This window comes from Pseudidiomarina taiwanensis (assembly GCF_003987435.1).
Classification (GTDB): domain Bacteria; phylum Pseudomonadota; class Gammaproteobacteria; order Enterobacterales; family Alteromonadaceae; genus Pseudidiomarina; species Pseudidiomarina taiwanensis.
The window spans coordinates 461372-519042 of sequence record NZ_PIQG01000002.1 but is presented as its reverse complement, the minus strand read 5'-3'; the positions used below and the strand labels follow the sequence as shown (position 1 = coordinate 519042).

The 57671-nt window shown below is 49.3% G+C and carries 48 protein-coding genes, 5 tRNA genes and 1 pseudogene (2 of these 54 running past the window's edge); 46 read left to right on the top strand and 8 right to left on the bottom strand.

All coding sequences use genetic code 11. From position 1 onward, the window contains the following. Both CWI83_RS06335 and CWI83_RS06330 read right to left on the bottom strand, forming a co-directional pair. Nucleotides 1–623 carry the 5' portion of a flavin reductase family protein gene (locus tag CWI83_RS06335; protein ID WP_126827238.1) on the bottom strand. The gene continues 28 nt to the left of window position 1, outside the view, so the window shows 623 of its 651 coding nt (coding positions 1–623); it begins with the start codon at nucleotides 621–623; the stop codon falls past the left edge of the window. After that, nucleotides 620–772: a DUF2256 domain-containing protein gene (locus CWI83_RS06330; RefSeq protein ID WP_126827236.1), complete on the bottom strand. Its 153-nt coding sequence runs from the start codon at nucleotides 770–772 to the stop codon at nucleotides 620–622. Before CWI83_RS06330 ends, CWI83_RS06335 begins: the two co-directional genes overlap by 4 nt. A gap of 138 nt (nucleotides 773–910) precedes the next feature. Between CWI83_RS06330 and ompR the strand changes: the two genes are divergently transcribed. After that, the gene (ompR, locus tag CWI83_RS06325; RefSeq protein ID WP_126827234.1) at nucleotides 911–1636 is read left to right on the top strand and encodes an osmolarity response regulator transcription factor OmpR; all 726 of its coding nucleotides are present in this window, start codon (nucleotides 911–913) and stop codon (nucleotides 1634–1636) included. Next, complete coding sequence (envZ, locus tag CWI83_RS06320; RefSeq protein ID WP_126827232.1) at nucleotides 1637–2983, top strand: two-component system sensor histidine kinase EnvZ; 1347 nt, start codon at nucleotides 1637–1639, stop codon at nucleotides 2981–2983. Here the strand turns inward: envZ and sthA are convergent. Continuing rightward, nucleotides 2958–4361 carry a Si-specific NAD(P)(+) transhydrogenase gene (gene sthA, locus CWI83_RS06315; protein WP_126827230.1) on the bottom strand — a complete coding sequence of 468 codons (1404 nt, stop codon included), beginning with the start codon at nucleotides 4359–4361 and terminating at the stop codon, nucleotides 2958–2960. The genes envZ and sthA overlap by 26 nt on opposite strands. Before the next feature lie 80 nt (nucleotides 4362–4441). On the opposite strand from sthA, the gene nudE reads away from it, so the two are divergent. Next, nucleotides 4442–4999 carry an ADP compounds hydrolase NudE gene (gene nudE / locus CWI83_RS06310; RefSeq protein WP_126827228.1) on the top strand — a complete coding sequence of 186 codons (558 nt, stop codon included), beginning with the start codon at nucleotides 4442–4444 and terminating at the stop codon, nucleotides 4997–4999. Beyond that, nucleotides 4996–5832: a 3'(2'),5'-bisphosphate nucleotidase CysQ gene (gene cysQ, locus CWI83_RS06305; protein WP_126827226.1), complete on the top strand. Its 837-nt coding sequence runs from the start codon at nucleotides 4996–4998 to the stop codon at nucleotides 5830–5832. Before nudE ends, cysQ begins: the two co-directional genes overlap by 4 nt. Here cysQ and CWI83_RS06300 read toward each other — a convergent pair. Then, complete coding sequence (locus tag CWI83_RS06300; RefSeq protein ID WP_126827224.1) at nucleotides 5807–6022, bottom strand: YheU family protein; 216 nt, start codon at nucleotides 6020–6022, stop codon at nucleotides 5807–5809. The genes cysQ and CWI83_RS06300 overlap by 26 nt on opposite strands. A 17-nt stretch (nucleotides 6023–6039) precedes the next feature. Continuing rightward, nucleotides 6040–7944 (bottom strand): ATP-binding cassette domain-containing protein, encoded by a 1905-nt coding sequence (locus CWI83_RS06295; protein WP_126827222.1) that lies wholly within the window; start codon nucleotides 7942–7944, stop codon nucleotides 6040–6042. A 75-nt stretch (nucleotides 7945–8019) separates the two neighbouring features. Between CWI83_RS06295 and CWI83_RS06290 the strand changes: the two genes are divergently transcribed. The 5 genes and pseudogenes from CWI83_RS06290 to CWI83_RS06275 all read left to right on the top strand — a co-directional run bounded on the left by CWI83_RS06290 (nucleotide 8020) and on the right by CWI83_RS06275 (nucleotide 11405). Continuing rightward, on the top strand, nucleotides 8020–8244 hold the full coding sequence (locus CWI83_RS06290; RefSeq protein WP_126827220.1) for a YheV family putative zinc ribbon protein: 225 nt from the start codon (nucleotides 8020–8022) through the stop codon (nucleotides 8242–8244). Nucleotides 8245–8346: 102 nt separating this feature from the next. Beyond that, nucleotides 8347–8451: pseudogene (locus CWI83_RS10730) on the top strand (lipid-binding SYLF domain-containing protein); the annotation flags it as partial. 39 nt (nucleotides 8452–8490) lie between these two features. Further along, nucleotides 8491–8922 carry an MAPEG family protein gene (locus CWI83_RS06285; protein ID WP_126827218.1) on the top strand — a complete coding sequence of 144 codons (432 nt, stop codon included), beginning with the start codon at nucleotides 8491–8493 and terminating at the stop codon, nucleotides 8920–8922. Between the two features lie 129 nt (nucleotides 8923–9051). Next, nucleotides 9052–10836, top strand: a complete 1785-nt coding sequence (locus tag CWI83_RS06280) for an acyl-CoA dehydrogenase (RefSeq protein WP_126827216.1) — start codon at nucleotides 9052–9054, stop codon at nucleotides 10834–10836. Continuing rightward, complete coding sequence (locus CWI83_RS06275) at nucleotides 10833–11405, top strand: DUF1415 domain-containing protein (protein WP_126827214.1); 573 nt, start codon at nucleotides 10833–10835, stop codon at nucleotides 11403–11405. Before CWI83_RS06280 ends, CWI83_RS06275 begins: the two co-directional genes overlap by 4 nt. Before the next feature lie 145 nt (nucleotides 11406–11550). Here CWI83_RS06275 and queG read toward each other — a convergent pair whose 3' ends face one another. Continuing rightward, complete coding sequence (gene queG, locus CWI83_RS06270; RefSeq protein ID WP_126827212.1) at nucleotides 11551–12678, bottom strand: tRNA epoxyqueuosine(34) reductase QueG; 1128 nt, start codon at nucleotides 12676–12678, stop codon at nucleotides 11551–11553. Nucleotides 12679–12739: 61 nt separating this feature from the next. On the opposite strand from queG, the gene CWI83_RS06265 reads away from it, so the two are divergent. The 30 genes from CWI83_RS06265 to tuf (CWI83_RS06120) all read left to right on the top strand — a co-directional run bounded on the left by CWI83_RS06265 (nucleotide 12740) and on the right by tuf (CWI83_RS06120) (nucleotide 45593). Then, nucleotides 12740–14275 (top strand): NAD(P)H-hydrate dehydratase, encoded by a 1536-nt coding sequence (locus tag CWI83_RS06265; RefSeq protein ID WP_126827210.1) that lies wholly within the window; start codon nucleotides 12740–12742, stop codon nucleotides 14273–14275. Continuing rightward, complete coding sequence (gene tsaE / locus CWI83_RS06260; RefSeq protein ID WP_126827208.1) at nucleotides 14272–14757, top strand: tRNA (adenosine(37)-N6)-threonylcarbamoyltransferase complex ATPase subunit type 1 TsaE; 486 nt, start codon at nucleotides 14272–14274, stop codon at nucleotides 14755–14757. Before CWI83_RS06265 ends, tsaE begins: the two co-directional genes overlap by 4 nt. Next, entirely contained in the window at nucleotides 14757–16124 is a 1368-nt protein-coding gene (locus CWI83_RS06255; protein WP_126827206.1) for an N-acetylmuramoyl-L-alanine amidase, read from the top strand. Before tsaE ends, CWI83_RS06255 begins: the two co-directional genes overlap by 1 nt. A gap of 12 nt (nucleotides 16125–16136) precedes the next feature. Then, nucleotides 16137–17861 (top strand): DNA mismatch repair endonuclease MutL, encoded by a 1725-nt coding sequence (gene mutL / locus CWI83_RS06250; RefSeq protein ID WP_126827204.1) that lies wholly within the window; start codon nucleotides 16137–16139, stop codon nucleotides 17859–17861. Continuing rightward, a complete protein-coding gene (gene miaA / locus CWI83_RS06245) occupies nucleotides 17858–18802 on the top strand; it encodes a tRNA (adenosine(37)-N6)-dimethylallyltransferase MiaA (protein ID WP_126827202.1) in 945 nt (314 codons plus the stop codon). Before mutL ends, miaA begins: the two co-directional genes overlap by 4 nt. Nucleotides 18803–18949: 147 nt before the next feature. Continuing rightward, nucleotides 18950–19198: an RNA chaperone Hfq gene (hfq, locus tag CWI83_RS06240; protein WP_126827200.1), complete on the top strand. Its 249-nt coding sequence runs from the start codon at nucleotides 18950–18952 to the stop codon at nucleotides 19196–19198. Between the two features lie 26 nt (nucleotides 19199–19224). Then, nucleotides 19225–20520 carry a ribosome rescue GTPase HflX gene (gene hflX / locus CWI83_RS06235; protein WP_126827198.1) on the top strand — a complete coding sequence of 432 codons (1296 nt, stop codon included), beginning with the start codon at nucleotides 19225–19227 and terminating at the stop codon, nucleotides 20518–20520. A gap of 42 nt (nucleotides 20521–20562) precedes the next feature. After that, nucleotides 20563–21732 (top strand): FtsH protease activity modulator HflK, encoded by a 1170-nt coding sequence (gene hflK, locus CWI83_RS06230; protein ID WP_126827196.1) that lies wholly within the window; start codon nucleotides 20563–20565, stop codon nucleotides 21730–21732. Nucleotides 21733–21735: 3 nt separating this feature from the next. Next, on the top strand, nucleotides 21736–22620 hold the full coding sequence (gene hflC, locus CWI83_RS06225) for a protease modulator HflC (RefSeq protein WP_126827194.1): 885 nt from the start codon (nucleotides 21736–21738) through the stop codon (nucleotides 22618–22620). A gap of 51 nt (nucleotides 22621–22671) precedes the next feature. Next, on the top strand, nucleotides 22672–23841 hold the full coding sequence (locus tag CWI83_RS06220; protein ID WP_126827192.1) for an aminotransferase class V-fold PLP-dependent enzyme: 1170 nt from the start codon (nucleotides 22672–22674) through the stop codon (nucleotides 23839–23841). Between the two features lie 87 nt (nucleotides 23842–23928). Further along, entirely contained in the window at nucleotides 23929–25227 is a 1299-nt protein-coding gene (locus tag CWI83_RS06215; protein ID WP_126827190.1) for an adenylosuccinate synthase, read from the top strand. Between the two features lie 89 nt (nucleotides 25228–25316). Continuing rightward, nucleotides 25317–25392, top strand: a tRNA-Thr gene (locus CWI83_RS06210). A 16-nt stretch (nucleotides 25393–25408) separates the two neighbouring features. After that, nucleotides 25409–25493, top strand: a tRNA-Tyr gene (locus CWI83_RS06205). A 61-nt stretch (nucleotides 25494–25554) separates the two neighbouring features. Then, nucleotides 25555–25629, top strand: a tRNA-Gly gene (locus CWI83_RS06200). 13 nt (nucleotides 25630–25642) lie between these two features. Beyond that, a tRNA-Thr gene (locus CWI83_RS06195) sits at nucleotides 25643–25718 on the top strand. 92 nt (nucleotides 25719–25810) lie between these two features. Further along, nucleotides 25811–26995 (top strand): elongation factor Tu, encoded by a 1185-nt coding sequence (gene tuf / locus CWI83_RS06190; protein ID WP_126827170.1) that lies wholly within the window; start codon nucleotides 25811–25813, stop codon nucleotides 26993–26995. Nucleotides 26996–27185: 190 nt separating this feature from the next. After that, nucleotides 27186–27262 (top strand) — tRNA-Trp (locus tag CWI83_RS06185). A gap of 51 nt (nucleotides 27263–27313) precedes the next feature. Further along, nucleotides 27314–27694: a preprotein translocase subunit SecE gene (gene secE, locus CWI83_RS06180; RefSeq protein ID WP_126827188.1), complete on the top strand. Its 381-nt coding sequence runs from the start codon at nucleotides 27314–27316 to the stop codon at nucleotides 27692–27694. A 3-nt stretch (nucleotides 27695–27697) separates the two neighbouring features. Next, the gene (gene nusG / locus CWI83_RS06175; protein WP_126827186.1) at nucleotides 27698–28237 is read left to right on the top strand and encodes a transcription termination/antitermination protein NusG; all 540 of its coding nucleotides are present in this window, start codon (nucleotides 27698–27700) and stop codon (nucleotides 28235–28237) included. 327 nt (nucleotides 28238–28564) lie between these two features. Further along, nucleotides 28565–28996 carry a 50S ribosomal protein L11 gene (gene rplK / locus CWI83_RS06170; protein ID WP_126827184.1) on the top strand — a complete coding sequence of 144 codons (432 nt, stop codon included), beginning with the start codon at nucleotides 28565–28567 and terminating at the stop codon, nucleotides 28994–28996. Nucleotide 28997: 1 nt separating this feature from the next. Next, nucleotides 28998–29693 carry a 50S ribosomal protein L1 gene (rplA, locus tag CWI83_RS06165; protein WP_126827182.1) on the top strand — a complete coding sequence of 232 codons (696 nt, stop codon included), beginning with the start codon at nucleotides 28998–29000 and terminating at the stop codon, nucleotides 29691–29693. A gap of 228 nt (nucleotides 29694–29921) precedes the next feature. Then, nucleotides 29922–30440 carry a 50S ribosomal protein L10 gene (gene rplJ / locus CWI83_RS06160; RefSeq protein ID WP_126827433.1) on the top strand — a complete coding sequence of 173 codons (519 nt, stop codon included), beginning with the start codon at nucleotides 29922–29924 and terminating at the stop codon, nucleotides 30438–30440. Between the two features lie 53 nt (nucleotides 30441–30493). Beyond that, nucleotides 30494–30874 (top strand): 50S ribosomal protein L7/L12, encoded by a 381-nt coding sequence (gene rplL / locus CWI83_RS06155; protein ID WP_126827180.1) that lies wholly within the window; start codon nucleotides 30494–30496, stop codon nucleotides 30872–30874. A gap of 216 nt (nucleotides 30875–31090) precedes the next feature. Further along, complete coding sequence (gene rpoB, locus CWI83_RS06150) at nucleotides 31091–35119, top strand: DNA-directed RNA polymerase subunit beta (RefSeq protein WP_126827178.1); 4029 nt, start codon at nucleotides 31091–31093, stop codon at nucleotides 35117–35119. Between the two features lie 35 nt (nucleotides 35120–35154). After that, entirely contained in the window at nucleotides 35155–39396 is a 4242-nt protein-coding gene (gene rpoC / locus CWI83_RS06145) for a DNA-directed RNA polymerase subunit beta' (protein ID WP_126827177.1), read from the top strand. Between the two features lie 114 nt (nucleotides 39397–39510). Continuing rightward, nucleotides 39511–41112 carry a serine hydrolase domain-containing protein gene (locus tag CWI83_RS06140; protein WP_126827175.1) on the top strand — a complete coding sequence of 534 codons (1602 nt, stop codon included), beginning with the start codon at nucleotides 39511–39513 and terminating at the stop codon, nucleotides 41110–41112. 164 nt (nucleotides 41113–41276) lie between these two features. After that, nucleotides 41277–41651, top strand: a complete 375-nt coding sequence (gene rpsL / locus CWI83_RS06135; protein WP_034777283.1) for a 30S ribosomal protein S12 — start codon at nucleotides 41277–41279, stop codon at nucleotides 41649–41651. Between the two features lie 73 nt (nucleotides 41652–41724). Next, a complete protein-coding gene (gene rpsG / locus CWI83_RS06130; protein ID WP_126827173.1) occupies nucleotides 41725–42195 on the top strand; it encodes a 30S ribosomal protein S7 in 471 nt (156 codons plus the stop codon). 30 nt (nucleotides 42196–42225) lie between these two features. Next, nucleotides 42226–44349, top strand: coding sequence for an elongation factor G (gene fusA, locus CWI83_RS06125; RefSeq protein WP_126827171.1), 2124 nt, complete (start codon nucleotides 42226–42228; stop codon nucleotides 44347–44349). A 59-nt stretch (nucleotides 44350–44408) separates the two neighbouring features. Then, nucleotides 44409–45593, top strand: a complete 1185-nt coding sequence (gene tuf / locus CWI83_RS06120) for an elongation factor Tu (protein ID WP_126827170.1) — start codon at nucleotides 44409–44411, stop codon at nucleotides 45591–45593. Between the two features lie 158 nt (nucleotides 45594–45751). On the opposite strand, the gene glsA is transcribed toward tuf (CWI83_RS06120), so the two are convergent. Next, nucleotides 45752–46705, bottom strand: a complete 954-nt coding sequence (glsA, locus tag CWI83_RS06115) for a glutaminase A (RefSeq protein ID WP_126827168.1) — start codon at nucleotides 46703–46705, stop codon at nucleotides 45752–45754. Between the two features lie 12 nt (nucleotides 46706–46717). Further along, entirely contained in the window at nucleotides 46718–49546 is a 2829-nt protein-coding gene (gene uvrA / locus CWI83_RS06110) for an excinuclease ABC subunit UvrA (protein WP_126827166.1), read from the bottom strand. A 107-nt stretch (nucleotides 49547–49653) separates the two neighbouring features. On the opposite strand from uvrA, the gene CWI83_RS06105 reads away from it, so the two are divergent. The 7 genes from CWI83_RS06105 to CWI83_RS06075 form a co-directional block, all read left to right on the top strand. Continuing rightward, complete coding sequence (locus CWI83_RS06105; protein ID WP_126827164.1) at nucleotides 49654–51033, top strand: MFS transporter; 1380 nt, start codon at nucleotides 49654–49656, stop codon at nucleotides 51031–51033. 27 nt (nucleotides 51034–51060) lie between these two features. Beyond that, the gene (ssb, locus tag CWI83_RS06100; protein WP_126827162.1) at nucleotides 51061–51597 is read left to right on the top strand and encodes a single-stranded DNA-binding protein; all 537 of its coding nucleotides are present in this window, start codon (nucleotides 51061–51063) and stop codon (nucleotides 51595–51597) included. 217 nt (nucleotides 51598–51814) lie between these two features. Further along, nucleotides 51815–52993: a tyrosine-type recombinase/integrase gene (locus CWI83_RS06095; RefSeq protein WP_126827160.1), complete on the top strand. Its 1179-nt coding sequence runs from the start codon at nucleotides 51815–51817 to the stop codon at nucleotides 52991–52993. Further along, entirely contained in the window at nucleotides 52993–54582 is a 1590-nt protein-coding gene (locus tag CWI83_RS06090) for a tyrosine-type recombinase/integrase (RefSeq protein WP_126827158.1), read from the top strand. The genes CWI83_RS06095 and CWI83_RS06090 overlap by 1 nt, the downstream gene beginning before the upstream one ends. Beyond that, nucleotides 54575–56584 (top strand): integrase, encoded by a 2010-nt coding sequence (locus CWI83_RS06085; RefSeq protein ID WP_126827156.1) that lies wholly within the window; start codon nucleotides 54575–54577, stop codon nucleotides 56582–56584. Before CWI83_RS06090 ends, CWI83_RS06085 begins: the two co-directional genes overlap by 8 nt. After that, on the top strand, nucleotides 56577–57053 hold the full coding sequence (locus CWI83_RS06080; RefSeq protein WP_126827154.1) for a protein kinase: 477 nt from the start codon (nucleotides 56577–56579) through the stop codon (nucleotides 57051–57053). The genes CWI83_RS06085 and CWI83_RS06080 overlap by 8 nt, the downstream gene beginning before the upstream one ends. 64 nt (nucleotides 57054–57117) lie before the next feature. Beyond that, a protein-coding gene (locus CWI83_RS06075; protein WP_126827152.1) for an acyltransferase family protein crosses the window boundary here: on the top strand, nucleotides 57118–57671 show its beginning. It continues 1408 nt past the right edge of the window; 554 of the gene's 1962 nt are visible here — the first part of the coding sequence; its start codon is at nucleotides 57118–57120; its stop codon lies off the right edge, out of view.

Here is a 57671-nt window from a genome sequence, read left to right as displayed (position 1 = left end):
GTTGGAGGATGCTCCACTTCGGGATAGCTCAAACGTCCCACAGAAGCGATTGAGTGGTAGTGGTCAAGGCCGCTTATTGCGGTTAAATCCAGTTTTGATATATCTAAATGGCCATCGCTATGAAGCGCGGCTTGTGGATACTTCACCCAGCAAATTTGGCCAATAACCAACAAAGTACCATTGTGTTTGATCGGGACGAGCTCGAGTAATTCCATCCCAATACTCAGCGGACTCTCAACAACTGCAGGTGCCGCAAAGTTAGGGTGATACTCTGGAGTTAATCCAACGTTTTCAAATTCAGAAACCTCACGGGCAAATTTTGCTGCACTATGATGCGCCTGCGGGACCATTTGGCAGGTCACGGCATTGTAAGTGTAGACCCTAGTTGCTTCGATATTTTCAAGGGTATGACGGGGGACAGTGTGTGGCCGTGTAACATGGGCAAGTAACGCTGGGTCTGCTCCTAAGTGGACCACTGAACTCACCAAGGCAAGATTCGGCTGCCCCTGCGGATTTGCGCTGCCAACCAAATTGGCGCTCTTATAACCTGATAAACTATTTACAAATTGTGCTCGATAGCGGCTCGGTAATGCTTCGAGTTCAGTGCGCTTAATCACGGTCATATCGATTCCTCTCGTTGTTTGCGCTGTCCCGCACAACGTTTTGAGCAGTATTTTACGTGCTCCCAGTCACGCGCCCACTTTTTCCGCCAAGCAAAGGGGCGCTGGCAGACTGGGCACATCTTTTGGGGTAAGTCTGATTTTTTTCGCATGCGCTATTAACGTTGAACAGGGCCGTTTGGATTGCTTACATTTGGAAACAAAAACCGTATGCTTGCAACGATTCCGGGTTTGGCAATTACAGTGGCTTCTCTTATAGTTGTTGAGAAGCCAATAGATGGAAAAAGTTTATGTCGCAAGAAACCTTCAAAGTTCTGGTCGTGGATGATGATGCCCGCCTCCGTGCGTTGCTTGAGCGTTACCTCACCGAGCAAGGTTTTTACGTTCGTAGCGCCGCCCAAGGTGAGCAGATGGATCGCTTGCTCGAACGCGAAAATTTCCATTTGATGGTCCTTGACCTGATGTTACCGGGTGAAGATGGCTTATCTATTTGCCGCCGCTTACGCCAGCAAGAAAACACGATTCCTATTGTCATGTTAACGGCCAAAGGTGATGAGGTCGACCGTATCATTGGCTTGGAGCTCGGCGCCGACGATTATCTTGCCAAGCCATTTAATCCGCGTGAGTTACTGGCGCGAATTCGCGCCGTGTTGCGGCGCCGTGGCTCAGAGTTGCCAGGCGCTCCAAGTGCCGGTGGCGAAGTCATCGAGTTTGGTGAATTTCGGCTTAATCTTGGCACCCGCGAAATGTTTCGTGGTGATGAACCCATGCCATTAACCAGTGGCGAGTTTGCCGTATTAAAAGCGCTCGTCCAGCACCCTCGTCAACCTATGTCTCGGGATAAGTTGATGAATCAAGCGAGAGGCCGCGATTATAGTGCGCTTGAGCGCAGTATTGATGTGCAAGTCTCACGCTTGCGGCGAATGCTAGAAGTCGACCCGGCGAATCCTCGTTATATTCAAACCGTGTGGGGACTTGGCTATGTATTTGTCCCGGACGGTGAGAAAAAAGCTTAGATGGTCGCACTGCTGCCACGTTCCTCGTTCGCTCGCACTCTGCTCCTTGTTGCGAGCTTACTGCTGATCAATCAAGTGGTTTCTTATTTGATGGTTGGCTTTTATGTGGTGAAGCCGAGCATGCAACAAATCACCGCCTTGGTTGCCCGCCAAATAGAAGCAACTTTGGTGGTTGATGACTTTATTAAACACAGTTTTGCCCCACGTACGAGTAAATTAGAGCTCGCTCAAGCCTACACTGCAGAGGCTGGGATCCAAGGATTTAGTGAAGACGAAGCCATTGCGAATGGCTTGCAACAAACCACGGCCTATAGTTTTCTATCGGTACGCATACAGGAACTACTCGGTGCTGATACGCAAGTTCGCATCAGTCAAGGCGAGGAGTTCATGTTATGGGTACAAACGGACCGTGTTCCCGGCTATTGGTTGCGCGTTCAGATCGATAACTTCAACGAGTCGCGCTTTTCTCCGTTACTGTTTTATCTTGTTTTAATCGGGGTCTTAAGTGTGCTTGGTGGCGTTCTTTTCACCAATTGGCAAAATAAGCCATTAAAGGCACTAGAACGCGCAGCACAGCAAATCGGGCGAGGCGAATATCCAGATTTGTTGCCAGAGCAAGGCTCCTCGGAAGTGGTCGCAGTAACCCGTGCGTTTAATCAAATGTCACAGGGGATCCAGCGCCTTGAACAAGATCGTAATCTGCTGCTGGCGGGGGTTTCTCACGATTTAAGAACTCCGTTAACTCGAATGCGGCTAGCTGCTGAGATGTTACCTGAACACGAAGAGCAAACTGCGCTTGGGATGATCGATGATATTGATGATATGAACGCCATCATTGACCAGTTTATCGATTATGTTCGGGCCGATTCGAGTAATGATTTAGATCGTGAAAGCTTAAGTTACTTAGTTGAGGATGTGGTGGCACACATGCCAGAGACTTGGCAGGTAGAAGTCACCCTAGAACTTGCCGAGTTACCAAAGATTCCAATGCGGGCCTTATCGCTGAAGCGGGTCTTGTTAAACTTACTGCAAAACGCAGTGCGCTATGGCGGCGGTAGAGTCTTGATCCAAACGCACTACAATGAGAGTGAAGCAACCGCTGCGGTGACCTTGCATGATAATGGCGCTGGCATTCCTGCTGACCAGATTGAACGGTTATTGCAACCCTTTACTCAGGGAGATCAAGCCCGTGCGAGTAAAGGGTCTGGGCTCGGTCTTGCGATTGTCCAACGGATTATCGAGCGTCATCATGGCACCCTTAGCTTTGCCCAGAGTGACCGCCTTGGAGGCTTGGCGGTCACCATAACTCTCCCGGCGTTAGCTAGCGCAGCCTATTCAGACCGTTAAGCGCGGCAACGCGATAGGCTTCGGCCATCGTCGGGTAGTTGAAGGTGGTGTTGACGAAGTACTCGATGGTATTGCCGCCATTCTTTTGTTCCATAATAGCCTGACCAATGTGAATGATTTCGGCCGCGCGCTCACCAAAGCAGTGAACTCCCAATACCTCTTTCGTTTCGCGGTGAAACAGGATTTTCAGACTGCCGACTGAGCTGTTGGAAATCTGTGCCCGAGCAAGATGCTTAAATTGGGCGCGACCAACCTCGTAAGGGACCCGTTGGGCGGTCAACTCTTCTTCAGTTTTACCGACTGAACTAATCTCAGGAATGGTATAAATCCCAGTTGGAATATCGGACACCAAGCGATGATCGCAGACCCCCTCGAGCATAGCCGTTGCACAAATGCGGCCTTGGTCGTAGGCGGCACTGGCAAGGGAGGGATAACCAATAATGTCACCGACCGCATAAATTGATTCACACCCGGTTTGATAGCAAGGCGAGACCTCGAGTTGACCGCGGTGGTTTGGTTTCAGACCAACCGCCTCAAGATTTAACTCCTCATAGTTACCTGAACGGCCGTTGGCATAGAGCAAACAGTCGGCGACTAAGCGTTTACCACTCTCGGTCTCGAGCACCACGCCATCATCTGTGCCGGTAATGCTTTGATAAGCTTCGTTATGGCGAATCACCACGCCGTTGTTACGCAGGTGGTATGAGAGTGCATCGGACATTTCCGCATCAAGGAAGGAGAGCAGCCGATCACGGGTGTTGATCAGATCGACCTTAACCCCTAAACCACGGAAGATACTGGCATACTCACAGCCGATCACACCGGCGCCATAGATGATAATGCTGCGTGGTTCATGTTTTAAGCTAAGTACGGTGTCCGAGTCATAAATTCGCTCGTGGGCAAAATTAACATCATCAGGGTGGTAGGGGCGTGAGCCGGTCGCAATTACAATTTGTTCGGCCTGAATCACATCCTGACTGGCATCACGGTAATGAACCCGAACTTGGTGCGGGTCGACAAGCGCAGCCGTACCATGAATCACGTCCACCTGATTACGTTGATAAAAACCACTACGCAGTTGAATTTGCTTACGGATGACACCTTGCGCATGACGGAGGATTTCGTTAAAGGTTAAGCCTCGCTCGATACGGTCGCCAGAGAAAATCGGGTTCGAGTTATATTCGACTAAGCGACTTACAGAATGGCGGAGCGCCTTTGATGGAATAGTGCCCCAATGGGTACAGCCGCCCCCGATCGAATCATATTTTTCGATCATGGCGACACGACGGCCACTTTTTGCCAGTTGCATTGCAGCACCTTCCCCGCCGGGACCACTGCCAATTACCACCGCATCATACTGCTTTTGTGCTGTCGTCATGTTTTACTCCCCTGCACCGATGTAGTAGCTTATAGTATCAATTTTGAGATAAAAATCCGACGAGTAAAGAGCAAAACTGCGTGACTAGAAAGCAACTTCCCGAAATTGTCCTTCGACAAGTCGTCGCAAAAAGTCGTTTGCTGCAAATTGAAGCGGTGGATTTACGCTTTAGTAATGGGGTCGAACGTCAGTTTGAACGGATGCAAGGCAGCGGTCGAGGCGCTGTAATGGTAGTCCCTTTTATCGATGACCAAACGCTCATGTTAGTGCGCGAGTATGCCGCTGGCCTGCACAATTATCAGCTTGGGTTTCCGAAAGGCTTAATTGACCCTGGTGAAACCCCTGAGCAAGCGGCAAACCGGGAGCTCAAAGAAGAAATTGGTTATGGTGCGAAAAGCTTTATTCCACTAAAAAGTGTGACCATGGCACCGCAATTCTTCGCTGCCACCATGCATATTTTCATCGCCAAAGATCTCTATCCTGAACAACTCACCGGTGATGAGCCCGAACCATTAGAACAGGTCCCGTGGCAGTTGGCCAAAGCCGAGGCTTTGCTGGCGCAAGAAGACTTCACTGAAGCGCGCAGTATTGCGGCGTTGTTAATGACTTTGCGGCACCTGCAAGAGGACTCGCAATGAGTGCTCAACCCCCTTACCAACAATGGCTCGAGGGGGCATGCGAAGCGGCTCAGCAAACCGGTGCGCTCATTTTAGATCTGTACCAGCAACAACAATTTGAAACCTTTACCAAAGCCGATGCCTCGCCGGTCACCAGCGCTGATTATGCTGCCAATCAGATGTTGCAAGAGCAGCTCAAACAACTCACACCAACGATTCCAGTTTTATCCGAAGAAACCGCACCCAAGAGTTTTGCTGAGCGCAAAAATTGGCAGCGTTACTGGTTGATCGACCCGATAGATGGCACCCAAGAATTTGTTGCAGGCAGTGGTGATTTTGCTGTGGTCATCGCTTTGGTTGAAGCAAACACACCGCAATTAGGCGTGATCTATTGGCCCACCGAACAACGGCTCTATTACGCGGGGCGCGGCATGGGTGCGTGGCGTCTTGTAGGCGACCAGCAACAAGCCTTGCAGGTGCGAAAGATGAGCAAACCGAGTGGCGAGCCTATTCGTGTGGCGATTAGTCGGCGCCAACCGCTAGAGCGAATCTTGACGCGGATGAATGATGCGCGTGAGTTCGCCTTTGTGCGGACGGGAAGCTGTGCGTTAAAGGCATGCTTGGTGGCTGAGGGCAGTGCCGATTGCTTTTTGCGGGTCGGACCGACCGGCGAGTGGGATACTGCTGCAGCCGAGGTTATCGTTGGCGAAGCCGGCGGACAGATCTTATCGGAGCAGTTTGTGCCGTTAACCTATAACGAAAAAGCCGACCTTGGGAATCCGAATTTCTTAGTCTTAGGCGACCCGGCAGTCGCTTGGCAGAGCGTCTTTATCGAACATCAGCAGCGGGCTTAATATCCACCGTTTCATGCAGCTCAGACCAAACTAACACAGCTTCACCTGATTCGAGCTGCGCCCGAACCGTGGCCACTTTGCTGGCAAAGCTCACTTCGTGTTCGCCATAATCTGTCCCTTCACGTAGCACAAAGGCTTCGATAATGGCGGTCAGTGTTTCGGCTTCAAGTTGTTGCCATGGGATCTGCATTTCATTTCCTTATGTGGCTAGGTCGATTGCTCAGCAGTGGCTTGTTCAAGCGCCTCAGCCGCGGCGAGCCAACTTAATTCGGCTTGTTCATGGGCTTGTTTAAGCTCTGCTTGTTGTTGCAATAAAGGAGCCAGTTCAGCCTTATGCTCGGGTTGATACAAACAGGTGTCGGCTAATTGTTCATTGAGCTGCTGCAATGCCGTATCTAGTTGTTCGAGTTGTTGTTCCGCTTTTTTTAGCTGCTGCTGCAACGGTCGTAACTGTGCCCGCAATTCGGCTGCTGCCCGGCGCTCCGCCTTGCGATCAACTTTAGCGCCCGAGGAACTCTCGCTGGCGACTGTGTTGGCTTGCCGACTCTGTTGTTGGAGCCAATCATGATAGGCGTTTAAATCACCGGAAAACGGCTGTACCGTGCCATTTGCAACCAAATAAAACTCATCAACTGTGGTCCGCAATAAGTGCCGATCGTGCGAGACAATGACCATCGCACCTTGGAAGTCCTGTAAGGCATAGACAAGGGCTTCGCGTAAGCTGCTATCAAGATGGTTGGTCGGTTCATCTAGCAGCAACAGATTGGGCTTTTGATAGACGATTAAAGCAAGCACTAAGCGTGCTTTTTCACCACCCGACATTGGCGCGACCGGAGTAAGCGCTTGCTCACCGTGAAAGCCAAACCCACCCAAATGGTCGCGTAGCTTCTGCTCACTTGCTTGGGGGTCGATACGCTGTAAATGGAGTAGTGCAGAAGCACTTGCATCGAGGGTTTCGAGTTGATGCTGTGCAAAATATCCCAACTGCACTCCCTGACTCAAAGCAATGGTGCCTTGCCGGGGGGGGAGCTCGCCCGCTAAAAGTCTCACCAAAGTTGATTTACCGGCGCCATTTCGGCCTAACAAACCAATACGGCTACCCGGCACCAGATTCAGCTGAATGTTGTCCAATACAATATGCTCAGCATAGCCGGCTTGCGCCTGCTCAAGCCTGAGTAGCGGATTAGGTAATGCGGCCGGCTCTGGAAACTCAAATGAAACTCCAGAAGCAGCTGCAATAGGGGCAGCGACAGTTAATTTTTCTAGTGCTTTGAGTCTGCTCTGTGCTTGTTTTGCTTTGCTCGCTTTGTAGCGGAACCGATCGATATAGCGTTGTAAGTGAGCGCGTTGAGTTTGTTCTTTCTCAAATTGCGCTTGTTGTTGCGCGAGCTGTTCTGCCCGTTGCTGCTCAAAACTGGAATAATTCCCTTTGTAGAGCTGGCCTCTTTGGTGCTCGATATGCAAAATATGGCCGACACTCGCATCAAGAAAATCGCGGTCATGCGAGATGATGAGCAAGGTGCCAGGGAATCGTTGCAGCCAATCCTCTAACCAAAAAATCGCATCCACATCTAAGTGGTTGGTCGGTTCATCGAGTAGCAACAAGTCGGCTCGAGCTATCAGCGCTTGAGCCAGGTTTAAACGCATCCGCCAGCCGCCTGAGAAGGCTTTTACAGGTTGCTTAATTTGCTCAGGCTGGAATCCAAGCCCGGCTAATAGGGTTGCTGCTCGAGCTTCGGCATCATAAGCACCAATTGCGGCTCGCTGGTCATGCAGGTGCCCGATTTGTTCTCCTTCATGGTTCGCTTCCGCTTGTTGCAATGCTCGTTGTAATGCGCGTAACTCGGTATCACCATCTAGAACATAATCAAGTGCGGCTTGATCAAGCGCTGGGGTTTCTTGTTTAACGCTTGCAATCCGCCAGTCCCGCGGAACTTCTGCAAGCCCTTGGTCGAGTTGTAGTTCGCCTCGCAATAACGCAAATAATGAGGATTTACCGCAGCCATTACGGCCTACAATGCCGACATGTTGACCGGCAAAAATCTGTAGGCTGGTGTCGTGCAAGAGCGTCTTGCTACCGCGCATCAAGGTGATCTCACGCAGAGTAATCATCCGTACATCCTAATTTGCTTGTGCGTTTAGCGGGATTATTTGCGACAATTATAGCGAAACCGCAAGGGGGTGAATATGGCCAATCGACGGAAACGTTTTATTGCCGGGGCAACCTGCCCGAATTGTAATGAGCAAGATACTTTAGTTTTGTTCGTTGAGGGTGACGATGAACAATTGGAATGCGTGCATTGCCACACCCATTTTACTGAGCCGCAAGCAACCCAGAGTGATGCCCGCACGCCCGCGGAGAAGCCCCTGGCCAGTAAAGATATTATCGGTTTATTCAAACCTGCAGATTAAAGTCTCGTTAAGAGACCTGAAAAGCGTCGAAAGATAAGCTAGATTAGAGTGATATGTGCCAATTGTGGCCTACTCTAATAGGAGCGTTAAAATGAAAACGTATATCAAGCTGATGTCACCGTGTATACCTTCACCGAGACCGGTCTCGCCTTGCAAGCAACGACCAAAGGTACCAAGTCCTGGGTCGATAAAGAACTCAACTACTAACCAATAACTAATAACCAATAACTAATAAGAAGAAAGCATATGGGCACATTAATCTGGTCTAACGAAACGGGCTTGCTCGTCGGTTTAACCTTAATTGTCTTGATGGTCGTGGTACAGTGGATCATCGGCAGTGCGGTGAAGGCGCGCAGTGCTGGCGCAATTCCCGGTAAAATTGATGAGAGTCTAAGTCATGACTCGTTTGTTTTCCGTGCTCATCGAACCTTCATGAATAGCTTAGAAAGCGTTCCGGTTTTCCTCATCACTGCGCTGCTAGCGATGTTTGCTCAAGTTGATGCGCAATGGTTAACCACTTGGGTTTGGGTATTTTTCGTCGCGCGCTTGCTTCATATGGTGCTTTACTATGCGATAGCCACCGAACAAAACCCAAGTCCACGGAGCTATTTCTTTTTGATTGGACTGGTCGCTCAAGTTGCCCTATTAGTGCATTTGTTTACCACCATTTTAGATTAGCGGAGAGGCCCCACTGTGGTTGATTTGGCGACTGAATACACCCGCTTGCAACAGACACCTGAATTTTGGTCTGAACACTGGGTCGCTGCGCTAAAACCATTATTAGAAAGTTAATCGAAGGAAGTTGTTATGAGTCGTTTGGTCAACCAACAAGACCTTGAATTTTTATTGTTTGATATGTTTTCAGCAGGAGCATTGCAACATTACCCACGCTACGCTGATTACGATACCGAAACGATTCATTCGATGCTGAGCACCGCACAGGGTCTTGCTGAAGATTACTTCCTCCCGCATTTTCAGAAAGCGGACGCGCAAGAACCCCAATTTGATGGGGACTCGGTGACTACCATCCCCGAACTCAAGCAGGCATGGCAGCAATTTGCTGACGCAGGTTTCCTTGCCGCTCGCCAGTCGCACGAACAAGGTGGATTGCAGATGCCGGCGTTGGTCAATATGGCCTGCCAAAGCTACTTCATGGCAGCGAATCCAGCGACCGCCGCTTATCCCTTCTTAACTAGCGCTGCGGCCAATGTGATTCAAGCATTCGGAAGTCGTGAGCAACAGCAACGCTATTTGCCCGCTATGTTTAGCGGTCGCTTTGCCGGCACCATGGCACTGACGGAGCCAGCGGTTGGCTCCTCACTTGGCGACCTAACCACCAAAGCGACGGCAGCGCGTGATGGGACTTATCGGATCAAGGGCCAAAAGATGTATATCTCTGGTGGCGATCAAGATCTGACTGAAAACATTGTTCATCTGGTATTAGCACGGATTGAAGGTGCGCCAATTGGAGTGAAAGGGATCTCAATGTTTATCGTCCCCAAGTTTTTAGTGAATGAGGACGGCTCATTGGGCGCTAGAAACGATGTCGCTCTGGCGGGTTTACTTCACAAAATGGGTTATCGCGGCACCACCTCGACTGTGCTGAACTTTGGTGAACAAGACCAGTGTGTGGGCTATCTGGTCGGCGAACCGAATCGTGGCCTCGAGTACATGTTTAAAATGATGAATGAGGCGCGTATTGGGGTGGGCCTTGGCGCTGCCATGATTGGCTATCGTGGTTATTTAGAATCACTAGCGTATGCCAAGGAGCGTCCGCAAGGGCGCGCACCAGATAATAAAGATCCAAGCACTGCGGCGATCCCGATTATCGAGCACGCCGATGTGAAACGTATGCTGATCAGTCAAAAGACCTACGTTGAAGGGAGCTTAGCGCTGTGCTTACTGGCGGCTCGGTTAGTGGATGAGGATGAAGCGGGTGGCGATGCTGATGCGGCTATTTTGCTCGATTTACTCACTCCAATTGTGAAGTCGTACCCCTCTTATTACGGTCCGCGGGCGAACGACTTGGCGATTCAAGTACTCGGTGGCTCTGGGTATATTCGTGAATACCCCGTTGAGCAGTGCTACCGCGACAATCGTTTGAATCCTATTCATGAGGGCACGCACGGTATTCAAGGGCTTGATTTATTGGGTCGGAAACTCTGGCAACAGCAAGGTAAAGGGCAGAAGTTACTGTTGCGTCGAATCCATAAAACCTTGGCAGAAGTGCGCACTATCCCTGAGCTGGCCCCGCTCGCTGATCGATACGAGCAGGCTTTGCAGCCATTGCTACAACATATCCTTGTGGCAGGTGAGCGTTTGCAAGCTGGCGAGATTAAACCAACTCTGGCGCAGGCATCGGTATTTCTTGATGTGATGGGGACCTATGTAGTGGCGTGGTTATGGTTGGATATGGCGCGCTTGGCCAAGGTTAAAGCTGAGCAAGATGACAGTTTTAACGATTTTACTCAGGGTAAAGTGGCAGCGGCTAAACACTTTATGCAATGGGAGCTGACCCAAGCAGAGAGTGCTCTAGCAAGCCTCAATCAATTTGCGAGCGGTTGGGATCAGATCGCCCCTGAGTGGTTATGAGCCAGCAAATAACGGAAGCAACATTGATTGTGCAAACGCGCGCCTGGGTTGAGCAGGTGGTGGTCAAATACAATTTTTGTCCATTTGCTAAGCCAGAAGTTGTTCATGATCGCATCCGTTATCAGGTGTTTAGCGGCCAAGACCTCGAGCCGTTAGTTGCCAAGTTAGAGCAAGAGTATCAGTATCTTGAGCAAAATTCGGCTTGTGCAACCACGCTTTTGATCGTGCCAATGCTCGAGAGCTTTACCGAGTATCTAGCGGTTTTACAGCTTCTCGAGCAGCAGCTTGAGAAAGCGGGCTATGAGGGCGTGTTTCAGTTGGCTAGCTTTCATCCAGAGTATGTTTTTGCCGATGCTGAAGCGACTGATTCAGCTAATTATACCAACCGCTCACCTTATCCAACTTTTCACATTTTGCGCGAAGCGAACCTCTCAGTTGCGATTGACCAAAACTCTTGGGTTGATGATATCCCTGCGCGTAATATCGACTTCACCCGTCGTCGCGGTGAAGTCTTCTGGCAGCGTTTACTCACCGAAATCAAAGGCGAAGCAGGCGCTACAAAAAATTGATGGAATTTTAACCATTATTCATCTAGGCTTTTGAGCAGTCGCAAATCGGCAGGCTTGGTCGCAGATTGAATGGGGCTGCTTTTTAACGCTCGCCTTCATGGCGCAAGGGTTTAATCAAATTTTTAACACCGATGTGGAGTCTTAGTTAAGCATCCCGAGGTAAACCTTTTTCGATGGCGCGAACGAGCCGGCGGACTTGTTGGTTTGGTTTCGCCAAACCCTCGTGCTGCCGCGCAATAGCCCACTCAATATGCTCATCAACGAGGGCTGATACCCGTCCTTTGCCCTGCTCCAGTGCGCTTAAAATTTCTGGCGCAGGGTCGGCATTACCGAGCGCTACCGCGAGATTACGCTGCCAGCGCTCAAAGCCGATACGGCGGATGGCCGAACCTTCGGTTTGCTTTAAGAAAGTGGCCTCATCCCACTGCCATAGCTCGAGTAATTTTGGCGCATGTAGGCTTTGGCGGGGACTAAAGTCGTCTTCATTGGTTAATTGTGCGAAGCGATTCCAAGGGCAAATTAATTGGCAGTCGTCACAGCCATAAATGCGATTGCCAAGTAGCGGCCGAAATTCTTCGGGGATCGCTGTTTTGTGCTCAATAGTGAGGTATGAAATGCAACGCCGCGCATCAACCACATAGGGTTCGACAATCGCTTTAGTCGGGCAGATGGTGATACAGGCAGTGCAACTGCCGCATTTATCTTGCTTAGGCTGATCAATGGGCAAGGGCAGGTTCACTAATAACTCACCAAGGAAAAACCACGAACCGCTATCCTCGGCCAGCACCAAACTGTGCTTACCGGTCCAGCCCAGCCCTGCTTTCACCGCAAGCGGGCGCTCCATAATTGGAGCTGAATCAACGAAGGGACGATAATCGAGGTCAGCGCAGGCGAGCTTAATTCGCTCACCCAAATCTTTTAACCGTTTGCGCAGTAATTTGTGGTAGTCACGGCCCAGCGCATAGCGGCTGATGTATCCCAAGCGGGGATTATTGAGGGTTTTGGCGAAACCAGCCTCAGCGGGCAAATAATTCATCCGTACTGAAATCGCGCGAACACTACCTTGGTGCAGCTTTGCCGGGTCCGCGCGTAGCTCACGGTGGCGCTCCATGAAGCCCATTTCACCGTGCATGCCAGCCTCGAGCCAACGATCAAGAGCGGCTTGCTCAGCGCTTAAGTCAAGGTCAGTGATACCCACATGCTGAAACCCGAGCTCTAAGCCCCAACGTTTAATATCTTGTGCGAGTTGTTCGAAGTCGACAGTGGTCGTCATTCGGCGCATACCCAGCTAAACTAGTCAAAAGTAGAGCCAAATATAACACGAAGGAGGGCAAATGGGACGAACATCAGGGCGCCCTTTGTATTTTTCGCAAGCCGTACGTGAGCATGAACTAGCTGTTGCTGCAGAGCTTGACTTGTCGCCAAGAGAGTTAATGCAGCGTGCTGCTCAAGCCTGCTTCGATTGGCTCCAACCACGCATCAAACGAGGCAGTCATTGGCTATTTGTATTAGGGCCCGGCAACAACGGCGGGGACGGCTGGTTACTCGCCCGCTTATGTCAACAAGCAGGGGTCAAAGTGTCGGTGTTTGCGGTCGCACCGCAGACTGAACTAGCCCAGCAAGCGGCCGCTGCTTTTCACGATCATGGAGGCCGCTCAAAAGCGCTCAGTGAGTTGACGGAAGCTGACTTGCAGACAGTGGAGTGGATCATTGATGGGCTCTTTGGAATCGGACTTAACCGTCCTCTATCCCATGAATTCGCGGCGCTGGTCGAGCAACTGAATCAGTCCAGACAAAGCGACAGCGCTAAGCGCGTTTTGGCTATTGATTGTCCATCTGGTTTAGATAGTGATAATGGCTTTCCGCTTGGCGTTGCCTTGCGTGCCGATGTGACCTTGACCTTCATCGTCACCAAAGCCGGGTTAGTGACCGGGGCTGCAGGTGATTATTGTGGGCAATTAGTCGAGTTGGATTTAGGGGTCGGAGCCGCTTTTCGCAAGCACGTGCCGACACCGATTGCGAGTATTAGCACGGAACAAGTGCACGCTAACCTCCCGCCAAGACGCTGGGGTAGCCATAAAGGCGATCACGGTCACGTTTTGTTGATAGGCGGCGCTCCAGGATATTCTGGCGCACTCTGGTTGGCAGGCGTTGCCGCATTGCGCGCAGGGGCGGGTAAAGTGACCTTGGCGTGTCACCCGCAGAGTCAGCAAAGCTTGGCGCAAACCCAACCTGAGTTGATGGTGCGCGGCGTGGCAACTGAGGATGATTTGCGTCCGCTGCTGGCGCAAGCAACCGTTGTGGCAATCGGGCCAGGACTCGGTCAGGATGACTGGGCCAAGCAACAACTTGAGCAAGCGTTACAATTTCCGCACGCCGTTGTGATTGATGCCGATGGGTTAATTTGTCTCGCGCAAATCCCCCTTGCGGAATATTCCTGTGCCGCAGCAAAATTAATGCTCACACCGCATCCGGGTGAAGCGGCTCGACTGCTGGGGCAGGAACGCCCGCCACAAAATCGTTATGACAGTGCGCAAGCGCTAGCGGAGCGTTATCAGGCGGAAGTACTGCTCAAAGGGGCAGGTTCAATTGTTTATCACTATGGACAGCAAAGCTGGCAAGTTTGCGAGCGTGGCTCGCCTGCTTTGGCCAGCGCGGGCAGTGGTGATGTGTTAACCGGGATTGTAGCGGCTTTGCTGGCGCAGGGGCTCGCCGATGAGGCCCTGAGTAGTGCCGTTTGGTTACATGCCGTAGCGGCTGAACAAGCTGCATTAGACGGGGAACGTGGTACACTAGCCAGTGACTTGTGGCAGCCGTTGCGGCGCCTCGTCAACCCTAATTTCAATCAGCAGCAGAGTGAGCTTGAATGAGCGTGGAACAAAGTCTTGCGGTAAAACACTATGCTTTGAATAACGAGGCAGAACTGCTCGCTTTTGCTGAGGCCATGGCGACTGCGCTGGTCAGTTCGGATGATAGCGCGTGGAGCTTTTATCTTCGAGGCGATCTCGGCGTGGGTAAAACCACTTTTAGCCGTGGCTTTATTCAGGCCCTGGGTCATACCGGTAATGTGAAAAGCCCAACCTATACGCTCGTTGAGAGTTATATGTTACCGAGTTGGACGGTTCATCACTTTGATTTATATCGCTTAGCTGATCCAGAAGAGCTTGAATTTATGGGCATTCGTGATTACCTTGGCAAACAGACAGTGCTGCTGTTTGAGTGGCCGCAGCGCGGCGAGGGTTTCATTCCCCGTGCAGATTTAGAATTATTCATTGACTATGCAGGCCAAGGTAGAAGCTTGCAAGTTACGGCGCGAACTGAACGAGGTCGAGCGTTACTCGAATCCCTCTAATGAAAAAATTGTTGTTTGCATGCACAGTGTTTTGGCTAGTTGCAGCGACCCAAGCGGTGGCGGCAAACGCGATCAATGCGGTTCGGATCCAGCCTTCGCCGGATAAAACCCGAGTGGTATTCGATTTAAGCAGTGCACCAGAGTACAGCTATTTTACCATCTATGAAGTCAAGCCCGATCGCTTAGTGATCGATTTTAATGGAACTCGCCTGAATACCGATTTGAGTCAGCTTGAATTAAGGGGTAAACGCGTCACCAAAATCCGCACCAGCACCCCCAAAGATAGCCAAAGTACTCGCATCGTCTTGGAGTTGACGGGGCGCTTTACTGCGAATATTTTTGAGCTTGGTCCCCAGGGTAGCATTAGTGACCGTTTGGTGATTGATTTATACGACCAAGCCAATGATGCGCCCGGTGAGAACGCTGCGCGCGAAACCTCCGCGGCGACGCCTCAGCGCAGCAGTAACCAGCCGGCCCGCACCGTTGATGAACTGGCGCAACGCAAAGTGGTGATCGCAATAGATGCAGGTCATGGTGGCGATGATCCCGGCTCGATTGGACCGTCTGGGACTTATGAAAAAGATGTCGTATTGCGAGTCTCGCGCGCCCTTGCCGACATTATCAATGCTGATCCTGACATGGAAGCTCACCTCATTCGTACCGGTGATTATTATGTCGCGCACAAACGTCGCGTGCGCAAAGCTGAGCAATTGCAGGCGGATATGCTGATTTCCGTGCATGCCGATGCATTTACTACGCCGCAACCTCGTGGTGGCTCAGTTTGGGTGCTATCAACTCGGCGGGCAACGACTGAACAAGGTCGTTTACTCGAGGATAAAGAACGTTTCTCGGAGCTGCTCGGCGGGGTGGAAGAGTCGGTTCGCAACGACGATGATAACGGCTACCTCGCACGTGCTTTTGTCGATATGCGTATGAACGATGCTATGGCGCGTGGCTTTGAAGCGGCCGAGGATGTCATCGCAGCCATGAAGCGTGTGACCCGTATGCATAAAACCAAACCCCAGCATGCCAGTTTAGCGGTCTTAACCTCAGCAAATATTACTTCAATGCTGGTTGAAATCGGCTTTATCTCAAATCCGCAAGAAGAGAAGCTGCTGTTGAGTAATAAACATCAACAACAAATCGCACGAGCTATTTATCAGGGTGCACGTGACTACTTTATGCGCCGGCCACCGGATGGAACCTCGATCGCAAGTAATCGGATGATTATTCATACGGTGAAATCTGGCGAGTCACTCTCTGTTCTAGCGCAGCGTTATGGCACCACAGTTAAGGCGATTAAAGAACGTAATCAGCTCCGCAGTAATATGTTACGCATTGGCCAACAGCTCGAAATTCCGCGTTAGGTCATAAACTAGATGCCGATTCGTCAGTTACCCATTGAACTAGCAAACCAAATCGCCGCAGGTGAGGTCATCGAACGTCCCGCATCGGTGGCCAAAGAGTTGCTCGAGAATAGCTTGGATGCAGGCGCAACCAAGTTACACATTGATATCGAGCAAGGCGGGCGGCGGCGAATTTTGGTACGCGACAATGGCGCAGGAATTCCGAAAGATGAGCTGGCGCTAGCCTTAAGCCGGCATGCGACATCAAAAATCAGCTCATTGGCTGATTTAGAAGCCATTATGAGTCTTGGTTTTCGTGGTGAAGCCCTTGCCAGTATCAGCTCAGTTGCACGATTATTACTAACCTCGAAAACTGCCGAGCAACAAGCGGCCTGGCAAGCTTGGGTGGAAGGCCGCGACATGCAACCCAAATTAGCGCCCGCGAGTCATCCGACCGGGACCAGCGTTGATGTCCAAGATTTGTTTTTCAATACACCTGCGCGGCGCAAGTTTTTACGCACCGATAAAACCGAATTCGGTCATATCGACGAGCTGATTAGACGCTTAGCTTTGGTGCATCATCAGGTGGAGTGGCGTTTGACTCATAATGGTAAGAGCATTCGTCATTACCCACCGGCATCGGCACCACAGCAACGCCAGCAACGGCTGGCTAAAATCTGCGGACAGGTCTTTGCTGAGCGTGCGCTAGAGGTTGATCATGGTATCGCCGACTTGCGTCTGCAGGGCTGGATAGCGCCCGCAGCGGAATGTCGCTATCAGGGCGATGTGCAATATATGTATGTTAATGGTCGGATGATGCGCGATCGCTTACTGCAGCATGCAGTGCGGCAAGCTTACGGCGAGCAATTGCAACAATTAGGGGAGTCGGAGCGGGTTCCCACTTATGTGCTGTACTTGGAATTACCGGCCAATGAGGTTGATGTGAACGTGCATCCTGCGAAGCACGAGGTGCGTTTTCACCAAGCGCGGCACGTGCACGATTTTGTCCTTGCGGCTTTGCGCGAAGTATTGCAGCAGCAAGCTCCCGCTGCGATGACCACCCACCAATATCAGCCCAGCAGTGCTGAGTTGGCTGCACAAGTGGCGCAACTGAAGCCGGTACATGGCTCGCCATTGCCCGGCGCACAAGCAAGGCCAACACAGTCGCAAGTTGAAGCGCAGCGGCAGTTTTACCAAGCCCCCAGAGCTACGCAGTCTGACCCAACCTCAGAAATTTCGGCACTGGCGGTGGCGCAACAGCGCTTTGCTTTGTTGCAACACCAGCAACAATTCTGGTTGCTCGATTTACAACGGGTACAGCGTGATGTCGTTGCCCAACAGTTAGCCCAGCAGTATCAAACAGGTCTAGCCGGGCAGCCGTTACTGGTACCGGTGCAGCTCAAAGACCCAGAGTTAATTGCGGCGTTACGAGCGTTGCCACAGCAACAGCTGGCTCAGTTAGGATTTATGTTCGAAATAAAGCGACAGGCGATTACTTTTAGCCAAGTTCCCGCACCATTGCGGCAAACGGCTTTACCGCAAAGCTTGCCACCTTTGCTGCAGATGTTGACTGAACACCAAGATGAAAGTGAGCTACCCGAGCATTTCTGGCGGGCGTTGGCAAGCCATCAAGTGGCGCAAAGCTATCCTTTGCAGGCCGCTCAGTATTGGCTTGAACAGTGGCAACAACAGCTTGGTGCGAGTGCAGATTTTCTGCTACCACTTCAACTGCCTGAACTGCCGGAGCCGCTGCGATGACCACAGCAAAAGGTGTTATTTGCCTGTATGGTCCTACTGCAGCGGGAAAAACCGGTCTGGCGATTGAGCTGGTCGAGAGCGGTCAATGCGAAATTATTTCGGTTGATTCAGCGTTAATTTATCGGGGCATGGATATCGGTACGGCTAAGCCCACGGCTGCAGAGCTGGCGCGCGCACCGCATCGATTAATCGATATTGTTGACCCGAGTCAAAGTTACTCAGCGGCCGAATTTGCCAAAGATGCGAAGCAAGCGATTAAAGAAATCCAGCAAGCAGGGAAAACGCCGCTGTTAGTCGGGGGCACCATGCTCTATTTTAAGGCTTTATTGGAAGGCTTCTCAGATCTACCAGAGACCGACCCAGAGTTACGCGAACAGCTCCAGCAGCGGCTGCAAAATGAGGGCTCGGTAGCCTTACATGGTGAGCTGAAAAACGTTGATCCGGTGAGCGCTGCGCGTATCCATCCGAATGACCCGCAGCGAATTACACGTGCTTTACAGGTCTATTTGCAAACCGGAAAAACGTTAACTGAACTGACCCAAACACGGGTCGGGGCACTCTCTCAACCGATTTGGCAAATCGCCGTTGCACCAACCGATAGAGCTATCTTGCATGAACGCATCGCCCTGCGTTTTACCCAAATGTTGGAGGCTGGGTTACTGGAAGAAGTTGCTGCTCTGCGTGCCCGTGGCGACCTGCATTTAGATTTGCCTTCGATGCGCTGCGTCGGCTATCGCCAAGTTTGGCAATATCTCGATGGCAGCATAAGCTATGCCGAAATGGTGGAGCAGGGTATCGCCGCAACGCGGCAACTGGCCAAACGGCAATTAACTTGGTTGCGAAAATGGCCGGGCGTGAACTGGCTCGATGCGGAGCAAGATAATCTGCTCCAAGCCGCCTGCGACATTTTGCAACAGCCGCCGCAAAGATTTCCGCTCTAAATGCCTTGAAAGGGCATAATTCATCCCAATATTCAGACTGTTAGATAATCAAAATAAGCGATCGTGACTGTCAATTTTGGATTCATGATCTATAGTGATAAGACCGACGTCGATCGGTCTATGACAATAACAAAAAAGGAATGCATCATGGCAAAGGGCCAAACTTTGCAAGACCCGTTTTTGAATGCGCTACGACGCGAGCGGGTTCCTGTATCGATTTATTTGGTAAACGGGATTAAACTTCAGGGGCAAATTGAGTCATTTGACCAATTTGTCATTTTACTCAAAAACACAGTCAGTCAGATGGTGTACAAACACGCCATTTCGACAGTCGTACCAGCGCGAATCCCACAAAACTATCTACCTCAAGATGGCCAAGAGGATAATGCTGAGTAAACAAGCCATAGAGGAGTAGTGATAGCTTGTTTGATAGGTATGAAAGTGGTGAACAGGCTATTTTGGTGCATGTTGACTTCCCGGCCGAAAGCGACCGGGAAGACCTCAGCGAACTAAAGTTACTGGTCAATTCAGCTGGAGTTGAAACGCTGGCGGTGGTCACTGCCTCACGCTCAACGCCTAGCTCTCGATTTTTTGTCGGTTCAGGTAAAGCAGAAGAAATTGCAGATGCGGTGCAGACATTGGGTGCCCAAGTGGTAATTTTCAACCATGCCCTCACCCCTACCCAAGAACGTAACCTCGAGAAGCTTTGTCAATGCCGAGTCCTGGACCGTACCGGCCTGATTTTGGACATTTTTGCGCAGCGTGCGCGTACCCATGAGGGGAAGCTGCAAGTTGAACTTGCCCAGCTTCGTCATATTCAGACTCGCTTGGTCCGTGGATGGACTCACTTAGAACGCCAGAAAGGAGGGATTGGTCTGCGCGGACCGGGTGAAACCCAGTTAGAAACAGACCGGCGCTTATTGCGCGGGCGGATTAAAACCATTCTTGCGCGCTTGGAAAAAGTTCAGAAACAACGTGAGCAGGGGCGCCGTGCGCGACAGCGGGCTGAGATCCCAACCGTGGCGCTAGTGGGGTATACCAACGCCGGTAAATCAACGCTGTTCAACCGCATTACCGAAGCAGGTGTCTACGCCGCTGACCAATTGTTTGCCACGCTCGATCCGACCTTGCGTAAACTCGAGTTAGCCGATGTCGGTAGTATCATTCTGGCAGACACCGTAGGATTTATCCGGCACCTTCCCCACGAGCTGGTCGCAGCCTTTAAAGCGACCCTGCAAGAAACCCTCGAAGCAGACCTGTTATTACATGTGATCGATATTGCCGATGATCGCCAAGCGGACAATATTCAACAAGTCACCGAAGTACTAAACGAAATTGGCGCCGGCGACGTACCTCAATTGTGGGTCTGCAATAAAATCGATGCGATTGACCAGGGTGAACCGCGAATCGATTATGATGATCTGGGAAAACCAAGTCGGGTCTGGCTATCGGCCCAAACCGGCAGTGGTATCGATTTGTTACAAGATGCCTTAGTGCAAAGGTTGCGCCCACAGATGGTTGACGTATCCTTACGGCTACCGCCATCAATGGGGAAGTTGCGCGGGCGCTTATATGCACTCAATAGTGTGCAACAGGAACAAGTTTATGAGGACGGCCAGCTGGGTTTGGCGGTACGGATGTCAAGCGTTGACTGGCAGCGCCTTTGCAAGCAAGTGGCCGAAGATGATGGCGCGAACTTGCAAGGCTTTGTAGAATAGCTCAAAGATTTTAATTCATCACTTCGATAAATGGAGTAACTAATGGCCTGGAATGAGTCGGGGAATGGTCAAAAAAATGACCGCGACCCATGGAAAAATCAGGGCGGTCGTGATCAAGGTCCACCTGATCTTGATGAGGCAGTGAAAAACCTACTGGGCAAACTTGGCCTAGGAGGCGGCGGCTCGAATAAAGGTGGCGGTAGCGCTAGTCTTGGCGGCAAAGGGTTAGGTATTGTCCTTGTCCTTGCTGTCGTGGTGTGGTTTATCGCAGGTTTTTATACCGTCAAAGAAGCTGAGCGCGGAGTGGTCTTGCGGTTTGGCCAATATCATAACCTTGTTGAGTCGGGGCTACACTGGCGCCCGGTGCTCATCGACTCAGTGCAAACCGTCGATGTCAGCAACGTTCAACAGTTCCAGTCAGAAGGCTTTATGCTGACCCAAGACGAGAACGTGGTTCGCGTCGAGTTGGATGTTCAGTACCGTATCGTTAACCCGCGTGATTATTTGTATGCGGTCGAAAACGCAGACAACAGCCTAGTGCAGGCCACTGACAGTGCCTTGCGCTTCGTCGTGGGACATAGCTCAATGGATGAAGTCTTGACGGTCGGTCGGGAAAACGTGCGTGCGCAAACCCTCGAACTACTGGAGCGGATCATCGAGCCATACCAGCTTGGGATTCAAGTGGTTGACGTGAACTTGCTGCCAGCACGCCCACCGGAAGCAGTAAAAGATGCATTTGATGATGCCATCGCCGCGCAAGAAGATGAGCAACGTTTCATTCGTGAAGCTGAAGCCTATGCGCGTGAAATTGAACCCCTCGCGCGTGGTCAGGTGCGTCGTTTACTACAAGAAGCACAAGCCTATCGTGAGCAAACAGTGCTCCGCGCGCAAGGTGAAGTGGCACGCTTTAACGAATTACTGCCGCAGTACCAAGCTGCGCCGGAAGTCACGCGTCAGCGCCTTTATCTTGAAACCCTTGAAGCAATCTATGCTAACACCGCCAAGGTGATGGTCGATGTTGAAGGCAGTAATAACATGATGTATCTGCCACTGGATCAAATTCTGCAGAAGCAGCGTGAACGGATCCAGCAGATGCAGTCAAATCAAGAAGACCGAGTGACTCCACTTGATACGAGTTCGCGTTCTGATAGCAGTCGTAACAGTAATCAAAGTGGCAGCAGCACTGGCCGTACAACAAGTGGTCGGGGGTAACCAATGAAAAACTTTGTAGCAATTTTAGTCATCGTTTTAGTGGTTCTCGGGTTTTCTTCACTGTTCGTAGTGAAAGAAGGTGAGCGCGCGATTGTGGTGCAATTTGGTAAAGTTGAGCGTGACGCTGACACCAATATGCCGATCGTGTTCGAGCCGGGTTTACACTTCAAACTGCCGTTTATAGAGCAAGTTAAAAAGCTTGATGCACGTTTCAAGACGCTTGATGGTAATCCAGATCGCTTTGTCACCAGCGAGAAAAAAGACCTGATTGTTGATACCTATGTGAAGTGGCGTATTTCTGACTTCGCGACCTATTACCTGTCGACTAACGGCGGTAACCAGCGTCAAGCAGAAGCACTCCTACAACGTCGGATCAACAGTGGCTTACGGGCTGAGTTCGGTAGCCGTACCATCAAAGAGATCGTTTCAGGTGAGCGTGATGACTTAATGCGTGAAGCTCTGATCCGTGGTGCTGACAGTGCGCAAGAACTTGGTATCGAGGTGATTGACGTGCGGGTGATGCAAATCAACCTGCCAACTGAAGTTAGTCAATCGATCTTCCAGCGGATGCGTGCAGAACGTCAGGCGGTTGCCACAGAGCACCGTTCTGAAGGTCGCGAGCAAGCCGAGTTTATTCGTGCTGATGTCGATGCTCGGGTCGCCGTTATGTTGGCCGATGCGCAACGTGAATCACGGGAATTGCGTGGTCAAGGTGATGCTGAAGCAGCAGGTATCTATGCTTCAGCATATAACAAAGATCCTGAGTTCTTTGCCTTCTTGCGCAGCCTGCAGGCTTATCAAACCAGCTTTGCATCGGGTAACGATGTGCTGGTGTTAGAACCTGATAGTGACTTCTTCAAATACCTGAAGAACATCTCAGGCAAATAATGTGAGAGCCGGCCTAGCGCCGGCTTTTATTTTAGTCCCGTTGAGGTTTACATGTCGTATAAGTCACACTACCGCCATTTCTTTGAACTGCATCCGCAGCAACTTCACTGTGCGCCGCATAGTCACCATTATTGGCCAGATGTCACCCGCAAAGCCCAACTCGAGTATTGGGATGACAGTGCAGTTGGGGTTGACCACAAGTGGGATAAAATTTTTGGCGAAAAGGTCCCGCATGTACAACAACGCTTGGCGCAATTGTTAAATTATCCAGCGCCTGAGCAATTTGTGTTTGCGCCGAATACCCATGAGCTGTTGTATCGGGTGATCAGCGCATTTGCGCAAGATCAACCCCTGCGCATTTTGACCACAGATAGCGAATTTCATAGCTTTTCGCGCCAAGTTAGACGACTAGCTGAGCGTCCGCAGGTCGCCGTGACTGTGGTTGCGACCGAGCCGTTTGATAGTTTTGCCTCACGCTGGTCAGACGCGTTGGCGGGTGCGGCTCACGATCTGATCTTCTGCAGCCAAGTTTACTTTAACTCGGGAGTGATTGCGCCATGGGTTGAAACCTGGCTTGACCAAGTGCCGAGTGACACTCAGATTATCATCGATGGTTATCACGGCTGTGGTGCCATCGAGACCGATTTGAGTCGCGTGGCAGATCGAGTGTTTTATCTGGCTGGGAGCTATAAATATCTGCAAGCAGGGGAAGGTTGCTGCTTTATGAGTGTGCCACGCGATTGCTCGCTACGCCCAGAATACACCGGCTGGTTTGCTGATTTTAACAGCTTGGCCAAACCACAGCAGGGTCCCATTGATTATGCTAACGATGGCTTTCGTTTTGCCGGAGCAACGCAAGACTTCAGTGCGCTGTATAGGCTGGCCGCAGTACTCGATTGGTGGCACCAAGAGGGGCTGACAGTAGCGCAAATTCATCGTCATGTGCAAACCCAGCAACAGGCTTTCTTAGCCGTGCTCGATGTTGCTCAGCATCCCGTATTGAACCGCTCCCGTTTGCTCCATAACGGTTTAGCTGAACACGGTCATTTTTATACCTTTGAGTTGGACTCGGCTGAGCAGGTCAGTGAGCTTGCCGTACAGTTGCAACAGGCTGGCATCGCCACCGACTATCGCTATAAGCGCTTACGCTTTGGTTTTGCTTTGTATCATGATCCGGAAGACTTTCATGTGTTGACTCAGGCGCTTAGCAAAGTTGGTTAAACCAGCGATGAATCACACTACCGCATGACGGAAATACCTGTTAAAATCGCCGCCTGTTTTTTCAACAGTAGCTGGTAACACTTAATCATGGGTAAAAATGTCGTAATCCTCGGGACTCAATGGGGTGATGAGGGTAAGGGGAAAATCGTTGATCTTTTGACTGATAAAGCCACCTTAGTGGTGCGCTATCAGGGTGGCCACAATGCCGGTCATACGCTAGTGATTAACGGCGAGAAAACGGTTTTGCACCTGATTCCATCAGGCATTTTGCGCTCTAACGTGAAGTGTGTGATTGGTAATGGCGTCGTGCTTTCACCCGAAGCCTTGATGACCGAAATCGAGATGCTTGAAGCACGTGACGTACCTGTTCGTGAACGCCTGCTGATTAGTGAAGCGTGTCCTTTGATTCTGCCGTATCACATTGCCCTAGACCAAGCCCGTGAAAAAGCTCGTGGTAACAAAGCTATCGGTACAACGGGTCGCGGTATTGGACCAGCTTATGAAGATAAAGTCGCACGTCGCGGCTTGCGCGTCGGTGATTTATTCAATGCTGAGCGCTTTGAAGAAAAACTCCGTGAAGTGGTTTCCTTCCATAACTTCACCTTAGAAAACTACTACAAAGCCGAGCCAGTTGATGTTGAAGCTGTGCTTGCCTACTGCCGTGACATCGCCAAAGTCTTGAAGCCTATGGTGGCGGATATCCCAGCCCTACTAGACCATGCTCGTAAGCAGGGTGACGACATCATGTTTGAAGGTGCGCAGGGTACCTTACTCGACATCGATCATGGAACCTATCCATACGTGACCTCGTCGAACACCACTGCAGGTGGGGTCTCCACCGGTGCCGGTTTTGGTCCACGCTATATCGATTATGTGTTGGGTATTGTTAAAGCCTACACCACTCGAGTCGGTAGCGGTCCATTCCCAACTGAACTTGATTGTGAAGTGGGTCAGCACCTTGGCGTGAAAGGCCACGAATTTGGTGCGACGACTGGACGTAAGCGTCGTACTGGTTGGTTCGATGCGGTTGCTGCGCGCCGTGCTGTGCAAATTAACTCAGTCAGTGGTTTCTGTTTGACCAAACTCGATGTGTTAGACGGTTTGTCAGAGTTGAAGATTTGTACCGGCTATAAATTGCCGGATGGCAGTATCACTGAATACCCTCCGCTTGCGGCCGAAGATTATGATTTGGTCGAACCGGTATACGAAACCATGCCAGGTTGGCAAGAAAGCACTGTTGGGGTGACTCAGCATGCTGATTTGCCGACTGCAGCCTTGGCATACATCAAACGTATCGAAGTATTAACTGGCACGCCAGTGGACATTATTTCAACAGGTCCAGACCGTGCCGAAACGATTATTTTGCGTCATCCGTTTGCTATTTGAGCAATTGACGCAATAATCGCAAAAAAATCGCTGTGATCTATTGCATCATATAAATCGATACAATAGAATGCGCTCCACCTAACCGGGGTGCCGGCATAGCTCAGTTGGTAGAGCAACTGATTTGTAATCAGTAGGTCGGGAGTTCGACTCTCTCTGCCGGCACCAGCTCAAAAAAATGGACGGAGGGGTACCCAAGCGGTCAACGGGAGCAGACTGTAAATCTGCCGGCTCAGCCTTCGCAGGTTCGAATCCTGCCCCCTCCACCACTTTTTGCATTCTGTTATGCGGTGAGTTCAGAATGGTTTGAGGTGGCCCGATTCAAGGCATGCGGGTATCGTATAATGGCTATTACCTCAGCCTTCCAAGCTGATGATGTGGGTTCGATTCCCACTACCCGCTCCAACAATCATGATGTGCTGATATAGCTCAGTTGGTAGAGCGCACCCTTGGTAAGGGTGAGGTCGGCGGTTCAAATCCGCCTATCAGCACCACTCGCGGCGGTCCCACCTAACTATTCTCATTTTGGGTTAGTAAAATTTATTTGGTGTTAAACCACCATAATGTTGTCCAAAGAGAGGCTGTCATGTCAAAAGAAAAATTTGAACGTTCCAAACCGCACGTTAACGTCGGTACAATCGGCCACGTTGACCACGGTAAAACAACTTTGACCGCTGCGATCACTACAGTTTTGGCAAAAACTTATGGTGGTTCAGCACGTGCGTTTGACCAAATCGATAACGCACCAGAAGAAAAAGCGCGTGGTATCACCATCGCGACTTCACACGTAGAGTACGACACTCCTACGCGTCACTACGCACACGTTGACTGCCCAGGACACGCTGACTATGTGAAAAACATGATCACTGGTGCTGCACAGATGGACGGCGCGATCTTGGTTGTTGCTGCAACTGACGGTCCAATGCCACAAACCCGTGAGCACATCTTGTTGTCACGTCAGGTTGGCGTGCCATTCATCATCGTATTCATGAACAAGTGTGACATGGTTGACGATGAAGAATTGCTTGAGTTGGTCGAGATGGAAGTTCGTGAACTTCTTTCTGAGTACGACTTCCCAGGCGACGACTTGCCAGTGATTCAAGGTTCAGCGTTGAAAGCGTTGGAAGGCGAAGAGAAGTGGGAAGCGAAAATCATCGAATTGGCAGAAGCTTTGGATTCATACATCCCAGAGCCAGAGCGTGACATCGACAAGCCATTCTTGATGCCAATCGAAGACGTCTTCTCAATCTCAGGCCGTGGTACTGTAGTAACGGGTCGTGTTGAGCGCGGTATCGTAAACACGGGTGATGAAGTTGAAATCGTAGGTATCCAAGATACTGCGAAGACGACTGTAACCGGTGTTGAAATGTTCCGTAAGTTGCTTGACGAAGGTCGTGCAGGTGAGAACATTGGTGCCTTGTTGCGTGGTACGAAGCGTGACGAAATCCAGCGTGGTCAAGTATTGGCGAAGCCTGGTTCAATCACTCCACACACCAAGTTTGAAGCAGAAGTATACGTATTGACCAAAGAAGAAGGCGGACGTCACACTCCATTCTTCAAAGGCTATCGTCCACAGTTCTACTTCCGTACGACTGACGTTACTGGTTCAGTAGAATTGCCGGAAGGCGTAGAGATGGTCATGCCAGGCGATAACTTGAAGTTTGTTGTTGACCTAATCAACCCAATCGCGATGGACGAAGGCTTGCGCTTCGCGATTCGTGAAGGTGGTCGTACCGTAGGTGCGGGCGTTGTATCTAAGATTCTTGACTAATTGTCGAAATCTGTAGAGTGACAAAAAGGGAGCTTCGGCTCCCTTTTTTACTTGTTATTGGTTATTAGTTATTAGTTATTAGTAAAAACAGTAACCAATAACCAATAACCAATAACCAATAACGCCCTTGTTTTGCATGGTTTGATCGGTATAATACAGCGTCCGTTTCTGTCGCATAAACAGAAATTGCAGGGGCGTAGTTCCAATTGGTAGAACAGCGGTCTCCAAAACCGACGGTTGGGGGTTCGAATCCCTCCGCCCCTGCCACATAATTCAATGCAGTGATATGTCGAACTGTTTCGTTATTAGGAATGAAGAATGAGTGCACAGACTGAAACCCAAGCCAGCTCTTTTGATGCAGTGAAATGGATCATTGCTATCGCGTTGCTGGCCGCTGCCGTTATTGGTAACTATTACTATGGTGAACAATTATCGGTTTTAGTTCGCGCCATCGGCGTCGTCGTTTTAGTTGTGGTTGCGGGTCTTTTCGCCGGCACCACTGATAAAGGTCGTCGCTTCCGTGGTTTCGCCAAAGAGAGCCGGATGGAAGTGCGCCGAGTAGTATGGCCGACTCGCCAAGAAACAGTCCAAACAACGCTTATCGTGATCGTGGCAACCGCCATCGTCTCTTTAATCTTGTGGGGAATGGATGCTATTCTCGTGCGGATTGTAGGTTTCTTCACCGGACTGGAGTTTTAAACCATGACAGCTAAGAAACGTTGGTATGTAGTGCAAGCATTCTCTGGCTTTGAAGGGCGCGTTGCGCAGTCATTGCGTGAGCACATTAAAATGCACGGCATGGAAGATAAGTTCGGCCAAGTCCTTGTTCCGACCGAAGAAGTGGTCGAGATGAAAGGTGGCGAGCGTCGTAAAAGCGAGCGTAAATTCTTCCCCGGTTATGTCTTGGTCGAAATGGTCATGGATGAGGAAAGCTGGCACTTAGTGAAAAGTATTCCTCGGGTACTCGGATTTATTGGCGGTAAACAAGATCGCCCAACTCCAATCTCGCAAAAAGAAGCAGATACCATTCTTAACCGTCTCGAAGAGTCAGTCGATAAGCCACGGCCGAAGACATTATTCGAGCCAGGTGAAGTGGTGCGTGTTAACGACGGTCCATTTGCTGATTTCAACGGTACTGTTGAAAGCGTTGACTATGAGAAGAGTCGTTTAACGGTTTCGGTTTCGATCTTCGGTCGCGCAACTCCGGTCGAGCTAGAATTCAGCCAGGTCGAAAAAGCGTAACGACGTTTTTCGTACGCGCTTCGCGCTGTTCGTAGGCTTCGCTGTTCGTACGCTGCGCTTTTCGTACGTGCTTCGCACTGTTCGTTCAAACGAACAACGAATAACGAACAACGAATAACGAATAACGAATAACGAATAACGAATAACGAATAACGAATAACGAATAACGAATAACGAATAACGAATAACGAATAACGAATAACTTTATTGCATTGGAGTGCGAAAACGGCTATACTTCGCCTCCTTTTTTACGTCGGGGAGCCGATTGAGTAAGTTACCTCTTAATAACTTACGAGGCGTTTGACCCATAACTAAGAGGCTAAACACATGGCTAAGAAGCTAAAAGCTATCATCAAGCTGCAAGTCGCAGCGGGTGCAGCTAACCCATCTCCACCAGTTGGTCCAGCATTGGGTCAGCACGGTGTGAATATCATGGAATTCTGTAAGGCATTCAACGCCCAAACTGGCGAACTTGAAAAAGGCGCTCCAGTTCCGGTTGAAATTTCTGTCTTCGAAGACCGTTCTTTCACATTTATTACCAAAACTCCTCCAGCAGCTTACTTGCTCAAGAAAGCAGCAGGCATCAAGAGTGGTTCAGGTCGTCCGAACACTGAGAAGGTCGGTACTGTAACCCGTGCCCAGCTGGAAGAAATCGCCAAGATCAAAGAGCCTGACTTAACAGCAGCTGATCTTGACGCAGCGGTTCGCACCATCGCCGGCTCTGCTCGCGCAATGGGCTTGAATGTGGAGGGTCTGTAAGATGGCTAAGTTAACCAAGCGTGCTCGCCTCATCCGTGAGAAAGTTGAAGCTCGTGATTATGAAATCAACGAAGCAATCAACCTGTTAAAAGAATTAGCAACTGCTAAGTTCACTGAAAGCGTAGACGTATCAGTCAACTTGGGTATTGATGCGCGTAAATCTGACCAAAACGTCCGTGGTGCAACTGTATTGCCAAACGGTACCGGTCGTGACGTACGTGTTGCGGTATTTACTAGCGGCGCAAATGCTGACAAAGCAAAAGCAGCTGGTGCTGACTTGGTCGGTATGGAAGACCTTGCTGAGCAAGTGAAAAAAGGCGAGATGAACTTCGACGTCGTTATCGCAACTCCAGACGCAATGCGCGTTGTTGGTATGTTGGGTCAAATCCTTGGTCCACGCGGTTTGATGCCTAACCCGAAAACTGGCACGGTAACTCCTGATGTTGAGACTGCCGTTAAAAACGCCAAAGCGGGTCAGATTCGTTATCGCAACGACAAAGCCGGTATCATCCATGCGACCATCGGTAAAGTTGACTTCGACAACGATAAGTTGAAAGAGAACTTAGAAGCACTGCTGGCAGCTCTGAAGAAAGCCAAGCCTTCTTCAGCAAAAGGTCAGTACATCAAGAAAATTAGCTTGTCGACCACTATGGGCGCAGGCGTCGCAATCGACGCGGGCTCACTGAGCGGCAACTAAAAGGTTATGGGTTGGAGCGAAGGCTCCCGTCCAAGACCGCAGGTGTTGTAAGACGCTACTTCGGTAGCATCGGCAAACTTAATTTCCTGCGCAGATGGTGATATCCGACTCAGACTCTCTGGGTAGAGATTCACCGTGACAAAGCGGCAGATGTTTGATGGTCTGCCAAATTGTAACGTTGACCCAAAGTACTTCGGTGCGGCGGGTCTAAAAAAAGAGGTGATACGAGTGGCACTAGGTTTAGCAGCAAAACAAGCAATCGTTAAAGAAGTTAACGAAGTTGCTTCAAAAGCGCTATCCGTCGCTGTTGCCGAGTATCGCGGAATGGAAGTTGCAGACATGACTGTGCTGCGTTCTAAAGCGCGTGAGCAAGGCGTATATCTGAAAGTTATTCGGAATACCCTAGCCAAGCGTGCTTTCGAAGGAACGCAGTTCGAAGACATGGAACCAGCTCTTAAAGGTCCTTTGATCTACGGTTTTTCTTTGGATGCACCGGGCGCTTCAGCTCGTTTGTTCAAAGACTTCGCCAAAGAGAATAAGAACCTGCAAGTGACTGCGCTATCAACCGGTAACGGCTTGATGGGTGCGGACAAGTTGGATGCGGTTGCATCACTTCCGACTCGCGACGAAGCATTGGCGAAATTGCTCGCAACCTTCAAAGCGCCTGTTTCGAAATTCGTTCGTACTGTTAACGAAGTTCCAAGCAAGTTTGCGCGTGTGTTGTCGGCAATTAAAGACGCTAAGTAGAAGCGGTTTTTTTAACCAATTTTTTGTAATTTATAACCCAGGAGTTTAGAGTTATGGCTCTTACTAAAGACGATATTTTGAATGCAATCGCTGAAATGTCAGTAATGGATCTTGTTGATCTCATCGCTGCAGCGGAAGAAAAATTCGGTGTTGACGCTTCTGCAGCAGTAGCTGTAGCAGCAGGTCCAGCTGCAGGCGGCGACGCTGGTGCAGCGGAAGAGAAAACTGAATTTGACGTAATCTTGAAAGCCGCAGGCGCGAACAAAGTTGCTGCAATCAAAGCAGTACGTGGCGCAACTGGTCTTGGCCTGAAAGAAGCGAAAGACATGGTTGAATCAGCTCCAGTAGCAGTGAAAGAAGGCTTGTCTAAAGACGACGCTGAAGCACTGAAGAAAGAGCTTGAAGAAGCCGGTGCGGAAGTTGAACTTAAGTAAGCAACTGCACTTTAAAAAATTGGCCGTTTAGGCCTAGGGCTGGTGACTTTTGGGTCACCAGCCTTTTTGCGCTGTTAAGCATGTATCATTTTTGCCCGTTCTTGGGGTGCATGCTCGCGGTGACAAAAACGGGAATGACAAACTTTTGGTCTGGTTTGTTTTTAACTATCGAAACCTCGATAGTTAGGGTCATCAATCAGCTAGCTGAGGAACCCCATGGCGTACTCCTACTCTGAGAAAAAACGTATTCGCAAGGATTTTGGTAAGCGACCTCATGTACTTGAGGTACCGTACCTGCTGTCAATCCAATTAGATTCATTTAAAAAGTTCATCGATCCCGATCCAGATGGCCAAAATGGCCTGGAAGCGGCATTTCGCTCAGTATTTCCGATTACGGCTTATAGCGGTAATTCTGAATTGCAGTACGTGAGCTACCACTTAGGTGAGCCAGTGTTTGACGTCAATGAATGTCAAATTCGTGGCATCACTTATTCTGCTCCTTTGCGAGTTAAATTGCGTTTGGTGCTTTACGATAAAGAAGCTGCCGCTGGCACAGTTAAAGACATCAAAGAGCAAGAAGTTTATATGGGTGAAATCCCATTGATGACCGATAACGGTACCTTTGTTATCAACGGTACTGAGCGGGTTATCGTTTCTCAGTTGCATCGTTCTCCAGGTGTCTTCTTTGATCACGACAAAGGTAAAACACACTCATCAGGTAAAGTACTTTATAACGCCCGAGTGATTCCTTACCGTGGTTCATGGTTAGACTTTGAGTTCGATCCAAAGGACAACGTATTCGTACGTATCGACCGTCGCCGGAAACTTCCCGCGTCGATCATTTTGCGTGCGCTTGAATATAGTACAGAAGAAATTCTCGATATCTTCTTCGAGACCACGTACTTCCAGTTCAAGAACCGTAAAGTATTCATGCAGCTTGTCCCTGAGCGCCTGCGCGGTGAAACGGCCAAGTTCGACATCAAAAACGATGACGGCGAAGTCATTGTTGAAAAAGGTCGTCGGATTACTGCACGCCATATCAACCAGATCGCTAAACTTAACCAGCCAGAGATGGAAGTTCCGGTTGAGTATTTAGTGGGTAAAGTATTGGCGAAAGATTACGTCGAGAAGAAAACCGGTGAAATCATTGCTGAAGCAAACACCGAGTTGAACCTCGAGTTACTTGCGAAGTTACGTGAAGCTGGCTTCAAAAAGCTTGAGACCTTGTTCGTCAACGATCTTGACCATGGTCCGTACATGAGCGAAACCCTGCGCATCGATACCACCACGAACCGCCTTGAGGCGCTAGTGGAAATTTATCGCATGATGCGTCCAGGTGAGCCACCAACAAAAGAAGCCGCTGAAACCTTATTTGATAACTTGTTCTTCAGCGAAGACCGTTATGATTTGTCAGCCGTTGGTCGGATGAAGTTTAACCGTCGTTTAGGTCGTGATGACCTAACCGGTCCGGGTACTTTGACCAAAGAAGATATCATCGAAGTGATGAAGAAACTGATCGAGATCCGCAATGGTGTCGATGAAGTGGATGATATCGACCACTTAGGTAACCGCCGTATTCGTTCGGTTGGTGAAATGGCTGAAAACCAATTCCGAGTTGGTCTCGTCCGGGTTGAGCGTGCCGTTAAAGAGCGCTTAAGCCTTGGTGACCTCGACGCGATCATGCCACAAGACTTGATCAACGCGAAGCCAATCAGTGCTGCGGTGAAAGAGTTCTTTGGTTCGAGCCAGTTGTCACAGTTTATGGACCAGAACAACCCGCTTTCAGAAGTCACTCACAAGCGTCGTATTTCAGCGCTTGGGCCGGGTGGTTTGACCCGTGAGCGGGCAGGCTTCGAAGTTCGTGACGTACACCCAACTCACTATGGTCGTGTTTGTCCGATTGAGACCCCTGAAGGTCCAAACATTGGTTTGATTAACTCATTGTCGACCTTTGCGCGCACTAACGAGTATGGCTTCCTCGAAACGCCATATCGTCGCGTGATCGATGGCGTCGTAACTGACGATGTTGATTACTTGTCGGCAATCGAAGAAGGCCAGTACGTTATCGCGCAGGCTAACGTTGCGATGAACGAGAACAACGAGTTAATCGATGATCTCATTCCGTGTCGTCACAAAAACGAATCATCACTGATGTCACGTGAGCAGATTCAGTATATGGACGTTGCACCACAGCAGATCGTTTCGATTGCTGCGAGCTTGATTCCATTCCTTGAGCACGATGATGCGAACCGTGCCTTGATGGGTTCAAACATGCAACGTCAGGCGGTTCCAACTTTACGCGCCGATAAGCCGTTGGTTGGAACGGGTATCGAGCGCACTGTTGCGGTCGACTCGGGCGTAACCGTTGTTGCTAAGCGTGGCGGTGTAGTCGATAAAGTCGATGCCAGCCGTATCGTGGTCAAGGTAAATGAAGATGAAATGGTCCCAGGTGAAGCGGGTATCGACATCTATAACTTGATCAAATACACCCGTTCAAACCAGAACACGTGTATTAACCAAACTCCAACTGTGAATGTTGGTGAGCCGGTTATGCGTGGTGATGTGTTGGCGGATGGCCCATCAACAGATATGGGTGAGCTAGCCCTTGGCCAAAACCTGCGCGTCGCGTTTATGCCTTGGAATGGTTACAACTTCGAAGATTCAATTTTGATCTCGGAGCGTGTAGTTGAAGAAGATCGTTTAACCACGATTCACATTCAAGAGCTAAGCTGTGTTGCCCGTGACACCAAATTAGGTGCCGAAGAAATCACTGCAGATATCCCGAACGTGGGTGAGTCAGCACTGAACAAGCTTGATGAATCAGGCGTTGTATTCGTCGGTGCTGAAGTGAGCGGTGGCGACATCTTAGTGGGTAAAGTCACACCAAAAGGTGAGACCCAATTAACCCCAGAAGAGAAACTTCTGCGTGCAATCTTCGGTGAGAAGGCATCGGACGTTAAAGATAGCTCACTGCGTGTTCCTAATGGGGTCACTGGTACCGTTATTGACGTTCAAGTCTTTACCCGCGATGGCGTGGAAAAAGATAAGCGGGCAATCGACATCGAAGAGATGCAGCTTGCTCAGGTTAAGAAAGATTTAACCGACGAGTTCAAGATCCTTGAAAAAGGTATTTTTGAGCGCGCTCGCACTTTGTTATTGGCAAACGGTTTTGACGAGTCAAAATTAGCGAGCCTCGAGTCGAGCAAGTGGTTGACGCAAAACCTCAAGAAAGAAGCTGCGCAGCAGCAACTTGAGCAAATCGCGCAGCAGTACGAAGAATTGCGTGCCGATTTTGACAACAAATTCGAGAACAAGCGCCGTAAAATCACCCAAGGGGATGATCTTGCGCCAGGCGTTCTGAAGATTGTTAAGGTTTACCTCGCGGTTCGTCGCCGTATCCAGCCGGGTGATAAGCTCGCTGGTCGTCACGGTAACAAAGGTGTTATCTCAACGATTGTTCCAGTTGAAGATATGCCATACGACGAGCACGGTAATCCGGTCGATATCGTCTTGAACCCACTTGGGGTTCCGTCGCGGATGAACATTGGTCAGATCCTCGAGACCCACCTTGGTTTGGCGGCTCGTGGTATCGGTACCAAGATCGAAAACATGTTGAAGCAGCAAGCGAAATTGGCTGAGATGCGTGACTTCCTGAAACAGGTGTATAGCCTCGGGAACTCGCGTCAAGAAGTCGATATCGATAGCTTCAGCGATGAAGAAGTGATGCGTCTCGCACACAACTTGAAGAAAGGCTTACCGACTGCCACCCCAGTATTCGACGGTGCAGTTGAAAGCGAAATTAAAGAACTCCTGAAGTTGGCTGATTTACCAGAGTCAGGTCAGATCACCTTATTCGATGGTCGTACCGGCGATCGTTTCGAGCGTGATGTGACGGTAGGTTATATGTACATGCTCAAACTTAACCACTTAGTGGACGATAAGATGCATGCACGTTCAACCGGCTCTTACAGCTTGGTAACGCAGCAGCCATTGGGCGGTAAAGCTCAATTTGGTGGCCAGCGCTTCGGTGAGATGGAAGTGTGGGCATTAGAAGCATACGGTGCTGCATACACCTTGCAGGAAATGTTGACGGTGAAGTCGGACGACGTAAACGGTCGGACCAAGATGTACAAAAACATCGTCGACAACGATCTGCGGATGGAAGCAGGTATGCCGGAATCCTTCAACGTACTTCTGAAGGAAATCCGCTCACTTGGTATCAATATCGATTTGGACCAAGACTGAGAGACCACCGGACGCAAATTGCCAGGAGATAAATCGTGAAAGACTTATTGAAGTTTTTAAAGCCAGTTAACCAGACCGAAGAGTTCGATGCGATTCGCATCGGGCTCGCGTCGCCGGATATGATCCGTAGCTGGTCATTTGGTGAAGTGAAAAAGCCAGAAACTATTAACTACCGTACCTTCAAGCCGGAGCGTGACGGTTTGTTCTGTGCGCGTATCTTTGGTCCGGTCAAAGACTATGAGTGTTTGTGTGGTAAATACAAGCGCTTGAAGCACCGTGGTGTGATCTGTGAGAAGTGTGGTGTTGAAGTCACACTTACTAAAGTACGCCGTGAGCGTATGGGTCACATTGAATTGGCCAGCCCGGTTGCGCATATCTGGTTCTTGAAATCACTACCAAGCCGTATCGGTTTGATGCTTGACATGACCTTGCGTGATATCGAGCGGGTATTGTATTTCGAATCATATGTGGTCACTGACCCAGGCATGACGTCACTCGAAATGGGTCAAATCCTGACCGAAGAAGAGTACCTCGATGCCCTTGAAGAGCACGGTGATGAGTTCGAAGCCAAAATGGGCGCCGAAGCTGTATTGGCCTTGCTCAAGCAAATTGATATCGAGCACGATATTAAAGTGCTGCGCGAAGAGTTACCTGAAACCAATTCAGAAACGAAGCGTAAGAAAATCAGCAAGCGTTTGAAATTACTTGAATCATTCCATAACTCAGGCAACAAGCCAGAGTGGATGATCTTGAAAGTGTTGCCAGTATTGCCACCTGATTTACGGCCGTTGGTGCCACTTGATGGTGGACGTTTCGCGACCTCTGATTTGAACGACTTGTATCGTCGCGTCATCAACCGTAACAACCGTCTTAAGCGCCTGCTTGACCTTGCTGCGCCAGATATCATTGTGCGTAACGAGAAGCGGATGCTGCAAGAAGCGGTCGATGCCTTGCTTGATAACGGTCGTCGCGGTCGTGCGATCACTGGGACCAACAAGCGTCCATTGAAATCGCTAGCAGATATGATTAAAGGGAAGCAAGGTCGCTTCCGTCAGAACCTATTGGGTAAGCGCGTCGATTACTCAGGTCGTTCGGTTATCACCGTTGGTCCAAAACTGCGCTTACACCAGTGTGGTTTGCCTAAGAAAATGGCACTCGAATTATTCAAACCATTCATCTACGGCAAGCTTGAAGGTCGTGGTTTAGCAACCACCATCAAAGCTGCGAAGAAAATGGTTGAGCGCGAAATCCCAGAAGTATGGGACGTGCTTGATGAAGTCATCAAAGAACACCCAGTGATGCTGAACCGTGCACCAACTCTGCACCGTTTGGGTATCCAGGCGTTCGAGCCGGTCCTGATTGAAGGTAAAGCGATTCAGTTGCACCCATTGGTGTGTGCGGCGTATAACGCCGACTTCGACGGTGACCAAATGGCGGTCCACTTGCCGTTGACCCTCGAAGCACAGCTTGAAGCGCGTGCTTTGATGATGTCGACCAACAACATCTTGTCACCAGCGAGCGGTGATCCAATCATCGTTCCATCACAAGACGTTGTTCTTGGCCTTTATTACATGACCCGTGAAAAGGTCAATGCAAAAGGCGAAGGAATGGCTTTCAAAAACGCCAAAGAAGCAGAAAAAGCGTACCGTACAGGTGTGGCTGAACTGCACGCACGCGTTAAGGTTCGCTTAAACGAGACCGTGATTGACGAAGAAGGCAACGAAACACAAACGTCTACTCTGTATGACACAACTGTGGGCCGTGCGATTCTGTCACTGATCTTACCGAAAGGTTTGTCATTTGAACTGATCAACCAGTCGATGGGTAAAAAGCAAATCGGTCGCATGTTGAACCTTGCGTATCGTGATCTAGGTCTTAAGGCGACGGTTATTTTTGCTGACCAAATTATGTATACCGGTTTCCATTATGCAATGGTTGCGGGTGCATCGGTTGGTATTGATGACATGGTTATCCCTGATGCCAAGAAAGACATCATTGGTGACGCTGAAGCTGAAGTTGCTGAAATCCAAGAGCAGTTCGAGCAGGGCTTAGTCACCGCGGGTGAGAAATACAACAAGGTCATCGACATTTGGTCTACCGCGAACGAGAAAGTCTCGAAAGCGATGATGGAAAACTTGTCGAAAGAGATCGTCATCAACCGTAACGGTGAAGAAGAAGAGCAAGACTCTTTCAACTCTGTTTACATGATGGCCGATTCTGGTGCTCGGGGTAGCCCCGCACAGATTCGTCAGTTGGCCGGTATGCGTGGTTTGATGGCGAAACCAGATGGCTCGATCATCGAAACCCCAATCACCGCTAACTTCCGTGAAGGTTTGAACGTACTCCAGTACTTCATCTCAACTCACGGTGCGCGGAAAGGTTTGGCCGATACCGCATTGAAGACTGCGAACTCAGGTTACTTGACCCGTCGTTTGGTTGACGTTGCCCAAGACGTGGTGATCGTTGAAGACGACTGTGGCACGCATCAAGGCCTCACCATCAAGCCATTGATCGAAGGTGGTGATGTTGTTGAGCCATTGCGTGAGCGCGTATTGGGTCGTGTGGTCTGTGACGATGTAATGGTCCCAGGTAGCGAAACCGAGGTATTGATTGCGCGTAACACACTGCTTGACGAAAAAATGTGTGACCTGCTTGAGCAACACTCAATCGACGAAGTAACGGTGCGCTCGGTTATTACCTGTGACACTGACTTCGGTGTCTGTGCGAACTGTTATGGTCGCGACTTGGCTCGTGGTCATTTGGTCAACCAAGGTGAAGCGGTCGGGGTTATCGCAGCTCAGTCAATCGGTGAGCCAGGTACTCAGTTAACCATGCGTACCTTCCACATTGGTGGGGCGGCATCACGTGACTCAGCAGCGAACAACGTACAAGTGAAGAACGCGGGTTCACTGAAACTACACAACGCTAAGTTTGTAGAAAACAGTGATAAACACTTAGTTATCACTTCGCGTTCAACTGAGTTGACCCTCATCGACGAGTTCGGGCGTGAGCGTGAGCGTTACAAAGTACCTTACGGTGCGGTCCTGAAGAAGAACGAAGGCGATGCAGTTGAAGCAGGCGAAATCGTTGCGAACTGGGACCCGCATACGCACCCAATCGTCACCGAGGTAGCTGGACGTCTGAAGTTCGTTGACTTGATTGATGGCGTAACCATTACCCGTCAAACCGACGAATTAACTGGCTTGTCAAACATCGAAGTACTTGAAGTGGGTCAACGTACCACTGCAGGTAAAGACATGCGCCCAATGGTGAAGTTGGTCGATGCCAAAGGTAAAGATGTGATGATCCCTGGCACCGATTTACCAGCTCAGTATCCACTTCCAGGTAAAGCGTTAGTTAACCTTGAAGATGGTGCGCAGGTAGAAGTGGGTGACACCATCGCGCGGATTCCGCAAGAAGGTTCGAAAACTCGCGACATTACCGGTGGTCTACCACGGGTTGCCGACTTGTTCGAAGCGCGTCGTCCGAAAGAGCCAGCAATCTTGGCAGAGAAATCAGGTACCGTTAGCTTTGGTAAAGAAACCAAAGGCAAGCGCCGCTTGATTATCACCACTGCCGAAGGTGAGCATTACGAAGAAATGATTCCGAAGATGCGTCAATTGAACATCTTCGAAGGTGAGCAAGTGACCAAAGGTGAAGTGATTGCCGATGGTCCAGAGGCGCCGCATGATATTCTTCGCTTGCGTGGCGTGAGCGCGTTGGCAAATTATATCGTCAACGAAGTACAAGAAGTTTACCGTCTGCAAGGGGTTAAAATTAACGACAAGCACATCGAGACCATTGTTCGTCAGATGCTGCGTAAGGCGTTGATCTTGAACCCAGGTGAGACTGACTTGCTTGAAGGTGAAATGATGGAGCTCTCAGAAGTGCTTGCTGCCAATGCGAAAGCTGAAGCGGAAGGCAAGGTTCCAGCATCATACGAGCGTCAATTGCTCGGTATCACCAAGGCCTCGTTGTCGACTGAGTCGTTCATCTCAGCTGCTTCGTTCCAGGAAACAACACGTGTCCTGACCGAAGCTGCGGTACAAGGCAAGCAGGATCCACTGCGTGGCTTGAAAGAGAACGTTATCGTTGGCCGCTTGATTCCAGCAGGTACCGGTTTTGCGTATCACCGCGAGCGTGCGCGTAAGCGTGCAGAGCAAGCAGAAATGGTTGAAGCGCCGAAGTTGACTGCTGCTGAAGCAGAACAGCAACTTGCCGATGCTTTGAATGCTGGCCAAGATGCGACGGATGCGAGCGAAACTAACGGCGAATAAAGCCCGCTGTTAAAACTGAGCTGAAAGCCAGTTGTCGGTATGACAACTGGCTTTTTTATTTCTGCGCTGCTTCAGGTAGACTAAAATCTGTTATAAAAATTTAGAGTGTCCACAATGAAAAAATTAATCAGTTTGATTCTCGTTCTAGTGTTTGCTTGGCAAGCTCATGCTCAATCTGGCAATGACTTAAATGGCAAGTGGCGCGGACTATTAGCTGTGCAGGACCAGATCAAAATCGTGATTGGCCTCACCATTAGCGGTGACCAAGTCACCCTTGATAGCCCCAATCAAGGCGCTTGGGGACAAGCCCTTGAAGTGGTTCAACTCACCGATAGCCAGCTCCATATTCGGGCGCGCAATCTTAATATCAGCTATCAAGCAGAATTCGTCGACGGGCAGTTACGCGGCACCTTCACTCAAGGCCGCGAGTTACCCTTAGTATTAAATAAACTGAGTGCAAGAGATCTCGAGCGGCTCGAGTTTGAGGGACGCTATGCCGGCGAGCTTAGTGTTGATGCCAACACGCAATTACCCTTGGTGGCGAATGTCGCAGTGATTAAAGATTACTTTTATGGCACTCTTGATAGCCCTGCTCAGCAGACTTTTGGAATTCCATTACCTGGCTTAAAGATTGATGCGAAACAACTTAAATTTACTGCGCCGATGTTGGGGGCATCATATACGGGTGACGCCAATGACGGAGGCTATAGTGGCTTCTTCACTCAAGGTCGGGTGTTCCAATTGGAGTTGCGGAAGTTAGCCAGCGGTGAACAAGTGCAAGTCGCTGAACCGGTCTTTGGTGAAGTGGGTGGCGCGGTTTATGTTCGTCATGGTGACCAGGTTGAAACAAAATATTTTGCCGACTCGAATCCGGCAACTCAGTTTGAAATTGGTTCGGTAACCAAAACTTTTGTCGGTTACCTGTTGGCACAGCAAGTCGCCGCCAATCAACTGTCCCTTGATACTCGGCTAAACCAGTATTTCAAAGATGCCCCTGAATCGATCACACTCGGTCAACTGGCGACCCATACCAGTGGTTTACCGCGGCTACCGGATAATCTGCTGGCTCAGGCGGACCCAGAAGATCCCTACCGTGATTATACCCGGGCGCTGTTAACCACGGCATTAGCGCAAGAACAAATCGATACGACAGAGCACAGTTACTCTAACTATGGCATGGGAGCTTTGGCCGAGGCGTTGGCCATCCAACAACAAACAAGTTTGGCGGATTTATTGCAGCGTGAGGTATTTGAACCAGCTCAGATGCGCGCATCTTATCTTGCAACGGATGCTGAGTATCAACCTGATACCCTTGCCAAAGGTTACGATACCTTAGGACGTGAAGTTCCGCATTGGCACTTTGCGAGCCTCGCTGGAGCCGGTGCAATAGTATCTAACTTACCCGATGTCGTTGCTTATATTGATTATTTGCAAACTCAATTCGCGCAACAGGATGGTGCGGTTGAGCTGCTGTTGAGCCCGCAGTTAACCTTAGCCGAGTGTTGTCAGCAAGCGCTCGGCTGGATGCTGAAAAAAGATGCCTCGGGTAAGCTGTTTGCTTGGCACAATGGCCGCACCGCCGGCTTCAGCAGTTATGTTGGCTTCTATCTCGATGGTTCAGCTGCGGTGGTTATTTTAGCCAACCAAGCAATCGACGTGAATGCGATGGCAGAACAGTTGCTGCAACAAAAGCTTCATCTTGACCAGTTAGACTAATTCCCAGGGACTAAAGGAAAGGCCAGAAACAGCGCTTTTCCTTGACAGTCCATTTATTGACCATTAAAATTCTGCGCTCCCCATTCTTGGGCGGTTAGCTCGTGGCTGGGGAGAATTGGATTTTTCATTCTGTTGAGCGACATCAACATAAGCAGGAGTAATGAATGGCAACAGTTAATCAGCTGGTGCGCAAAGGTCGTCAAAAGCCGGTTGTGAAAAGCAACGTTCCGGCACTTGAGGCTTGCCCACAAAAACGCGGTGTATGTACCCGTGTTTATACAACTACCCCGAAAAAGCCGAACTCAGCGCTACGGAAAGTTTGCCGTGTGCGTTTGACTAACGGCTACGAAGTTTCTTCGTACATCGGTGGTGAAGGTCACAACTTGCAAGAGCACTCTGTCGTATTAATTCGCGGCGGTCGTGTAAAAGACTTGCCAGGTGTTCGTTATCACACAGTTCGCGGCGCGTTAGACTGCGCGGGCGTAAACGACCGTCGTCAAGCTCGTTCGAAGTACGGCGCGAAGCGGCCAAAATCTTAACGGTTCTCCGTTAGTAAGGCCAAACTGTAATTGAGAGTTTTGGGGAAACCCTGAATTAATCGGAGAAATTGAGATGCCTAGAAGACGCGTCATTGGTCAACGTAAAATTTTACCTGATCCTAAGTTCGGATCAGAGTTGTTGGCTAAGTTCATCAATGTCGTCATGGTTGACGGCAAAAAATCTGTCGCTGAAAAGATCATTTATGGTGCTTTAGATATCTTGGCTGAGAAGTCAGGTAAAGACCATTTAGAAGTTTTTGAAAACGCATTGGACAACGTTCGTCCATCTGTGGAAGTTAAATCACGCCGTGTAGGTGGTTCAACTTATCAGGTGCCTGTGGAAGTTCGTCCAGTACGTCGTAATGCACTAGCTATGCGTTGGTTGGTTGATGCCGCGCGTACGCGGGGTGAAAAATCCATGGCTCAGCGTCTAGCAGGTGAAATGCTAGATGCATCAGAAAACAAAGGCTCTGCTGTGAAGAAGCGTGAAGACGTCCACCGTATGGCCGAAGCAAACAAAGCGTTTGCACATTATCGCTGGTAAATTCACAAGTAACCCTAAGAGGAATTTATTGTGGCTCGACAAACTTCGATTGAGCGCTATCGTAATATCGGTATCTGTGCTCACGTAGACGCAGGTAAAACCACGACCACTGAGCGGGTCTTGTTCTACACTGGTCTTTCTCACAAAATCGGTGAGGTGCACGATGGTGCAGCAACTACAGACTGGATGGAGCAGGAGCAAGAGCGTGGAATTACCATCACCTCTGCTGCGGTCACCAGCTTCTGGCGTGGTATGGATGCGCAGTTCCCTGAGCACCGTATCAACATCATCGATACTCCAGGACACGTTGACTTCACTATCGAAGTAGAACGTTCACTGCGTGTACTCGACGGTGCGGTTGTAGTGCTTTGTGCATCATCTGGTGTACAACCACAGACTGAAACCGTATGGCGTCAGGCTAACAAGTACGAAGTACCACGTATGGTCTTCGTCAACAAGATGGACCGTGCAGGTGCTGACTTCTTGCGTGTTGTAGGTCAGATCAAAACACGTTTAGCAGCGACTCCAGTTCCAATTCATCTTGCTATCGGTGCTGAAGATAATTTCAAAGGCGTCGTTGACTTGGTGAAAATGAAAGCGATCAACTGGAACGAAGAAGACCAAGGTATGACCTTCACTTATGAAGACATCCCTGCGGACTTGGTTGATGAAGCTGAACAATATCGTGCTGAGTTGGTTGAAGCAGCTGCTGAAGCTAACGAAGAACTGATGAACAAATACCTTGAAGAAGGTGAGTTGACTGAAGCCGAAATCAAGCAAGGCTTACGTGAGCGTACGCTTGCGAACGAAATCGTTCTTTGCTTGTGCGGTTCAGCGTTCAAAAACAAAGGTGTTCAAGCGGTATTGGACGCGGTTATCGAATATCTTCCGTCTCCGACTGAAGTTAAAGCGATTCGCGGTATCCTTGAAGACGAATCTGAGGGTGTTCGTAAGTCTGATGACAACGAGCCTTTCTCAGCGTTGGCGTTTAAAATCGCGACTGACCCATTCGTGGGTACTTTGACCTTCTTGCGCGTATACTCAGGTGTCCTGTCACAGGGCGACACTGTGTATAACCCAGTGAAGGGCAAGCGCGAGCGTATCGGCCGTATGGTTCAGATGCACGCGAACGACCGGAAAGAAATCAAAGAGATCTTGGCAGGTGACATCGCTGCTGCTATCGGTTTGAAAGATGTAACGACTGGTGACACCTTGTGTGACCCGAACAACATCATCACCCTTGAGCGGATGGAATTCCCAGAGCCAGTAATCTCTGTAGCTGTAGAGCCAAAAACTAAAGCTGACCAAGAAAAAATGGGTATCGCTTTAGGTAAATTGGCGGCAGAAGATCCATCATTCCGCGTTAAAACTGACGAAGAGTCTGGCCAGACCATCATCTCTGGTATGGGTGAGCTTCACCTTGATATCATCGTTGACCGTATGAAGCGTGAATTCAAAGTTGAATGTAACGTTGGTAAACCTCAGGTTGCTTACCGTGAAACAATCCGCTCAGCGGTTGAAGTTGAAGGTAAATTCGTACGTCAATCAGGTGGTCGCGGTCAGTTCGGTCACGTTTGGCTTAAACTTGAGCCAATGGAATTTGACGCGAACGATGACGACACTCCGAACTATGAGTTCGTCAACGAAATCGTGGGTGGTGTGGTACCGAAAGAGTATATCCCTGCAGTTGACAAAGGTGTTCAAGAGCAGATGCAGAACGGTGTACTTGCCGGTTACCCAGTACTTGGCGTGAAAGCGACCTTGTATGATGGGTCATACCACGATGTTGACTCGTCAGAAATGGCGTTCAAAATCGCCGGTAGCATGGCTTTCAAAAAGGGTGCATTGCAAGCGTCTCCAGCTTTGCTTGAGCCAATGATGAAAGTTGAAGTAGTAACTCCAGAAGACTTCATGGGTGACGTGGTCGGTGACTTGAACCGTCGTCGCGGTATCATCGAAGGTATGGAAGATGCTCCGGGTGGTTTGAAAGAAGTTCGTGCCCAAGTGCCATTGTCAGAAATGTTCGGTTATGCAACTGATCTGCGTTCGCAGACTCAGGGCCGCGCATCTTATGCGATGGAATTCTTGAAGTACGCTGAAGCACCACAAAACATTGCTGAGCAGGTTATTGCTGCTCGTCAAACTAAAGATTAAGTAGAGTCTGGTCCGGTTCTACCAAGGACCGGACTTTTAACTTAAGTTAAGGAAAAGTCATGTCAAAAGAAAAATTTGAACGTTCCAAACCGCACGTTAACGTCGGTACAATCGGCCACGTTGACCACGGTAAAACAACTTTGACCGCTGCGATCACTACAGTTTTGGCAAAAACTTATGGTGGTTCAGCACGTGCGTTTGACCAAATCGATAACGCACCAGAAGAAAAAGCGCGTGGTATCACCATCGCGACTTCACACGTAGAGTACGACACTCCTACGCGTCACTACGCACACGTTGACTGCCCAGGACACGCTGACTATGTGAAAAACATGATCACTGGTGCTGCGCAGATGGACGGCGCGATCTTGGTTGTTGCTGCAACTGACGGCCCAATGCCACAAACCCGTGAGCACATCTTGTTGTCACGTCAGGTTGGCGTGCCATTTATCATCGTATTCATGAACAAGTGTGACATGGTTGACGATGAAGAATTGCTTGAGTTGGTCGAGATGGAAGTTCGCGAACTTCTTTCTGAGTACGACTTCCCAGGCGACGACTTGCCAGTGATTCAAGGTTCAGCGTTGAAAGCGTTGGAAGGCGAAGAGAAGTGGGAAGCGAAAATCATCGAATTGGCAGAAGCTTTGGATTCATACATCCCAGAGCCAGAGCGTGACATCGACAAGCCATTCTTGATGCCAATCGAAGACGTCTTCTCAATCTCAGGCCGTGGTACTGTAGTAACGGGTCGTGTTGAGCGCGGTATCGTAAACACGGGTGATGAAGTTGAAATCGTAGGTATCCAAGATACTGCGAAGACGACTGTAACCGGTGTTGAAATGTTCCGTAAGTTGCTTGACGAAGGTCGTGCAGGTGAGAACATTGGTGCCTTGTTGCGTGGTACGAAGCGTGACGAAATCCAGCGTGGTCAAGTATTGGCGAAGCCTGGTTCAATCACTCCACACACCAAGTTTGAAGCAGAAGTATACGTATTGACCAAAGAAGAAGGCGGACGTCACACTCCATTCTTCAAAGGCTATCGTCCACAGTTCTACTTCCGTACGACTGACGTAACGGGTTCAGTAGAATTGCCGGAAGGCGTAGAGATGGTCATGCCAGGCGATAACTTGAAGTTTGTTGTTGACCTAATCAACCCAATCGCGATGGACGAAGGTTTGCGCTTCGCGATTCGTGAAGGTGGTCGTACCGTAGGTGCGGGCGTTGTATCTAAGATTCTTGACTAATTGTCGAAATCTATAGAGTGACAAAAAGGGAGCTTCGGCTCCCTTTTTTTATTGCACAAGCGTTATTCGTTGCTCGTTATTCGTTATTCGTTATTCGTTAGAACGAACAGTGCGAAGCACGTACGAACAGCGCAGCGTACGAACAACGAATAACGTCCTCAGTACACACTCAAGCCCAGCTTGCTTGCAATTTCTCTCACCATCCACATGCCTCTCGAGGAATTGCCAAAACTATTGAGGCGCGGGCTCCAAGCGCAGATCACCCCAAAACTTGGGACGATAGCAACGATCCCGCCGCCAACGCCACTTTTTGCTGGCAAGCCCACCTCAAAAGCAAACTGCCCAGATTGATCGTACATGCCACTGGTTCCAAGTAGTGCATTGATACGCTGGGTATCGCGTTTTGAGCAGAGTTGCTGTCCGCTCAGCGGGTCAACTCCACCATTGGCAAGGAAGGTCAGGCTACGCGCCAAGTCACTGCTGGTCATGGCGAGGCTACACTGCCAAAAGTAGTGATCCAGCGCCTCGCTTACGTCACTCTCAATATTGCCAAAGCTTTTCATCAAGTAGGCGAGGGCGGAGTTTCGGCTGCCGTGCTCGAGTTCACTTAGATAGACCTGCTCGTCACTACAAATATGGTCGTTATGTGCAAGTCGGCGCACCATATTCAGGACCGCACTTTTGCTGGTTGAATAATGACTGACCAGAACATCACTGACCAAGATCGCGCCGGCATTAATCATCGGGTTACGCGGGATACCTTGTTCCCATTCTAACTGCACGATCGAGTTAAAAGCTTGTCCCGATGGCTCCATGCGGACGCGTTGCCAGAGGTCATCTCCGAGTCGCTCCATCGCCATGACTAAACCAAATATTTTTGAGATGGATTGGATAGAGAATGGGGTCTCATGGGCGCCAAAGGCATAGCAACGGCCATCAAGTGTGGCGACACTGAGCGCATACTGGTTAGCATCGATTGCTGCCAGGGCGGGAATGTAATCGGCTACGGCACCGCCATCATAGTCTTTAGCCGCCTGATATATTGCGGCTAACGTTGCCTCAATATCGGCCGGTGCAGAGACCTGATTAGAATACATTTCATCATGGCTCATAGCAGCTTTAACTTATCCATGAAGCATAGGTTTTAGGAAGCGTGCGGTATGTGAGCGCTCACATTTAACGATTTCTTCAGGCGCACCACTGACCAAAATTTCACCCCCACCTGAACCGCCTTCCGGGCCGAGGTCAACAATCCAATCGGCAGTTTTTATCACATCGAGATTGTGTTCGATAATAACGATGGTATTACCATGATCCCGCAAGCGATGTAATACCACCAGCAACTGTTGGATATCGTGGAAGTGCAACCCTGTGGTCGGCTCGTCCAAAATATAAAGCGTTTTACCGGTGTCTCGTTTCGATAACTCGCGTGATAACTTCACTCGCTGCGCTTCACCCCCTGAGAGGGTTGTCGCTGATTGACCCAAACGAATGTAACTTAGACCAACATCCATGAGAGTTTGTAATTTACGCGCAATAGCCGGCACTGGCGCGAAAAACTCATGAGCATCTTCGACGGTCATTTGCAGAACCTCATCGATGCTCTTGCCTTTGTACTTAATCTCAAGAGTTTCGCGATTGTAACGCTTGCCTTTACAAATATCGCAAGGCACGTACACATCAGGCAAGAAGTGCATTTCGACCTTAATTACCCCATCGCCCTGACAAGCTTCACAACGCCCGCCTCGCACGTTAAAGCTGAAGCGCCCAGGCTTGTAGCCGCGCGAACGCGCCTCTTCCGTAGCAGAGAACAGTTCCCGAATAGGGGTGAAAATACCTGTGTAAGTTGCCGGGTTTGAGCGTGGCGTGCGGCCAATGGGCGATTGATCAATATCGACCACTTTGTCGAGGTACTGCATTCCATCAATCTCACGATACGGTGCCGGTTCAACCGCTGTCGCATTATTAAGCTCATGGTGAGCAATGCGGAACAAGGTATCGTTGATCAAGGTTGATTTACCCGAGCCCGAGACCCCGGTTACACAGGTCATTAAGCCGATAGGTAAGCGTAAGTCGACGTCTTTGAGGTTATTACCGCGAGCACCGCTTAACGCAAGCCAATGCTCACCGGGTTGATGCCGCAGTGCCGGCACTGCGATTTCTTTGCGGCCAGACAAGTAATCACCGGTAAGCGAACCTTCGACTTGCATGATTTCTTCATAGTGCCCTTCGGCCACGACTTGGCCACCGTGTACGCCAGCACCTGGACCAATATCGATCACGTGATCGGCGGCACGAATCGCATCCTCGTCATGCTCGACGACGATAACCGTATTACCGAGATCGCGCAGATGAGTCAGGGTGCTTAACAAGCGTTCATTATCGCGCTGATGCAAGCCAATGGAAGGTTCATCTAAGACATACATGACCCCAACTAAACCAGCGCCAATTTGGCTGGCCAATCGGATCCGTTGTGCTTCTCCGCCTGATAGCGTTTCAGCGCTGCGTGAAAGGCTTAAATAATTCAGGCCAACATTGACCAAAAAGCCCAAGCGGTCATTAATTTCTTTCAGAATCTTTTCAGCAATTTTCGCCCGCTGCCCGGCAAGCTCCAAAGTTTGGAAAAACTCCAGCGCATCGCCAATCGAGAGCTCGACGACTTTCGGGAGTGAGGTGTCATTGACGTACACATGCCGCGCTTCTTCACGCAGTCGAGCACCACCACAGCTCTTACATGGCTGCGAAGCTAAATATTTACTGAGCTCTTCGCGTACTGCTTGTGAGTCAGTCTCGCGATAGCGCCGCTGCATATTCGGAATGATGCCTTCGAATGGATGCCGGCGGACGACCTTGTCACCGCGGTCGTTTAAATAAACGAATTCGATTTCGTCTTTGCCGCTACCAAATAAAATAATCTGGCGGTGTTCGTCGCTTAAGCTCTCAAATGGCTTATCGAGCGCAAACCCATAATGTTTCGCTAACGAGCGCAACATTTGGTAGTAGTAAAAATTGCGTTTATCCCAGCCGCGAATCGCTCCGCCGGTGAGACTGAGCTCGGCATTCGTGACTACCCGTTGTGGATCAAAAAATTGCTCAATACCCAAGCCATCACAAGCTTGGCAGGCTCCCGCTGGGTTATTGAACGAGAACATCCGCGGTTCGAGCTCTTGCATGCTGTAACCACAATGTGGACAGGCAAAATTGGCTGAAAAGACGATGTTTTCGAGCTTACTGTCAGCGTCCATTGGCGCCACGACCACAGTGCCACCAGAGAGCTCCAGTGCGGTTTCAAAAGATTCAGCCAGGCGTAATTCGAGCCCTTCACGAACTTTAATCCGGTCGACCACCACTTCGATGGTATGCTTTTTGTGCAGCTCAAGCGTCGGCGGATCGCTTAGGTCACATAATTCGCCATCAATACGCGCCCGAATGAAACCTTGCGCGGCGAGGTTTTCAAGAACTTTAATATGTTCACCTTTACGCTCCTTCACGATAGGCGCAAGTAACATCAACTTTTCGCCTTCAGGCAGGGCCAGAACTTGGTCGACCATCTGCGAGACAGTTTGTGCCGCAAGTGCAACGTTGTGAGTAGGGCATCGCGGTTCCCCTACGCGGGCGAACATCAAGCGCAGATAATCGTAGATTTCGGTAATGGTTCCAACGGTCGAGCGCGGGTTGTGAGAAGTTGACTTTTGCTCGATGGAGATCGCCGGTGACAGCCCTTCAATGCCATCAACGTCAGGCTTTTCCATCAAGCTCAGGAATTGCCTTGCATAGGCTGAGAGTGACTCGACATAACGGCGTTGTCCTTCCGCATAGAGGGTATCAAACGCGAGAGAAGACTTGCCGGAGCCCGATAACCCAGTAATCACGATTAATTTATCGCGTGGAATCGTTAAGTTGAGGTTTTTGAGGTTATGCGTACGAGCACCGCGAACTTCAATTTTATCCATAGGGTCTTGTCTCTCACTTCTGCGGATTAAATGCAAACAGGCATTATCGCACACCCTGTTGGTTCTGGTACAATCTCCAGCACTTTTTTCAATGCAGTAGGTTTGATATGGCAAAAACCAGTTCTGATCATCGCCTCACATCCACTGAACGCAAAGCCGCGGGTGCGCTTGCTGCTGTGTTTGGATTACGTATGCTGGGGCTGTTTTTGATCATGCCGGTGTTAGCTGTCTACGGGCAGGCCTACCCTGATTACTCGGCAATGCTAGTCGGGGTGGCGATTGGCGCCTATGGCCTGACGCAGGCGCTATTACAAATCCCGATGGGGATGCTATCGGATCGAATTGGTCGACGCCCAGTTATTATTGTTGGGCTTTTGATTTTCATCGCCGGGAGTATCATTGCGGCCCTTGCTGATACATTAACGGGCGTTATCATCGGCCGCGCGCTGCAGGGTGGGGGGGCCATTGCCGCCGCTATCTTGGCCCTCGCCGCGGATATTTCTCGGGATCAACAGCGTGCTAAAGTCATGGCCATGATCGGCATGTGCATCGGTTTGGCCTTTGCTTTGGCCTTAGTTTTGGGTCCATTTCTAGCAAATCACTTAGGCATGGCGGGACTATTTTGGTTTACTGCACTTGCCGCAGCCAGTGGCTTACTGCTGTTTATTGCAAGTGTCCCGAAATTTGAAGTACGCGCTGCCCGCGGCGATGTGGTGCCGGTCAAAGGTGAACTGTCGGGTTTATTAAAGCATGGCCAATTGTTGCGGTTAAATCTTGGGGTGTTTGTGCTCCATGCCATGCTTACAGCGTTTTTTGTGGTGGTTCCAACCCGTCTTGTCAACGCCGGGCTAGCTATTGATGCCCACGCTTGGTTGTACCTCCCCGTGCTGCTATTGTCGTTTGTCATTATGGTGCCGATGCTCATTCGCACTGAGAAAAAACGCGCGCAAGCATTTTATTTCCGGATCAATATTTCGTTATTATTGATCGCTGTTTTAGCTGTCTTCTCTAGCGGATTATTCAGTCTGAGTTGGACCTGGCTAGTGTTCGCCATTTTGCTATTTTTTGTCGGCTTTAATTATCTTGAAGCCAACTTACCGGCCTCGTTAACACGCTTCGCACCCGCCGGTAGCAAGGGCAGTGCCAGTGGTATCTACGCCACTTGGCAATTCGCCGGTGCGTTTGTGGGTGGAGTCGCTGGGGGCTCTTTGCTCCAACAATTCGGCAATATAGGAGTTGGGATTTTTTGTGCAGCTTTGCTAGTCTTGTGGCTGTTGCTCACCATCGGCATGCAAGCCCCGCCAGAGTGGCAAAATATTAGTCGCAAAGTGAACGATGTTGAGATCAATGAGGCGCTTCTGCAGCAGTTACGTGAAGTCACCGGAGTCGCTGAAGTTCGCTATGTGGCAAGCGAGCAAATAATTTATTTAAAAGTCCACAAATCTGATTACAATGAAACTGACGTTGCAGCGTTATTGAACGCCTAACATATAAGAAGAGATAAAGGAGAAGGCATGGCCAGTCGAGGTATTAATAAAGTGATCTTGATCGGAAATTTAGGTCAAGATCCAGAGATTCGCTACACCCAAAATAACACGGCCATTGCAAACTTATCGATTGCCACCAGTGAAACTTGGAAAGACAAACAAACCGGTGAACCGCGCGAGCAAACCGAATGGCACCGCTGCGTGGCCTACCGTCGTCTCGCTGAAATTGCCGGTGAGTATCTGAAGAAAGGCTCGAAAGTGTATGTCGAAGGTCGTTTGCAAACTCGTAAGTGGCAAGACCAAAGCGGGCAAGACCGTTACACCACCGAAATTGTGATCAACGAGATGCAGATGCTTGACAGCCGTGGTGGCCCTCAGCAGGGTGGCTATCAAGGTCAAGCGCCGCAACAAGGCGGTTACCAAGGTCAAGGTGGCGGTCAGCAAGGACAAGGCGGTTATCAAAATAAGAATCAGCAGCAGAGCCGTCCACCGCAGCAGCAGGCGGCGCAGCAACCTGACCCATTTGTGCCAGATGATTCATTTGATGATGATATCCCGTTCTGAATCATATAAAACTATAAGTGTTAAGAGCTTGGCTTAAATAAACTCCTAACAATACTGTTTTATAAAAATATTTTTTAATTTGACGCCCTTTATGTGTGTAAACATATAAGGGGCTTTTTTTATTTGACTTTCAGCTGTACCGATATAAAATCGTATAATATAAATTTTGTGAAGATAGGGTTTTGGCTGGTATTGCTTTGTAAACAAGGACGGCACGATGCATGTAAAAGTTGTGACTCATAAAACGGGCGAGCAAATACCAATCATGCTGGACGCAAATGGTATGCCGGTCACATTGCCGAATGAATTCGTTTTATCCAGAAGAGCTCTAAGCACCAATACTCTTGTTAGGAACCTGAGAGAGCTGTCAGTATTGTATGACTGGTTAGAAGCTTCTGGTTGCGACCTCTCGACAAAGTTACTAGCTCAAAACTCATTTAATGAAGCAGAGTTAAAAGGTGGCTTAATAGAGTCTTTAAGAGTTGATAAGGTTAGTGGTCGAGCAAAGGCTATATCACCAAACACGTTTAATCAGCGATTAACAACGGTCCGCCAGTTTTTTGGTTGGTGTATGGATGTGTTGACAAGTCAGTTATCGATGTCCTCTTCCGATTACGAGCGTTTAAGAGAGCGGAAAACGTTCATTCTAAAAATTCTTGATAGCAGCTTTATGTCTGCTACACCAGCTCGAACCAGTGTTCGTAAAGGCTTAAACGATAACGAAGTAGGCTTCTTGCTCGGGATACTTGACCCAGATAATGAGAATGCGTTTGGGCGTGACTCGGCAGTGAGATTCAGAAATTATGTATCAGTTGGGCTCATGTTGTTTTGTGGCTTAAGGCCGGGTGAATTACTTAGTCTCAGAGTAGAAGACGTTCAGGTTGGGGCGATATCCTCTATTAAAGTTGAACGTAGGCCACCCGACTTGTCAGATAAACGCCGACCTAAACCGCAAATTAAGCGAAACGGAAGGGTTATACCAGTCGATAATCGACGGTTTGCTGTAGCATTAAATGAGTACGTCACCACTTGGCGCGAGGAGCTCGAAAGCAAAAGTGATGTGGAATCACAATATCTAATATTAAGTGATGAAGGCGCTCCTTTGTCACAATCTTCAGTTACCCAGTTTTTTCAGCTTCTTCGCGCGCAATATGCAGAGCACTTGCCTGAAAACTTAACCGCCAAGTCTCTTAGGCATACATTCTCCTCCCGTATTGAAAGAGCATTGCGCAGAGCCGGCATGGATGAACAAAGACGAAGAGAAGCTTTGGCGTTGTTGAGAGGCGACAGTAGTTTAGCGTCCCAAGATACTTACATAGCCCAAGAAATCGAACAACAGGCAATCAAGTCGCTAAAACAGTATCAGGCTGCAGTTATTTCAGGGAGTAAACTCTAATGGAATTAGCGTTATTGAACACAACCGAAGATAGTCAGAACCCGCCTGGACAAAAGTCTTTAATCACTCGTGAAGGAAAGGAAGTAAATATTTCTGGGGATGTTTGGTTCTTACCTTATTCTGCAAGCGATCACACAACTTTAAATTTTGAGAAGATAGTCAATAGTCAGGTAAAAGTAGCACTGAAAATTCATATCGCTGATCGGGTTCGAAGAATATCAACACATGCGGGTTATGCAGCTTATCAGGATATTTGGAGGGAAGTCTTAAGGCATTGGGAATCTGATACCTCTGACTCTGACTCTGATATTGATTCATATCTAATTAGTTTATTTGAAAGCGCCATCAATCGCGCACGTAAGCGTAAGCGGCTATGGGCGATGTACAGACCCATACAGTGGTATCTTTGGTGTGCTGAAAACTTACCAGATACGGTATTCTCAGAAGTGTATGCGCAAGAGCTTGAGGCCATCGAACTGCCGGGAAATCCAAAAGGTGAGGCTGTACGAATGGAAGATCCAGAGAGCGGGCCTCTCCATAAAAGCTTGGAGCTCCCTCTTCTTATCAATGCCCTCAGATCCGATGAAGATAAATCTTTCGAATGTTTGCAACAAAAAGTCGTGGTTGCTCTTTCTATAGCTTTTGGTCGAAATCCGGCTAACTTAACTTTTTTGCGAGAGTCCGATTTGTTTCGGCTTACATCGAATCACGAAGATCCTTGCTACATCATTCGTATGCCAAGAATTAAAAAGCGATTTGTGAATCCGAGGGACGATCTTCTTGATGAGTACCTTGATCCGTATTTCGGAGCTATGGTTGAACAACTAATCGAACTTAACCAAGCAGTACCACTGAGAGTCGCGGGTAAGGCTTTCATAAAACCGGAAGAGCGACCACTCCTGATTAATAAAAATGGAAATAGAGCAGCAGTTTTATCGGGCGATATTGATAACGCATTTAACTTTACAAGCAGAGATATATCGCACTTACTCAATGCCTTTGTGCGGCGTCATAATATCATTTCACCCGTTACAGGTGCGCTTCTACATATTACCCCTCGAAGACTGCGGTATACGCTGGCCACAGGATTGGCCGCTGAGGGAATTAGCAAGCGTGAGCTGGCGAGGATTCTCGATCATACGGATACCCAGCATGTGCAGGTCTATTTTGAAATGGCTGGCAGAATTGTCGAGCACCTTGATAAGGCAACCACAAAAGCCTTTTCGAATTACTTAAACTTTTTCAAAGGGAAAGTCGTCGATAGCGATATGGAGGCGATCAATGGTGATCGTGACGACAAGCACCTAATCTTTGTTGACGAACAAAATCCGACGGTTCAGTCCGATATCGGAGTATGCGGAGAATCTAGCGTTTGCCACCTCGACCCGCCATATTCTTGCTATTTATGCCCTAAATTTCAGCCCTATCGACATGCCGATCATGAGCAGGTGTTGGATTGCCTATTGGCGAGTCGGAAAGAGCGACTTGAAAAATACGAGAATGCTCGCCTAGGGATTCAACTCGACGAAGTGATATCGGCGGTAGCACAAGTTGTGAAAATTTGCGAAGAGGGCCAAGAGAATGTCTGATGGTCGCTCCCAACGCAAAGCTAAAGTTATACCCTTTATCGATCGTTTAGAACGCGATCGGAATGTGAATTTACAAGCCCTAGTCAGCAAAGCCCAGCTTTTGAAGTTAGATGGTTTCGAGTCGGTTAAATGGCATGAACCGATTTGGAACATAACATCTGGTCGACTTGTGAAGCTGACTGGGAAAAATATCAAAGTTGCATCTTTTGCGTTTGCCCTATCACCAAAATTAGGCGCCGAGCCTCTAGTGGATAGTTGGAGTGAAGTTTGTAAGGCATTATTCGTTTTAAGATTTCATAGAAAGAATCAGTCAACGCCCAATCAGCGTAATTTCATAACGGCTGTCGGTTATGTTGCTGCGGCTGCAACACAACTGGGCCAGAAACTACTCAACCTGACTCCCGAAGCGCTTGATAATGCATGCACGTTAATTTCAAAACATTACCGCGAGACGACGGCATATAACCTCCATAAACATATTGCAGAGTTCGCAGCACACTGCGATGCCAACGGTTTATGCAGGGTTCTTTTGCAATTTAAATACGTGAGAATGAAGCGCCCAGCGAGCACCGGCGGTTTAAGCCACAAACGGCTTGACGATCCACAGGTTCTTGAGACCAAAACGGACAAGCTGGTTGCTCCAAGTGTATTTCGTGTAATTGGAGAGCTTTATCAGAATGTACCAAAAAGTCATAAATACCGGCTGTATGTTTTGTTACTGACTTTGCTTGCGTGCACGGGTCGAAGATTTAGTGAGGTTTCATTTTTACCAAATCAAACACTATCTGTTGATGACGAAGGGAACGGTTATATCGAGTACTTCCCGCGTAAAGCAAGCCGAGGGGATGTATTCACTCCGAAACGCAAATTGTACCTACCGTCAGAGGTTAAACCTATCGTTGATGAAGTGCTTAACGAATTAGCGGTGCTCACCACCGCGGCTCGCGAGACGGCAGAAGAGATGCATAAAACCCACGGGCCGGATTTGCGCTTTTTGGAGCGAGTTCCGAGTGAACAGCGGCTCTATGCTAGCGATCTAAAGGAATTGGGGATTAGTGACGCAGCATTAATTTCAACGGGTTGGCTTCGCAATCAAAACCTCGCTTGGCCAGACATCGATGCGTTAACCAAACAAGGAAAACGCCCACGAAATCCAATTCATTTCACAACTAAGGAAGGTTTGAAAAAATACTGCGCTCGTGATTTTTCAGACGCCTGTCTATCAGCCATTCATACAGATCAATTTGGTAAAGAATTTTACCTGAAGGATTTACTATTTCTCCGTCCGCTCGGCCTTTCGAGTGGAACTTATGCTCATTGGCTTGCTACCAGTTGCAGTCAGTCAATGTTTTCGACATTCCTTCGTTATTTTCCTGACCTCGCCGCAGAATATGCATCTGCTAGCGTCGAGGTGGATTTCACCAGTCATCATTTTCGACACACTCTCAATACCTTACTTGATGAAGGAGGTCTGAGTGATCTGCTGCAGACCGAATGGTTTGGTAGAACGAATCCACGTGACACAAAAGCGTATCAGCATACGTCTCGAGAAAAGCGAGCGCTTATGCTGCGCCAAGATATCAAGAAAGGGCTCGTCGGAGGACAAATAGCAGAGCAGATTCAAGCAATTCCGGTTGATGTTCAGGATGCTTTTCTCAAAGCAAGGGTGCAGGCGGTGCATGATGTAGGTACTGGTATTTGTATTCATAATTTCTCGCAAACACCTTGTGAGCGTCATTTGCAATGCTCAGCAGACTGCAAGGATTATGTATGGGCGAAAGGCGACGCTGGTCGATTAGAAGACTTAAAGCGGCAATATGCACTCACGGCAATTGCTCGCAAAAACGCTGAGCAGCAAATGAGTAGTCAAAAGCCAAAGAAAAGTGCCGACTGGCTTGCGCACAATGATAAAAAACTTAAAACCCTAAAAACCCAATTAACGGACAATGGGGTTGAGCATTTTGACCCTGAGCAATATCTAATAGAGGTGAAACATGGCTAAGCGTTTCAGACGTATGTCGGATAGTGATATCAATACCATTGTTGCTGATTTAGATCGTTGGGCTTTGGGAGAACTTGGTTCAAAGTTAACTTGGGCGTTGCTGGAAGAGCGTTTTGGATTCAGTCGTCAGTCACTTCAAGCAAAATCAGAAATTAAGGCAGCTTATGACACCGCCAAACGAGCATTGTCGGGCGGATTGGTTAAAACCAAAGAGCAAGCAACCAAAGAGGCCGAAGAGCTAGAGGTGGAGTTAGCACGCGTTAAAACAGAACTCGAATCATATAAGAAACGTGAAGAATTGTGGCAGCGCCGTTGGCAGCAAATCGCTTTTCATGTGCGGCAAAAGGGTATACAAATGGTTAGCGTTGATAAAGCGCCGTCTGAAGGTGCAGATCTTCCATCCGAAACGGAAGCATCAAAGATTTTAAAAATGTTCGATAAAGAGATACCCCCTTCAGGCAGAATTTAGATATGATGGTTCCATAACCAGCTAGTTATAGATAAATCGATAGAATATTGTGATTAGGTGAATAATGAAAGGATTTCGGACTGACATAAACGGACTTAGGGCCTGGGCTGTTGTTGCTGTGGTGCTATTTCATTTCGGTGTTCCGGGCTTTAGCGGGGGCTTTGTAGGCGTTGACATTTTTTTTGTAATTTCCGGCTATCTCATGACCGGAATTATCCTCCAGAAATTAGCTTCGGATACTAAGTTTTCAATTTTTGACTTCTATTTGGCGCGTTCTCGCAGGATAGTGCCAGCACTTTTATTTTTATGTTTTGTTCTGATGATTGTAGGTTGGTTTTTTTTACCATCGATTCAATATGAGCAACTCGCAAAGCATGCAATTTCTGCAATACTTTTTATCTCAAATATTGTTTTTTGGAGAGAGTCTGGATACTTTGATGCTTCATCACATGAAAAATGGCTTTTGCACTCGTGGTCTTTATCGGTTGAGTGGCAGTTCTATATCATTTTTCCAATCGTTTTGTTGGTGCTCTGGAAGCTGATTCCAAATAAACGGTTCCTAGTATGGATGATGATTCTCGGAGTCATCGCATCACTCACACTATCTATCTTAGCTAG

Bases quoted from the DNA above. Each gene is read 5' to 3' on its own strand.
- CWI83_RS06095 (WP_126827160.1), top strand. From the start codon at position 51,815: ATGCATGTAAAAGTTGTGACTCATAAAACGGGCGAGCAAATACCAATC.
- CWI83_RS06330 (WP_126827236.1), bottom strand. From the start codon at position 772: ATGCGAAAAAAATCAGACTTACCCCAAAAGATGTGCCCAGTCTGCCAG.
- rpsL (WP_034777283.1), top strand. From the start codon at position 41,277: ATGGCAACAGTTAATCAGCTGGTGCGCAAAGGTCGTCAAAAGCCGGTT.
- hflC (WP_126827194.1), top strand. From the start codon at position 21,736: ATGAAAAACTTTGTAGCAATTTTAGTCATCGTTTTAGTGGTTCTCGGG.
- CWI83_RS06085 (WP_126827156.1), top strand. From the start codon at position 54,575: ATGTCTGATGGTCGCTCCCAACGCAAAGCTAAAGTTATACCCTTTATC.
- CWI83_RS06080 (WP_126827154.1), top strand. From the start codon at position 56,577: ATGGCTAAGCGTTTCAGACGTATGTCGGATAGTGATATCAATACCATT.
- cysQ (WP_126827226.1), top strand. From the start codon at position 4,996: ATGAGTGCTCAACCCCCTTACCAACAATGGCTCGAGGGGGCATGCGAA.
- tuf (WP_126827170.1), top strand. From the start codon at position 44,409: ATGTCAAAAGAAAAATTTGAACGTTCCAAACCGCACGTTAACGTCGGT.
- queG (WP_126827212.1), bottom strand. From the start codon at position 12,678: ATGACGACCACTGTCGACTTCGAACAACTCGCACAAGATATTAAACGT.
- ompR (WP_126827234.1), top strand. From the start codon at position 911: ATGTCGCAAGAAACCTTCAAAGTTCTGGTCGTGGATGATGATGCCCGC.
- sthA (WP_126827230.1), bottom strand. From the start codon at position 4,361: ATGACGACAGCACAAAAGCAGTATGATGCGGTGGTAATTGGCAGTGGT.
- rpsG (WP_126827173.1), top strand. From the start codon at position 41,725: ATGCCTAGAAGACGCGTCATTGGTCAACGTAAAATTTTACCTGATCCT.
- CWI83_RS06275 (WP_126827214.1), top strand. From the start codon at position 10,833: ATGAGCCAGCAAATAACGGAAGCAACATTGATTGTGCAAACGCGCGCC.
- mutL (WP_126827204.1), top strand. From the start codon at position 16,137: ATGCCGATTCGTCAGTTACCCATTGAACTAGCAAACCAAATCGCCGCA.
- tuf (WP_126827170.1), top strand. From the start codon at position 25,811: ATGTCAAAAGAAAAATTTGAACGTTCCAAACCGCACGTTAACGTCGGT.
- rplL (WP_126827180.1), top strand. From the start codon at position 30,494: ATGGCTCTTACTAAAGACGATATTTTGAATGCAATCGCTGAAATGTCA.
- CWI83_RS06215 (WP_126827190.1), top strand. From the start codon at position 23,929: ATGGGTAAAAATGTCGTAATCCTCGGGACTCAATGGGGTGATGAGGGT.
- secE (WP_126827188.1), top strand. From the start codon at position 27,314: ATGAGTGCACAGACTGAAACCCAAGCCAGCTCTTTTGATGCAGTGAAA.
- tsaE (WP_126827208.1), top strand. From the start codon at position 14,272: ATGAGCGTGGAACAAAGTCTTGCGGTAAAACACTATGCTTTGAATAAC.
- CWI83_RS06220 (WP_126827192.1), top strand. From the start codon at position 22,672: ATGTCGTATAAGTCACACTACCGCCATTTCTTTGAACTGCATCCGCAG.
- CWI83_RS06280 (WP_126827216.1), top strand. From the start codon at position 9,052: ATGAGTCGTTTGGTCAACCAACAAGACCTTGAATTTTTATTGTTTGAT.
- CWI83_RS06300 (WP_126827224.1), bottom strand. From the start codon at position 6,022: ATGCAGATCCCATGGCAACAACTTGAAGCCGAAACACTGACCGCCATT.
- uvrA (WP_126827166.1), bottom strand. From the start codon at position 49,546: ATGGATAAAATTGAAGTTCGCGGTGCTCGTACGCATAACCTCAAAAAC.
- rpoB (WP_126827178.1), top strand. From the start codon at position 31,091: ATGGCGTACTCCTACTCTGAGAAAAAACGTATTCGCAAGGATTTTGGT.
- CWI83_RS06265 (WP_126827210.1), top strand. From the start codon at position 12,740: ATGGGACGAACATCAGGGCGCCCTTTGTATTTTTCGCAAGCCGTACGT.
- hflK (WP_126827196.1), top strand. From the start codon at position 20,563: ATGGCCTGGAATGAGTCGGGGAATGGTCAAAAAAATGACCGCGACCCA.
- CWI83_RS06090 (WP_126827158.1), top strand. From the start codon at position 52,993: ATGGAATTAGCGTTATTGAACACAACCGAAGATAGTCAGAACCCGCCT.
- miaA (WP_126827202.1), top strand. From the start codon at position 17,858: ATGACCACAGCAAAAGGTGTTATTTGCCTGTATGGTCCTACTGCAGCG.
- rplA (WP_126827182.1), top strand. From the start codon at position 28,998: ATGGCTAAGTTAACCAAGCGTGCTCGCCTCATCCGTGAGAAAGTTGAA.
- CWI83_RS06105 (WP_126827164.1), top strand. From the start codon at position 49,654: ATGGCAAAAACCAGTTCTGATCATCGCCTCACATCCACTGAACGCAAA.
- CWI83_RS06140 (WP_126827175.1), top strand. From the start codon at position 39,511: ATGAAAAAATTAATCAGTTTGATTCTCGTTCTAGTGTTTGCTTGGCAA.
- hfq (WP_126827200.1), top strand. From the start codon at position 18,950: ATGGCAAAGGGCCAAACTTTGCAAGACCCGTTTTTGAATGCGCTACGA.
- CWI83_RS06255 (WP_126827206.1), top strand. From the start codon at position 14,757: ATGAAAAAATTGTTGTTTGCATGCACAGTGTTTTGGCTAGTTGCAGCG.
- CWI83_RS06290 (WP_126827220.1), top strand. From the start codon at position 8,020: ATGGCCAATCGACGGAAACGTTTTATTGCCGGGGCAACCTGCCCGAAT.
- nusG (WP_126827186.1), top strand. From the start codon at position 27,698: ATGACAGCTAAGAAACGTTGGTATGTAGTGCAAGCATTCTCTGGCTTT.
- envZ (WP_126827232.1), top strand. From the start codon at position 1,637: ATGGTCGCACTGCTGCCACGTTCCTCGTTCGCTCGCACTCTGCTCCTT.
- rplK (WP_126827184.1), top strand. From the start codon at position 28,565: ATGGCTAAGAAGCTAAAAGCTATCATCAAGCTGCAAGTCGCAGCGGGT.
- ssb (WP_126827162.1), top strand. From the start codon at position 51,061: ATGGCCAGTCGAGGTATTAATAAAGTGATCTTGATCGGAAATTTAGGT.
- glsA (WP_126827168.1), bottom strand. From the start codon at position 46,705: ATGAGCCATGATGAAATGTATTCTAATCAGGTCTCTGCACCGGCCGAT.
- CWI83_RS06285 (WP_126827218.1), top strand. From the start codon at position 8,491: ATGGGCACATTAATCTGGTCTAACGAAACGGGCTTGCTCGTCGGTTTA.
- CWI83_RS06295 (WP_126827222.1), bottom strand. From the start codon at position 7,944: ATGATTACTCTGCGTGAGATCACCTTGATGCGCGGTAGCAAGACGCTC.